52 protein-coding genes and 1 riboswitch (1 of these 53 running past the window's edge) are annotated in these 57,671 nt (G+C 46.2%); of the genes, 12 read left to right on the forward strand and 40 right to left on the reverse strand.

All coding sequences use genetic code 11. From position 1 onward, the window contains the following. Nucleotides 1-503: 503 nt before the first annotated feature. Genes hemG through ACHUFZ_RS18640 form a run of 3 tightly spaced genes read right to left on the reverse strand, consistent with a single transcriptional unit; the run spans nucleotide 504 to nucleotide 3,167 of the window. Nucleotides 504-1,031 carry a menaquinone-dependent protoporphyrinogen IX dehydrogenase gene (hemG, locus tag ACHUFZ_RS18630; RefSeq protein WP_394128316.1) on the reverse strand — a complete coding sequence of 176 codons (528 nt, stop codon included), beginning with the start codon at nucleotides 1,029-1,031 and terminating at the stop codon, nucleotides 504-506. 9 nt (nucleotides 1,032-1,040) lie between these two features. Further along, entirely contained in the window at nucleotides 1,041-2,498 is a 1,458-nt protein-coding gene (locus ACHUFZ_RS18635) for a TrkH family potassium uptake protein (RefSeq protein WP_394128317.1), read from the reverse strand. A 45-nt stretch (nucleotides 2,499-2,543) separates the two neighbouring features. Then, nucleotides 2,544-3,167, reverse strand: coding sequence for a YigZ family protein (locus ACHUFZ_RS18640; protein WP_394128318.1), 624 nt, complete (start codon nucleotides 3,165-3,167; stop codon nucleotides 2,544-2,546). Nucleotides 3,168-3,435: 268 nt separating this feature from the next. Here ACHUFZ_RS18640 and fadB point away from each other — a divergent pair, with 268 nt between their 5' ends. Continuing rightward, nucleotides 3,436-5,607 carry a fatty acid oxidation complex subunit alpha FadB gene (gene fadB / locus ACHUFZ_RS18645; protein ID WP_394128319.1) on the forward strand — a complete coding sequence of 724 codons (2,172 nt, stop codon included), beginning with the start codon at nucleotides 3,436-3,438 and terminating at the stop codon, nucleotides 5,605-5,607. A 15-nt stretch (nucleotides 5,608-5,622) separates the two neighbouring features. After that, on the forward strand, nucleotides 5,623-6,798 hold the full coding sequence (fadA, locus tag ACHUFZ_RS18650) for an acetyl-CoA C-acyltransferase FadA (protein WP_394128320.1): 1,176 nt from the start codon (nucleotides 5,623-5,625) through the stop codon (nucleotides 6,796-6,798). 43 nt (nucleotides 6,799-6,841) lie between these two features. Here the strand turns inward: fadA and ACHUFZ_RS18655 are convergent, their stop codons facing one another. Together ACHUFZ_RS18655 and punR are read right to left on the reverse strand one after the other, a co-directional pair. Next, nucleotides 6,842-8,470, reverse strand: coding sequence for a sensor domain-containing diguanylate cyclase (locus ACHUFZ_RS18655; protein ID WP_394128368.1), 1,629 nt, complete (start codon nucleotides 8,468-8,470; stop codon nucleotides 6,842-6,844). 188 nt (nucleotides 8,471-8,658) lie between these two features. Next, the gene (gene punR, locus ACHUFZ_RS18660; protein WP_394128321.1) at nucleotides 8,659-9,564 is read right to left on the reverse strand and encodes a DNA-binding transcriptional activator PunR; all 906 of its coding nucleotides are present in this window, start codon (nucleotides 9,562-9,564) and stop codon (nucleotides 8,659-8,661) included. A gap of 152 nt (nucleotides 9,565-9,716) precedes the next feature. Here punR and punC point away from each other — a divergent pair, with 152 nt between their 5' ends. Further along, complete coding sequence (gene punC, locus ACHUFZ_RS18665) at nucleotides 9,717-10,916, forward strand: purine nucleoside transporter PunC (RefSeq protein ID WP_394128322.1); 1,200 nt, start codon at nucleotides 9,717-9,719, stop codon at nucleotides 10,914-10,916. 61 nt (nucleotides 10,917-10,977) lie between these two features. On the opposite strand, the gene glmU is transcribed toward punC, so the two are convergent. From glmU to ACHUFZ_RS18780, 23 genes are all read right to left on the reverse strand, one after another. Continuing rightward, a complete protein-coding gene (gene glmU / locus ACHUFZ_RS18670; RefSeq protein WP_394128323.1) occupies nucleotides 10,978-12,339 on the reverse strand; it encodes a bifunctional UDP-N-acetylglucosamine diphosphorylase/glucosamine-1-phosphate N-acetyltransferase GlmU in 1,362 nt (453 codons plus the stop codon). 152 nt (nucleotides 12,340-12,491) lie between these two features. Continuing rightward, on the reverse strand, nucleotides 12,492-12,914 hold the full coding sequence (locus ACHUFZ_RS18675) for a F0F1 ATP synthase subunit epsilon (protein ID WP_004411119.1): 423 nt from the start codon (nucleotides 12,912-12,914) through the stop codon (nucleotides 12,492-12,494). An 18-nt stretch (nucleotides 12,915-12,932) separates the two neighbouring features. Further along, entirely contained in the window at nucleotides 12,933-14,336 is a 1,404-nt protein-coding gene (gene atpD / locus ACHUFZ_RS18680; RefSeq protein WP_004411116.1) for a F0F1 ATP synthase subunit beta, read from the reverse strand. 34 nt (nucleotides 14,337-14,370) lie between these two features. Continuing rightward, nucleotides 14,371-15,237 carry a F0F1 ATP synthase subunit gamma gene (gene atpG, locus ACHUFZ_RS18685; RefSeq protein WP_004411115.1) on the reverse strand — a complete coding sequence of 289 codons (867 nt, stop codon included), beginning with the start codon at nucleotides 15,235-15,237 and terminating at the stop codon, nucleotides 14,371-14,373. Between the two features lie 42 nt (nucleotides 15,238-15,279). Beyond that, nucleotides 15,280-16,821, reverse strand: a complete 1,542-nt coding sequence (gene atpA, locus ACHUFZ_RS18690; protein WP_053440012.1) for a F0F1 ATP synthase subunit alpha — start codon at nucleotides 16,819-16,821, stop codon at nucleotides 15,280-15,282. A gap of 13 nt (nucleotides 16,822-16,834) precedes the next feature. Next, nucleotides 16,835-17,368, reverse strand: a complete 534-nt coding sequence (gene atpH / locus ACHUFZ_RS18695) for a F0F1 ATP synthase subunit delta (protein WP_004411113.1) — start codon at nucleotides 17,366-17,368, stop codon at nucleotides 16,835-16,837. Nucleotides 17,369-17,382: 14 nt separating this feature from the next. After that, on the reverse strand, nucleotides 17,383-17,853 hold the full coding sequence (gene atpF / locus ACHUFZ_RS18700; RefSeq protein WP_004417263.1) for a F0F1 ATP synthase subunit B: 471 nt from the start codon (nucleotides 17,851-17,853) through the stop codon (nucleotides 17,383-17,385). A gap of 73 nt (nucleotides 17,854-17,926) precedes the next feature. Next, a complete protein-coding gene (atpE, locus tag ACHUFZ_RS18705) occupies nucleotides 17,927-18,184 on the reverse strand; it encodes a F0F1 ATP synthase subunit C (RefSeq protein WP_004411110.1) in 258 nt (85 codons plus the stop codon). Between the two features lie 44 nt (nucleotides 18,185-18,228). Then, nucleotides 18,229-19,041, reverse strand: coding sequence for a F0F1 ATP synthase subunit A (atpB, locus tag ACHUFZ_RS18710; RefSeq protein ID WP_004411098.1), 813 nt, complete (start codon nucleotides 19,039-19,041; stop codon nucleotides 18,229-18,231). An 8-nt stretch (nucleotides 19,042-19,049) separates the two neighbouring features. After that, nucleotides 19,050-19,439 (reverse strand): F0F1 ATP synthase subunit I, encoded by a 390-nt coding sequence (locus ACHUFZ_RS18715; protein WP_134836150.1) that lies wholly within the window; start codon nucleotides 19,437-19,439, stop codon nucleotides 19,050-19,052. 189 nt (nucleotides 19,440-19,628) lie between these two features. Then, entirely contained in the window at nucleotides 19,629-20,510 is an 882-nt protein-coding gene (locus tag ACHUFZ_RS18720) for a ParB/RepB/Spo0J family partition protein (protein ID WP_394128324.1), read from the reverse strand. A gap of 24 nt (nucleotides 20,511-20,534) precedes the next feature. Beyond that, nucleotides 20,535-21,308, reverse strand: a complete 774-nt coding sequence (locus ACHUFZ_RS18725) for a ParA family protein (protein ID WP_004411091.1) — start codon at nucleotides 21,306-21,308, stop codon at nucleotides 20,535-20,537. A gap of 14 nt (nucleotides 21,309-21,322) precedes the next feature. Beyond that, nucleotides 21,323-21,955 (reverse strand): 16S rRNA (guanine(527)-N(7))-methyltransferase RsmG, encoded by a 633-nt coding sequence (gene rsmG, locus ACHUFZ_RS18730; protein WP_394128325.1) that lies wholly within the window; start codon nucleotides 21,953-21,955, stop codon nucleotides 21,323-21,325. Then, entirely contained in the window at nucleotides 21,955-23,850 is a 1,896-nt protein-coding gene (gene mnmG / locus ACHUFZ_RS18735) for a tRNA uridine-5-carboxymethylaminomethyl(34) synthesis enzyme MnmG (protein ID WP_394128326.1), read from the reverse strand. The genes rsmG and mnmG overlap by 1 nt, the downstream gene beginning before the upstream one ends. Nucleotides 23,851-24,320: 470 nt before the next feature. Then, on the reverse strand, nucleotides 24,321-24,761 hold the full coding sequence (mioC, locus tag ACHUFZ_RS18740; protein WP_394128327.1) for an FMN-binding protein MioC: 441 nt from the start codon (nucleotides 24,759-24,761) through the stop codon (nucleotides 24,321-24,323). A gap of 49 nt (nucleotides 24,762-24,810) precedes the next feature. After that, nucleotides 24,811-26,172 carry a tRNA uridine-5-carboxymethylaminomethyl(34) synthesis GTPase MnmE gene (gene mnmE / locus ACHUFZ_RS18745; protein ID WP_394128328.1) on the reverse strand — a complete coding sequence of 454 codons (1,362 nt, stop codon included), beginning with the start codon at nucleotides 26,170-26,172 and terminating at the stop codon, nucleotides 24,811-24,813. 120 nt (nucleotides 26,173-26,292) lie between these two features. After that, nucleotides 26,293-27,915, reverse strand: a complete 1,623-nt coding sequence (yidC, locus tag ACHUFZ_RS18750) for a membrane protein insertase YidC (protein WP_134836156.1) — start codon at nucleotides 27,913-27,915, stop codon at nucleotides 26,293-26,295. A gap of 2 nt (nucleotides 27,916-27,917) precedes the next feature. Then, entirely contained in the window at nucleotides 27,918-28,181 is a 264-nt protein-coding gene (yidD, locus tag ACHUFZ_RS18755) for a membrane protein insertion efficiency factor YidD (protein ID WP_134836157.1), read from the reverse strand. Beyond that, nucleotides 28,148-28,471 (reverse strand): ribonuclease P protein component, encoded by a 324-nt coding sequence (gene rnpA / locus ACHUFZ_RS18760; protein WP_004411073.1) that lies wholly within the window; start codon nucleotides 28,469-28,471, stop codon nucleotides 28,148-28,150. The genes yidD and rnpA overlap by 34 nt, the downstream gene beginning before the upstream one ends. Nucleotides 28,472-28,516: 45 nt before the next feature. Next, nucleotides 28,517-28,651 (reverse strand): 50S ribosomal protein L34, encoded by a 135-nt coding sequence (gene rpmH, locus ACHUFZ_RS18765; protein ID WP_004411068.1) that lies wholly within the window; start codon nucleotides 28,649-28,651, stop codon nucleotides 28,517-28,519. A 230-nt stretch (nucleotides 28,652-28,881) separates the two neighbouring features. Beyond that, nucleotides 28,882-29,619: an amino acid ABC transporter ATP-binding protein gene (locus tag ACHUFZ_RS18770; RefSeq protein ID WP_053440003.1), complete on the reverse strand. Its 738-nt coding sequence runs from the start codon at nucleotides 29,617-29,619 to the stop codon at nucleotides 28,882-28,884. After that, a complete protein-coding gene (locus tag ACHUFZ_RS18775; RefSeq protein ID WP_394128329.1) occupies nucleotides 29,616-30,287 on the reverse strand; it encodes an amino acid ABC transporter permease in 672 nt (223 codons plus the stop codon). Before ACHUFZ_RS18775 ends, ACHUFZ_RS18770 begins: the two co-directional genes overlap by 4 nt. Nucleotides 30,288-30,403: 116 nt before the next feature. Further along, on the reverse strand, nucleotides 30,404-31,150 hold the full coding sequence (locus tag ACHUFZ_RS18780; RefSeq protein WP_134836159.1) for an amino acid ABC transporter substrate-binding protein: 747 nt from the start codon (nucleotides 31,148-31,150) through the stop codon (nucleotides 30,404-30,406). Nucleotides 31,151-31,552: 402 nt separating this feature from the next. On the opposite strand from ACHUFZ_RS18780, the gene dnaA reads away from it, so the two are divergent. The 5 genes from dnaA (at nucleotide 31,553) to ACHUFZ_RS18805 (ending at nucleotide 38,520) form a co-directional block, all read left to right on the forward strand. Next, on the forward strand, nucleotides 31,553-32,959 hold the full coding sequence (dnaA, locus tag ACHUFZ_RS18785; RefSeq protein ID WP_134836161.1) for a chromosomal replication initiator protein DnaA: 1,407 nt from the start codon (nucleotides 31,553-31,555) through the stop codon (nucleotides 32,957-32,959). 71 nt (nucleotides 32,960-33,030) lie between these two features. Continuing rightward, nucleotides 33,031-34,131 carry a DNA polymerase III subunit beta gene (dnaN, locus tag ACHUFZ_RS18790; RefSeq protein WP_394128330.1) on the forward strand — a complete coding sequence of 367 codons (1,101 nt, stop codon included), beginning with the start codon at nucleotides 33,031-33,033 and terminating at the stop codon, nucleotides 34,129-34,131. A 1-nt stretch (nucleotide 34,132) separates the two neighbouring features. Beyond that, entirely contained in the window at nucleotides 34,133-35,215 is a 1,083-nt protein-coding gene (gene recF / locus ACHUFZ_RS18795) for a DNA replication/repair protein RecF (protein WP_394128331.1), read from the forward strand. A 13-nt stretch (nucleotides 35,216-35,228) separates the two neighbouring features. After that, complete coding sequence (gene gyrB, locus ACHUFZ_RS18800; RefSeq protein WP_394128332.1) at nucleotides 35,229-37,646, forward strand: DNA topoisomerase (ATP-hydrolyzing) subunit B; 2,418 nt, start codon at nucleotides 35,229-35,231, stop codon at nucleotides 37,644-37,646. 439 nt (nucleotides 37,647-38,085) lie between these two features. Beyond that, nucleotides 38,086-38,520, forward strand: coding sequence for an Hsp20 family protein (locus tag ACHUFZ_RS18805; RefSeq protein ID WP_394128333.1), 435 nt, complete (start codon nucleotides 38,086-38,088; stop codon nucleotides 38,518-38,520). Here the strand turns inward: ACHUFZ_RS18805 and ACHUFZ_RS18810 are convergent. From ACHUFZ_RS18810 to glyQ, 5 genes are all read right to left on the reverse strand, one after another. Continuing rightward, nucleotides 38,517-40,601 carry a bifunctional diguanylate cyclase/phosphodiesterase gene (locus tag ACHUFZ_RS18810; RefSeq protein WP_394128334.1) on the reverse strand — a complete coding sequence of 695 codons (2,085 nt, stop codon included), beginning with the start codon at nucleotides 40,599-40,601 and terminating at the stop codon, nucleotides 38,517-38,519. The genes ACHUFZ_RS18805 and ACHUFZ_RS18810 overlap by 4 nt on opposite strands. A gap of 166 nt (nucleotides 40,602-40,767) precedes the next feature. Next, nucleotides 40,768-42,027 carry a valine--pyruvate transaminase gene (locus ACHUFZ_RS18815; protein WP_394128335.1) on the reverse strand — a complete coding sequence of 420 codons (1,260 nt, stop codon included), beginning with the start codon at nucleotides 42,025-42,027 and terminating at the stop codon, nucleotides 40,768-40,770. Between the two features lie 193 nt (nucleotides 42,028-42,220). Beyond that, entirely contained in the window at nucleotides 42,221-44,308 is a 2,088-nt protein-coding gene (locus ACHUFZ_RS18820; RefSeq protein WP_394128336.1) for an alpha-amylase, read from the reverse strand. A gap of 206 nt (nucleotides 44,309-44,514) precedes the next feature. Then, nucleotides 44,515-46,581 carry a glycine--tRNA ligase subunit beta gene (gene glyS / locus ACHUFZ_RS18825; RefSeq protein ID WP_394128337.1) on the reverse strand — a complete coding sequence of 689 codons (2,067 nt, stop codon included), beginning with the start codon at nucleotides 46,579-46,581 and terminating at the stop codon, nucleotides 44,515-44,517. Between the two features lie 2 nt (nucleotides 46,582-46,583). Beyond that, the gene (glyQ, locus tag ACHUFZ_RS18830) at nucleotides 46,584-47,522 is read right to left on the reverse strand and encodes a glycine--tRNA ligase subunit alpha (RefSeq protein ID WP_126575736.1); all 939 of its coding nucleotides are present in this window, start codon (nucleotides 47,520-47,522) and stop codon (nucleotides 46,584-46,586) included. A gap of 222 nt (nucleotides 47,523-47,744) precedes the next feature. Continuing rightward, nucleotides 47,745-47,941: riboswitch (yybP-ykoY riboswitch) on the forward strand. Nucleotides 47,942-47,975: 34 nt separating this feature from the next. Between glyQ and ACHUFZ_RS18835 the strand changes: the two genes are divergently transcribed. Together ACHUFZ_RS18835 and ACHUFZ_RS18840 are read left to right on the forward strand one after the other, a co-directional pair. Beyond that, the gene (locus ACHUFZ_RS18835) at nucleotides 47,976-48,530 is read left to right on the forward strand and encodes a TMEM165/GDT1 family protein (RefSeq protein ID WP_394128338.1); all 555 of its coding nucleotides are present in this window, start codon (nucleotides 47,976-47,978) and stop codon (nucleotides 48,528-48,530) included. A gap of 161 nt (nucleotides 48,531-48,691) precedes the next feature. Continuing rightward, nucleotides 48,692-48,952 carry a hypothetical protein gene (locus tag ACHUFZ_RS18840; protein WP_004417254.1) on the forward strand — a complete coding sequence of 87 codons (261 nt, stop codon included), beginning with the start codon at nucleotides 48,692-48,694 and terminating at the stop codon, nucleotides 48,950-48,952. 47 nt (nucleotides 48,953-48,999) lie between these two features. Here ACHUFZ_RS18840 and tusA read toward each other — a convergent pair whose 3' ends face one another. Beyond that, nucleotides 49,000-49,248: a sulfurtransferase TusA gene (gene tusA, locus ACHUFZ_RS18845; protein ID WP_053439990.1), complete on the reverse strand. Its 249-nt coding sequence runs from the start codon at nucleotides 49,246-49,248 to the stop codon at nucleotides 49,000-49,002. A 134-nt stretch (nucleotides 49,249-49,382) separates the two neighbouring features. Between tusA and ACHUFZ_RS18850 the strand changes: the two genes are divergently transcribed. Next, nucleotides 49,383-49,574, forward strand: a complete 192-nt coding sequence (locus ACHUFZ_RS18850) for a hypothetical protein (protein WP_071985918.1) — start codon at nucleotides 49,383-49,385, stop codon at nucleotides 49,572-49,574. 155 nt (nucleotides 49,575-49,729) lie between these two features. After that, nucleotides 49,730-50,671 carry a LysR family transcriptional regulator gene (locus ACHUFZ_RS18855; protein ID WP_394128339.1) on the forward strand — a complete coding sequence of 314 codons (942 nt, stop codon included), beginning with the start codon at nucleotides 49,730-49,732 and terminating at the stop codon, nucleotides 50,669-50,671. A gap of 122 nt (nucleotides 50,672-50,793) precedes the next feature. Here the strand turns inward: ACHUFZ_RS18855 and acuI are convergent, their stop codons facing one another. The 6 genes from acuI to ilvG all read right to left on the reverse strand — a co-directional run. After that, entirely contained in the window at nucleotides 50,794-51,774 is a 981-nt protein-coding gene (gene acuI, locus ACHUFZ_RS18860) for an acrylyl-CoA reductase (NADPH) (RefSeq protein ID WP_394128340.1), read from the reverse strand. 193 nt (nucleotides 51,775-51,967) lie between these two features. Next, on the reverse strand, nucleotides 51,968-53,497 hold the full coding sequence (ilvA, locus tag ACHUFZ_RS18865) for a threonine ammonia-lyase, biosynthetic (RefSeq protein WP_394128341.1): 1,530 nt from the start codon (nucleotides 53,495-53,497) through the stop codon (nucleotides 51,968-51,970). A 3-nt stretch (nucleotides 53,498-53,500) separates the two neighbouring features. After that, nucleotides 53,501-55,342 (reverse strand): dihydroxy-acid dehydratase, encoded by a 1,842-nt coding sequence (gene ilvD, locus ACHUFZ_RS18870; RefSeq protein WP_394128342.1) that lies wholly within the window; start codon nucleotides 55,340-55,342, stop codon nucleotides 53,501-53,503. Between the two features lie 11 nt (nucleotides 55,343-55,353). Further along, nucleotides 55,354-56,298 carry a branched-chain-amino-acid transaminase gene (gene ilvE, locus ACHUFZ_RS18875; protein ID WP_394128343.1) on the reverse strand — a complete coding sequence of 315 codons (945 nt, stop codon included), beginning with the start codon at nucleotides 56,296-56,298 and terminating at the stop codon, nucleotides 55,354-55,356. A gap of 12 nt (nucleotides 56,299-56,310) precedes the next feature. Further along, complete coding sequence (gene ilvM / locus ACHUFZ_RS18880) at nucleotides 56,311-56,595, reverse strand: acetolactate synthase 2 small subunit (RefSeq protein WP_004411027.1); 285 nt, start codon at nucleotides 56,593-56,595, stop codon at nucleotides 56,311-56,313. A 1-nt stretch (nucleotide 56,596) separates the two neighbouring features. Further along, nucleotides 56,597-57,671 carry the 3' portion of an acetolactate synthase 2 catalytic subunit gene (gene ilvG / locus ACHUFZ_RS18885; protein ID WP_394128344.1) on the reverse strand. It continues 572 nt past the right edge of the window, so only the last 1,075 of its 1,647 coding nucleotides appear in the window; the start codon falls outside the window, past its right edge; the stop codon is at nucleotides 56,597-56,599.

Genomic DNA, 57,671 nt, shown 5'->3' on the forward strand with positions numbered 1-57,671 from the left:
GGCCTGCCGCCAGCGTTCAATCTGAGCCATGATCAAACTCTTCAATTTAAGATTTTGTTCGGCTCAATGAATACTGAACATTACATAAAGTAATGTTTGAATTGACTGTGCTGAGTCTTACGACTCGTTGGTCACTTCGTTTCATTGAAACCTAATTTGAAGCCCAAGCTTCTAATTGGATTATCATCAACGAGCGCCCACACAGATTGATAGGTTTATATTGTTAAAGAGCTTTTCGATTTGAGCTCTGCTCAAATCGGACGGCCATTTTAGCGAGTTAAAGTTTAGTGTCAACCACTTTTTTCAAACTTATTTCAAAGCGTTTCCGCTTGGCTAATTGACCTTGCTAACTGGGCTCTCGTTTCTTTCGAAGCGTTCCCGTGTCAGCGAGGTGGCATTATAGAGATTGCGATCACATTGGCAAGCCCTTTTTCACGTTTTTTCTTACTTTTTTGTTGTTCGGACAAATTTGCATCAAAAGCATTCAAAAGAGCACGTTATTTCTACAGTTCTTTAAACTTATCAGCAAAAAGAGCCACTTTTTCCCAATTGGTATACTCCACCTCTTTGGACGTATCCGTTTCCCCGCCAGTCATCGACATAATAAATTTAATCATGGTTCTATCAAACCAGCTATAACGTGGGTAATAGAGAGCGCCAGCAAATACTCCAATTAATTTGGGTTGCCACGGAGACTTGTTAAGGAACGTCTTTATATAAGCACTGCCTTCAGGAGTATCTTTACCCTGCTCTTCTTTACGCGCGGTAAGATTAACGCAAAAGAACGCCACCTTATTACCTTCTAGCTGAGACTGGTTCTTGGCAATAAACTGGTAGAGCTTTTTATTTAGGTGACCATAACGAATCGATGCACCGATAAGAACCTTCTCGTAATGGGAGAAGTCAATGTCAGTTGCTGTGTGCAGATCCACAACTTCACATTCAAACTCTGTAAGTAGCTCTTCTATATAATGTAGAATTTTTTTGGTCTGACCTTCACGGCTAGAGTATAAAAATAGTGCTTTCGCCACGTAATCTCCTTAGCTACGCCAAAACGTCGGCGTAAGTAATATTAATAAGGTAAATATTTCTAGTCGACCAAACAGCATTGAAACGATCAGCACCCACTTGGCTTTATCGTTAACATCACCAAAGTGCAGAGCAACCTCACCTAATCCGGGACCTAAATTATTTAAAGTAGCCGCTACCGCTGAAAAGGCGCTTAGCTCATCCATCCCCGTGGCGATAAGTCCTAACATACAAACGACAAACACTAAGGCGTAAGCAGAGAAAAACCCCCATACCGCATCGACCACACGTTGCGACAGGGCGCTACCGCCAACTTTAATAGTGTAAACCGCTCTCGGGTGAACTAAGCGCTTCAACTCACGCACACCTTGCAATGTAAGTAGCAGGATACGAATCACCTTCATACCACCACCAGTTGAACCAGCACAACCACCGATAAACGATGAGAAAAGCAATAGCACAGGTAAAAATAAAGGCCACTCAGAAAAACCAGTGGTCGTAAAGCCCGCTGTTGTTGAGATTGATACAGTTTGGAATAGCGCTTGGTCGAAAGCCTCGTAAACCGTGTCATATGAGTGATGATTAAGAAGGATTAAGAAACAAACCACAAACAGCAGTGCTTGAATAAATACGAATGCGCGAAACTCTGGATCTTTCCAGTAATATTTAGGGTGGACACCGCCAGAAGCGAAGGCGGCAAAGTGAAGTGAGTAGTTACATGCTGATATCAGCAAGAACACCACGGTAATCATATTAATAGCGTAACTATCAAAATAACCAATACTGGCGTCATGAGTTGAAAAGCCACCTATCGCAATAGTAGAAAAACTATGCCCGATGGCATCAAATGGCGACATGCCCGCTAACCAAAAGGCTACCGCACAAGCAATTGTTAGACTTAAATAGATGTACCACAGCGCTTTTGCTGTTTCGGCAATCCTTGGTGTCATCTTCGAATCTTTAACCGGCCCCGGAATTTCAGCGCGATAGAGCTGCATGCCACCGATACCAAGCACAGGTAAAATAGCCACGGCGAGAACGATGATCCCCATACCACCAAACCACTGAAGAAACTGACGATAGAATAAAATCGCCTTTGGCAGATCATCGAGCCCAACAATCACTGTCGCACCAGTAGTGGTTAATGCAGAGAAAGATTCAAAAAAGGCATCAGTGACAGAGACATTGGGATTGTCAGCGATGAGAAATGGCAACGAGCCTGCGCTACCCAATACGGTCCAAAATAGCACCACAATCAAAAAGCCATCACGCGCTTTTAACTCTTGCTTGTGTCGACGGTTGGGAAACCAGCACACTACACCACAGAAAAGTAATACGAAGAAAGTCGTAACAAAAGGTACACCTGCACCATCTCTATAGATCAACGCCACCAATGCAGGAGCGAGCATAGAGATACTGAATAAGGCTAGTAGTAGCCCTACAATGCGAATAATAGAACGAAACTGCATGAATAGATGATGTGTGAAGCGTAGCTTCCGACTTCCTGATTATCTTTATTTTTTATCCAAAGCGGTAATAATTACCTTGGCGCCACTTTTATTGATGATTGTTTGAGAAAAGTCATTCACTTGACGCATTTCTATTTCAACCACCATTTTTACCCGTTCACTATATTCAGCACTGACTTCTACAGCACCAAATTGCGGGCATAGGGACTGAACAATAGGCACAAACCCATAGTCTAACTCCAGCAGTAGATTTGTGGTTATTTTTTTCTCAATAGTTTGAAGCGTCTTTAATGCTTGCTGTACACCACCACCATATGCTTTAACCAAACCGCCTGTACCAAGCTTAATTCCACCAGAGTAGCGAGTAACTACCGCTGTGATCTCGCCGACCCCGGAGCCAGAAAGCTGTGCCAAAATAGGCTTTCCCGCCGTACCTGAAGGCTCACCATCATCGCTGAACCCCCATTTCATTGAGTCTTCAGGCCGGCCAGCAACAAAACCCCAGCAATTATGCCTTGCATCGGAGTGTTTGGTCCTAATTTCATCAACAAACGCCTTTGCTGCCTCTATAGAAGGAGTATGAGCAAGGTAGGTAATAAAGAGGCTTTTCTTTATCTCTTCTTCAAATTGAGTCGGTGTAGCTGGAACCAAATAGGGCTGGTCATTCATGGTGTTAATTCGTTTATCACAATGGTTGCAGTGTAGCATGAGAGTGATTTCGGCGTCGCCTAAGATCTGTCCAAGCGCACAATGTTAAACAGTTGTTTAAAAAATGTATTGAATTTAGCCACCAGCAAGTCCACACTGAAACAACTGGTCAAACCAGAATAAAAATAATACCACTTTCCTAGATAGAGGTGAGCCTCTCCATGTTGAGAAAAACACACAGCTCGCCGCTATACACACAATCAAAGATTGTATGTCACGGAGATAGACAATGATTTACCAAGCCGAAACCCTACAGGTAAAGGAATTACAAGATGGCATTGCTGAGCTCAGCTTCTGCGCTCCTCAATCAGTCAATAAGCTCGACTTAGCTACGCTAGAGTCTTTGGATAAAGCTTTAGATGCACTAAGCAACCACTCATCACTAAAGGGGCTACTGTTAACCTCAGATAAAGATGCATTCATTGTAGGTGCAGATATTACCGAGTTCCTTGGCCTTTTTGCTAAGCAAGAATCAGAACTGGATGAGTGGCTAAGATTTGCTAATAGCATCTTCAATAAACTAGAAGACTTACCCGTACCCACTATTTCAGTTCTAAAAGGCCATACATTGGGTGGAGGTTGTGAGTGTGTACTTGCTACCGACATGCGCATTGGTGATAAAACCACCAGCATTGGTCTACCTGAAACAAAACTCGGCATTATGCCAGGGTTTGGCGGCTGTGTTCGTCTACCTCGCGTTATTGGTGCGGATAGCGCTATGGAGATCATCACTCAGGGCAAAGCTTGCCGCGCAGATGAAGCTCTCAAGATTGGTTTACTCGACGCCATTGTCGACACCGCAGTATTAAAAGAGTCCGCAATCCAAACTCTTAACCAAGCGATTAACGAAAAACTAGACTGGAAAGAGCGTCGCAAGCAGAAAACCTCTGCCCTATCATTGAGCAAACTTGAGTCGATGATGAGCTTCACCATGGCAAAAGGTCTAGTGGCACAAAAAGCAGGCCCTCACTACCCTGCGCCAATGACAGCGGTTATTACCATTGAAGAAGGTGCGCGCTTCGCTCGTAATGAAGCACTTGATATTGAGCGTAAACACTTCGTCAAACTGGCGAAATCTGAAGAAGCCAAATCTTTGGTTGGCTTATTCCTTAACGATCAATACATCAAAGGCATAGCTAAGAAAGCCGCAAAATCAGCAAGTAAAGAGACTCAACGTGCAGCTGTGCTTGGTGCGGGTATTATGGGTGGCGGCATCGCTTACCAATCAGCGCTAAAAGGCGTACCTGTGCTGATGAAAGATATCGCGCAGCCATCACTTGATCTCGGTATGACTGAAGCGTCAAAGCTGTTAAATAAACGCCTATCTCGCGGTCGTATCGACGGTTTTAAGATGGCAGGTATTCTTGCTTCGATTACACCAAGCCTTCACTACGCGGGAATTGAGCAGTCAGATGTAATTGTCGAAGCGGTGGTCGAAAATCCAAAGATCAAAGCTGCTGTTTTGAGCGAAGTTGAAACACACGTTGACCAAGACACCGTTATCACGTCAAACACCTCAACGATTCCAATTAATCTACTGGCGAGATCACTCAAACGCCCAGAAAACTTCTGTGGTATGCACTTCTTCAACCCGGTACACCGCATGCCATTGGTGGAGATTATCCGTGGTGAGCACACCTCTGATGAAACCATCAACCGCGTAGTTGCTTATGCCGCTAAAATGGGTAAATCCCCTATTGTTGTTAATGACTGCCCAGGCTTCTTTGTTAACCGCGTACTTTTCCCATACTTTGGTGGTTTCAGCAAACTACTCAGCGACGGTGCTGACTTTACCAAAATAGATAAGGTTATGGAGCGTCAGTTTGGTTGGCCAATGGGCCCTGCCTACTTACTTGATGTGGTCGGGATTGATACTGCCCACCACGCGCAAGCTGTCATGGCGCAAGGTTTCCCTGAGCGAATGGGTAAACAAGACAAAGACGCGATTGATGCACTGTTTGAAGCCGACAAATACGGTCAGAAAAATGGTAGCGGTTTCTACAGCTACAGCGTCGACAAACGCGGTAAGCCAAAGAAAAGCTTCGATGACAACATCCTACCTGTACTAGCCAGCGTATGCGATGAGAGACAAGCGTTTGATGACCAGACCATCATTGAGCGTATGATGGTACCAATGATCAACGAAGTCGTGTTGTGTCTACAAGAAGAGATCATTGCTTCTCCTCAAGAGGCGGACATGGCGCTAGTTTACGGTCTAGGCTTCCCTCCTTTCCGTGGTGGTGTATTCCGCTACCTAGATAGCATCGGTATTGCTAACTTTGTTGAGATAACGAAGAAATATGCTGATTTAGGTGCTATGTACCAAGCACCACAAATGCTGATTGATATGGCGGCTAAAGGCGAAAGCTTCTACGGCACACAACAGCAAGGTTCTATCTAAAGAGGGATTCCCAAAATGACTAATCAAACAAGAAACGTTGTCGTAGTCGATTGTCTACGTACTCCAATGGGTCGCTCTAAAGGTGGCGCTTTCCGTCATACTCGTGCTGAAGACCTATCAGCACATTTGATGAAAGGCATCCTTGCTCGCAACCCACAAGTAAACCCAGGCGAAATCGAAGATATCTATTGGGGCTGTGTTCAGCAGACGCTAGAGCAAGGCTTCAACGTGGCGCGTAATGCTGCTCTTCTCGCTGGACTGCCAATTGAGATTGGCGCGGTGACGGTTAACCGCTTGTGTGGTTCATCGATGCAAGCCCTACACGATGGCACTCGAGCTATCATGACTGGTGATGCTGAAATCTGCTTAATTGGTGGTGTCGAGCATATGGGTCACGTGCCGATGAATCACGGTGTCGACTTCCACCCAGGTATGTCAAAAACAGTCGCCAAAGCCGCAGGTATGATGGGCTTAACCGCAGAAATGCTCGGTAAGCTACATGGTATCAGCCGCGAACAGCAAGATGAGTTTGCCGCGCGTTCTCATGCTCGTGCACATGCAGCGACTGTAGAAGGCCGTTTTAAGAACGAAATCTTACCAATTGAAGGTCATGCTGCAGACGGAACACTCTTTACGCTCGACTACGATGAAGTAATCCGCCCTGAAACCTCAGTGGAAGGCTTATCGCAACTTCGTCCAGTGTTTGATCCTGCTAACGGCACAGTAACAGCAGGTACATCATCAGCGCTATCTGATGGTGCTTCCGCAATGCTGATCATGAGCGAAGAGAAAGCCAATGAACTGGGTTTGAAGATCCGCGCACGGATTAAAGGCATGGCGATCGCTGGCTGCGATCCATCCATCATGGGTTATGGCCCTGTTCCTGCTACGCAGAAAGCCCTCAAGCGTGCAGGTCTATCGATTGAAGATATGGATGTCGTTGAGCTTAACGAAGCGTTTGCAGCGCAATCTCTTCCTTGTGCCAAAGACCTTGGCTTGCTCGATATGATGGATGAAAAAGTTAACCTTAACGGTGGTGCAATTGCATTAGGCCACCCACTAGGCTGCTCGGGGTCACGCATCTCGACGACGCTAATTAACCTAATGGAAGCCAAAGATGCCAAGTACGGTCTAGCGACTATGTGTATTGGTCTGGGTCAGGGTATTGCGACTGTTTTCGAACGCCCATAGATTGAACATCATAATAAAATGCCCGCTTTGCTGCGGGCATTTTTTATTGGTTGCTAGAAAGCTTGTCTTCTAAATCAATAACATCGGCATTGGGTGATTTATTGTGGCCGTATTGCTCATAATTGACCACACGGCTACGGCCGGTATCTTTGGCCATATACAGGGCCTGATCGGCCATTTTTACCAAGGCTTCAACATCGGTGGCTGGAGATGGATAGGTAGCAACACCAATAGAGACACCGAGTTGGCCCAAGGACAGCCCTTTATGCTCTAGATGCATTGTGCGCACCGATTCACAAATCACTTCTGCAAATTCAGTGGCTTGCTCCATAGTAAATTGAGGCAATAGCACCGCTAACTCTTCTCCGCCCAATCGACAGGCGATTTCATCATCACCGACACTATGTTTAAGCAAAGCGCTAATTTCCTTAAGAACAAAGTCACCCGCATCATGACCAAAGTTATCGTTGAAACGTTTGAAATGATCCAAATCGAACATCAACAGAGAGAGTGGTTGCTCTGTCGTTGCTGAGTTCATCGAATACTCTTCCAGTTTCTGCTCGAAAAATCGACGGTTAAACAGCCCAGTTAAAGGATCGCTTAATGCTTGCGAGCGTAGTTTCTCTTGCAAACTTAAGTTTGCCAGAGCCAGGCCTAAGTGTTCAGAAACACTAAAGGCTAGTTGCTCTGTGATCGGGTCAATGGGAATATCCCCTTGGCCAAAATAGAGGTGCATAATACCGATAGTATTGCCATGTGCGGTCAAAGGGATACACAGCGTTTGGTTATGTTCGATATCCTGCATATGTGCGCAGCTCAGACTATGAAAGTCATCATTAGACAGATGAACCCGACCTTTGCGCAGTGACCAACATTCATCGGGAGCAAAGCTTGAACTCCCCGGCCAATTGCCGCCCCAATCCAACTGGGTCAAAAGCTGGTTACGCGATGAGCGCATCAAAGAAACGCTGCCATTCACGTTGCCTAAGATTCTCGGCAGAATATCGGAAACTATTTTCTGCGCTTCGGCCAAATTATTGCAGGCAGCCAACATATTGGCTAAGCGGTGCATTAATTCAATTTCGTTAGTACGTTGACGAATTCGCTCATCTTGCTTCTTCTGCTCTTCTTCAACTTTAAGACTTATCTGACGATTACTGAAATAGGAAGTGCCGATCAAAAAGCTCAAGCTAAGTAGCGCCATACCAATCAGAATGCCCATCAACTGGAAGTTCATTTGCTTGAGTTGATACATTGGCGACGAAATTACGACGATATAGTCTTTGCCGTTAACATGCTCTTTAGCGGAGTTATAAATCCTATCGGTCGAGGTCACGGTACTAAAGCGAACATCGCTACCTAGCCCGTGCTCTATCGCCTGAATGACTTCCGGTCGGCTACCGTGATTTTCTATGTTGACCAACGCGGAGTCCGATAAGTCGGTATCACCAATAACGGTGCCATCAGGGGCAATGACTTGGATACGTAAGTTAGGGCTAGCTTGCGTCAAATCCCCAATATAATCATCGATATCCAGCTGTGTGGTAAATAACTCGCTATCTTCTCTGAACTCATGCAATACATCAGACATCAACGATGTTAAGCGATCACTCTCATTTTCAACCACCAGCTTTTCTAGGGTGACATAAAAGCCATACAGCCCTAGCAGCATGGATAGCGACAGAATTACAATTGGCAGTATTTGCCATTTTGTATCGACTATTCTCACAACTCACCCGTAACTTTACAGAACAACGGATTGAATATAACAATAACTATACAAAACTCAATTACGAGTTAATTATTTTTGTTAGACCTTGCCTCACCGTCACATTGAGAACCTAATTCCAAGGTCTAAAGCTATCGTGCTTGGATCCAATCTTGATGCAATTGGTCGCTGGAGCCTAAGTAGTCGACCATCCACTCAATCATTTTGTGGTTATCATCTTTACGCCACACCAAACAGCACTGGCTAAGAGGCTTATCTTCTGGCAACACTTTTTCAACCAATACACCTTCAGTAATCAGCGGTTGAGCGATATGTCGAGGCATGTAGCCCACGCCAATACCATTTTTTAAACACTCGATTGCACTGTACCAATTGGGTAATAATAACCTTCTCTGTTTGGCGTAATGACCTGTATGTCGTTTGGGCAACACACTTGAAGTGTCATCTAAACAAATCGCCGGAAACTGACTAACATACACCTCATTTAAATGCTGTTGCCGAACACATGGGTGAGCGGGTGACATAACGAAGGCCCAATCCAATACGCCCATATCTCTCACTTCAAAGTCACCACCAATAGGAATAGCAGAGGTTGCACCAATCACGATGTCAGCTCGTTCTTGGGCAATCGCTTCCCATGAACCGTTAAACACCTCCATATTGATCTGTAGCTCTGCAAATTCAAACTGTTGGTAAAAGCTCTCAACCATAGGTTTAAGCTTGTCGAGCTTAACCACATTGTCGAGGGTCAACTTTAAAGTCGACTGCCAGCCATGCGCGGCGCGGCGAGTTTGTGACTTCAAGTCTTCCATCTGGCGCAATAGCATCCGCGCTTCAGCAATAAACAACTCCCCGGCAGGTGTGAGCTCTACCTTACGCGGCAAACGACGGAACAAAACCACATCAAGTTCCTGCTCGACCTGCCTCACTCCGTAGCTGATCGCAGAAGGCACCTTATGCAATACATCGGCAGCTGCAGTAAAACTGCCTAACCGAGCGACAGTATCAAGCATCTCTAGAGAAGATTTAGAAAACATTTTATATCCATCAAAAAATTTGATTAATAACCAACAATTTTAGCGTTTCTAATTCTATGAATCGAAAAATAGAATGGCAAGGCAAATAAATCAGGGTCAAAACAAAACTGATACTGAGTAATTACTGATTAAATAATTTGATTGGAAAAATCATGACAATTTCTAAACTACAACTCGTTTACCTTGCTGCGCTCTCTATGCTGGGCTTTATTGCCACAGACATGTACTTACCAGCATTTAAAGCAATGGAAGTCGACTTTGCTACAGGTCCCGAGTACATCGCCCTTTCACTGACCGTATTTTTGGTTGGTATGGCGATAGGTCAGCTTCTATGGGGACTGGCATCAGACAAATTCGGCCATCGAAATACCCTTGCCGCTGGTTTAATCCTTTTCACTCTTGGCTCGTTCGGGCTGGCATTTAGCGATCAAGTTTGGCAATTACTCTCACTGCGCTTTATTCAAGCGATCGGCGTGTGTGCGCCAGCGGTGATCTGGCAAGCAATGGTGATTAAACGCCACGCTAATCAAAGCCAGCAGATTTTCGCGACCATCATGCCATTAGTCGCACTATCACCAGCCCTTGCCCCTCAGTTAGGCGTACTACTCGCCGACAACTTTGGTTGGCATAGTATCTTTATTGCGCTGACGATCATGGGTGTATTGCTGGTTGCTACAACGATGGCTCAGAAAAGCGAACCAACCACAGCTAAGCCAACGTCAGTCTCTAACGATATTAAAGCTCTGATTAGCTCTAATACTTACCTTGGTAATGTACTGATGTTTGCCACGGCATCAGCGGCTTTCTTTGCTTACCTAACAGGTATGCCTGAAATCATGGCTCAGCTAGGCTATGCGGCGAAAGATATCGGCCTAAGCTTTATTCCCCAAACTATCGCATTTATGGCGGGTGGTTACTTAGGTAAGGTCGGCGTGAAAAAGTTTGGTGATGAGAAGGTACTCCGTCAGCTGATTGGCCTATTTAGTGTTGCCTCTCTACTGATCTTTATCGCTTCTCAGTGGCAGCTTAGCTCTATCTGGCCAATCTTAGCGCCATTTTGTTTGATTGCTGTGGCTAACGGCGCTCTATATCCGATTGTTGTTAACCGTGCGCTTGCCAGTGCTAAGCAAAGCCCTGCGACTGCAGCTGGCTTACAAAACAGCCTACAAATCAGTGTCAGCAGCCTATCAAGTGCGCTTGTGGCAGCGATGGCTAGTCAGGCTCAAGCAGTAACTGGTTTTGCCATCATCATCTGTATGGCAGGACTATGGGCTGGCTACATTATCTCTAACAAAGAACTATCAAAGCACTTCAGTGCACCTGATAACTCACGTGTGGTCAGTGATGAATAAGCCATAAACAAAAAAGGCCCTAGCAGGTTCGATGCTAGGGCCTTTTTACTATTCTAAGCGATTACTTTTGTTTAACAGGTCGCTGCCAACCAGTAATTTTGCGCTCTTTCGCGCGAGTAATTACTAACTCACCTTCCGCGACATCTTTAGTCAATGTGGTACCAGCACCAACGGTTGCGCCATCGGCTACCGTTACCGGTGCCACCAGCTGACAGTCAGAGCCAACAAACACATCGTTACCAATAGTGGTCTTAAACTTATTTGCACCATCGTAGTTACAAGTGATCACGCCTGCACCGATGTTAGTGCGCTGACCGATTTCAGCATCACCAAGATAGGTTAGGTGGTTAGCCTTTGAACCTTCACCGATACGTGCATTCTTCACTTCAACAAAGTTGCCTACGTGGGAGTCATTACGCATCTCAGCACCTGGACGAAGACGAGTGAATGGACCAACGGTACACTCTTCACCAACGGTCGCACCCTCAATCACACTGTATGGACGAACCACAGTATTGTCATCGATTTCACAGTCTTTCAGCACACAGCCAGTGCCGATAACCACATTATCTCCGAGCGATACTTTACCTTCGATGATCACGTTAGCATCGATTTCACAATCCATACCACATTGCAGTTCACCACGCAGATCAAAACGCGCCGGATCACGTAGCATCACTCCTTGCTCAAGCAACTTATGCGCTTGCATAGATTGGAACGCACGCTCTAGACGAGCAAGCTGAGCTCGGTCATTCACCCCTTCCACTTCAATCGGATTTACTGGGTGAACCGCTTCTACTGCGCGACCTTCATCGTGAGCAGCTGCAATCACGTCAGTTAAGTAATATTCGCCTTGGGCATTTTGGTTGTTTAGCCCAGCAAGCCAACGCTTCAGATCGCCACCAGTGGCCACCATCACGCCAGTGTTGATCTCTTTGATAAGCTTTTGCTCATCCGTTGCATCTTTTTGTTCTACGATCGCAACCACAGGACCATTTCGGCGTACAATACGGCCGTATCCCATTGGATTGTCTAGTACAACCGTTAACAGCGCGATACCACCATTTGGTTGAGCATCGAGCAAGTTCTCAATCGTCTCTTCCGAGATCAATGGTACATCACCGTAAAGCACTAAGATCTTTTCATCGTCTTCAAATTGCGGTGACGCTTGATCCACGGCATGACCGGTACCTAACTGCTCTGCCTGAAGTACCCAGTTAACGTTTTCTTCAGCAAGCTCAGCTTGCATTTGATCACCGCCATGACCGTAGACCAAATGAATATTCTGCGCACCTAAGCCATTACAAGTATCGATAACATGCTTTGCCATAGGTTTACCCGCCAAGGTATGTAATACCTTAGGCATATTAGAATACATGCGAGTGCCTTTGCCCGCCGCGAGAATAACTGCGCTAAATTTCATTAGGTTACCTATATAGACGTTGTACTAAAACTGAGAGGTATTTTAGACACTAATCGAGGATTAGTTAATTGAATGGGTTAAATTTCTAGTAAAAAATAAGCAAAAAGGCGGTCATACGACCGCCTTTATTTCTATAACAACCTTGTCAATTATTATCGACGTTGTTGTGTCAGCTCGATCACTCGTAGCTGAGCAATGGCTTTAGCCAGTTCACTAGCCGCTTGAGCGAAGTCCATGTCGCCATGCTGATTCTGAATTGCTTCTTGAGCACGACGTTTAGCTTCTTCAGCCTTAGCTGCGTCCAGTTCATCACCACGGATAGCAGTATCAGCCAGTACAGTCGCTGTACCCGGTTGAACTTCTACCATACCACCAGAAACATAAATAAATTCCTCGTGGCCGTGCTGCTTAACAAGTCGCACCATACCAGGCGTGATAGCGGTTAGCAGCGGAGTGTGGCCGTGGTAAATACCAAGCTCACCTTCGCTACCGGTCACCTGAAACGTTTCAACTAGGCCAGAAAAGATCTTCTTCTCTGCGCTAACTACGTCTAGGTGAAAGGTTATTGCTGCCATATCGCCTCCTAGTTAGCCTTAAAGCTTCTTCGCATTCTCGATAGCATCTTCAATTGCACCACAGTACATGAAAGCTTGCTCTGGAATGTCATCGTAATCACCAGCTAGTAGACCTTTGAAGCCACGTAGAGTCTCTTTAAGAGCTACGTAAACACCTGGGTCGCCAGTAAATACTTCTGCTACGTGGTAAGGCTGAGTTAGGAAACGCTCAATCTTACGTGCACGAGATACAACTTGCTTATCTTCTTCAGATAGCTCGTCCATACCTAGGATAGCAATGATATCTTTCAGCTCTTTGTAGCGCTGAAGAGTCTGCTGAACGCCACGTGCAATGTCGTAGTGCTCTTGACCTACAACTAGAGGGTCAAGCATACGAGATGTTGAATCTAGTGGGTCAATCGCTGGGTATAGACCCATTGCAGCGATGTTACGGTTAAGTACAACCGTTGCATCCAAGTGCGCGAACGTTGTTGCTGGAGACGGGTCAGTCAAGTCATCCGCTGGTACGTATACCGCCTGTACAGACGTGATAGAACCAGATTTCGTTGACGTGATACGCTCCTGAAGTACACCCATCTCTTCTGCAAGAGTTGGCTGGTAACCTACCGCAGAAGGCATACGACCTAGAAGTGCTGATACTTCTGTACCTGCAAGCGTGTAACGGTAGATGTTATCAACGAACAGTAGAACGTCACGACCTTCGTCACGGAAACGCTCTGCCATTGTTAGACCAGTCAGTGCAACACGTAGACGGTTGCCTGGTGGCTCGTTCATCTGACCGTAAACCATCGCTACTTTAGACTCTTCAGGGTTTTCAACGTTTACAACGCCTGCTTCCTGCATCTCAAAGTAGAAATCGTTACCTTCACGAGTACGCTCACCAACACCTGCGAATACTGATAGACCAGAGTGTTGTAGTGCGATGTTGTTGATAAGTTCCATCATGTTAACGGTCTTACCTACACCTGCACCACCGAATAGACCGATTTTACCACCCTTAGCGAATGGACAAACTAGGTCGATTACTTTAACGCCCGTTTCTAGAAGTGCGATCTCGTTTGATTGCTCTTCGTAGCTTGGTGCTTCGCGGTGGATAGAGTAAGTCTCTTCCGCACCGATTTCACCACACTCATCAATCGCATCACCAAGTACGTTCATGATACGACCAAGGGTCTTAGTACCTACTGGTACTGAAATTGGAGCGCCTGTATTTACTACTTCAACTCCACGACGTAAACCATCAGAGCTACCCATTACGATACAACGAACTACGCCACCGCCTAGCTGTTGCTGAACTTCAAGAACTAGACGTTCTTTTGAGTCCGTTACGTTTAGAGCGTCATATACACTTGGTACATCACTCTGTGGGAACTCTACGTCGACTACTGCACCGATGATCTGTACGATCTTACCTGTAGCCATCGTTAATCCTCTAACTATTTAGTTTTACCTAAGCTTAAACCGCTGCTGCACCTGAAACGATTTCTGATAGCTCTTGTGTAATCGCCGCTTGACGCGCCTTGTTATACACAAGCTCTAAGTCATCAATCAGGTTGCTCGCATTATCCGTTGCAGCTTTCATTGCAATCATTCGAGCCGCTTGCTCACAAGCAAGGTTCTCAACCACACCTTGGTATACTTGAGATTCCACATAGCGCACTAGAAGCGTGTCTAGTAGTGCTTTTGGTTCTGGCTCGTAGATGTAGTCCCACTGGTGGGTACGCTGCATCTCTTCGCTGTCCGATTTAGGCAAAGGTAGTAATTGATCGATCGTTGGTTGTTGAACCATGGTGTTCACAAACTTGTTGCTCACAACATATAGGCGGTCCAATTCACCTTCATCGTATTTCTTCAGCATTACGCTTACAGAGCCGATTAGGTCTTCAAGGCTTGGGCTATCGCCTAAACCAGAAACCTGCGCCGCTACTTTTGCGCCGCTGTTATTAAAGAAGCCAGTTGCTTTTGAACCAATCAATGCCAGTTCAACTTCAGCACCTTTCTCTTTCCAGCTTTGCATGTCTATGACAGCTTTTTTGAACACGTTAATGTTCAAGCCACCACATAGGCCACGGTCTGTTGAAACGATGATGTAACCAACACGTTTAGCTTCACGCTCCTCTAGGTACGGATGACGATACTCTAGGCTTGCGTTTGCTACGTGACCGATCACTTTACGTATTGTTTCAGCGTATGGACGAGAAGCTTCCATTGCATCTTGAGAACGACGCATTTTAGAAGCTGCTACCATTTCCATTGCTTTCGTAATCTTCTGAGTGCTTTTAACACTACCGATTTTATTACGTATCTCTTTTGCGCCGGCCATCGTTACTCTCCATTAGTTGGTGGCATTACTGCCACCGACCTATTACCAAGTTTGGGTTGCTACGAAGTCGTCAGTCAGCTTCTTAAGCTGCGCTTCAACTTCATCGTTGTATGCACCCGTCTTGTCGATCTCAGCCGCAAATTCAGCGTATTGACCGCGAGCGTACGATAGTAGAGCCGCTTCGAAATCTAGCAGTTTGCTTAATTCAACACCTGCTAGGTAGCCGCGCTCTGCCGCAAAGATTACTAGAGCTTGGTCAAATACAGACATTGGAGCGTACTGCTTCTGCTTCATTAGTTCTGTAACTTTCTGACCGTGGTCTAGCTGTTTCTTTGTCGCTTCATCAAGATCAGACGAGAACTGTGCGAATGCCGCTAGTTCACGGTACTGAGCTAGTGCAGTACGGATACCGCCAGATAGCTTCTTGATGATTTTCGTCTGTGCAGAACCACCAACACGAGATACTGAGATACCTGGGTCAACAGCTGGGCGAACACCCGCGTTGAATAGCTCAGTCTGTAGGAAGATCTGACCGTCAGTAATCGAGATTACGTTTGTCGGTACGAATGCTGAAACGTCACCAGCTTGTGTTTCGATGATAGGTAGTGCAGTTAAAGAACCTGTCTTACCTTTCACTTCACCGTTAGTGAACTTTTCTACGTACTCTTCGCTTACACGAGCTGCACGCTCTAGTAGACGTGAGTGGAGGTAGAAAACGTCACCCGGGAATGCTTCACGGCCTGGTGGGCGTTTTAGTAGTAGAGAGATCTGACGGTAAGCTACCGCTTGCTTAGATAGGTCATCATAAACAATCAGTGCGTCTTCACCGCGATCACGGAAGTATTCACCCATCGCACAACCTGCGTATGGCGCTAGGTATTGTAGCGCTGCAGATTCAGAAGCAGATGCAACAACAACGATAGTGTTTGCTAGCGCGCCGTGCTCTTCTAGTTTGCGAACTACGTTAGCGATAGTCGATGCTTTTTGACCGATAGCTACGTAGATTGAGAAAATACCTGAGTTTCTCTGGTTGATGATTGCATCGATCGCCATTGCTGTTTTACCAGTCTGACGGTCACCGATTACAAGCTCACGCTGACCACGACCGATTGGGATCATTGAGTCAACAGATTTGTAACCAGTTTGAACAGGTTGATCTACCGATTTACGGTCGATTACACCTGGTGCAATCACTTCTACAGGCGAAGTCAGTTTAGCTTCAATTGGACCTTTACCATCAATTGGCTCACCTAGCGTGTTAACAACACGGCCAAGCATTTCAGGACCAACTGGTACTTCAAGAATACGACCAGTACCTGTAACTTTCATGCCTTCCTTAAGGTCAGCATATGGGCCCATTACAACCGCACCAACCGAGTCACGCTCAAGGTTAAGTGCTAGTGCATAACGGCCACCCGGTAATTCAATCATTTCACCTTGCATCACGTCCGCTAGGCCGTGAATGCGAATGATACCGTCGCTTACCGATACGATAGTACCTTCGTTGCGAGCTTCACTAACAACTTCGAAAGATTCGATACGTTGTTTGATTAGATCGCTAATTTCCGTGGAATTAAGTTGCATGCTCCAATCCCCATTAAGACTGCAATGCATCGCTCAGGCGGCTTAGACGGCCACGTGCTGAGTTATCGATGACTAAGTCTCCGGCTCTAATAATAACCCCACCAAGTAGGGTCTCATCTACGCTGCAATTCAGCTGGACTTTGCGTTCAAGACGCGTTTCAAGTTTGCTGCTGATATCTGCTTTTTGCTGTTCTGAAAGTTCCGTTGCTGAAGTCACTTCAACACTGATTTCTTTCTCATGTTCTTGCTTAAGAAGCAGGAACTCAGCACACACATCAGGAAGGGCCTGTAGTCGGCCATTCTCAGCCATCACCTTAATTAGGTTTTGACCGAACGCATCAACTTGTTCGCCACATACCGCAACAAATATTTCTGCTAGTTTGTCAGCAGAGGTTGAACTCGTTAGTAGCTCATGAATTTGTTCGTTATTGGCAACTTCCGCTGCAAAAGACAACATTTGACCCCATTGGTCTAGTTGGCCTTTTTCAACAGCAAAGTCGAATGCTGCTTTAGCATAGGGGCGTGCGATAGTAGTCATATCAGACATATGCGCCCCCAGACTTAAAGTTTTGCAGTAATGTTGTCGAGAAGATCTTTGTGCGCATCTTTATCGATAGAACGCTCAAGGATTTTCTCAGCACCAGCTAAAGCCAGAGTTGCAACTTGTTTGCGCAGTTCATCGCGCGCACGGTTGCGTTCCGCTTCAAGTTCTGCTTCTGCTTGCGCAAGGATTTTCTGGCGTTCTGCCTGAGCTTCCTCGCGAGCTTCATCAAGAATTTGAGCTTTACGCTTGTTTGCTTGCTCGATGACCTCAGTTGCTGTGCGCTTCGCTTCTTTCAGTTGAGAAGAAGCATTAGCTTGCGCTAGGTTTAAGTCTTTCTCAGCACGCTCAGCAGCGTGTAGACCGTCAGCAATTTTCTTCTGACGCTCTTCAATCGCTTGCATGATTGGCGGCCATACATACTTCATGCAGAACCACACAAATAGTGCGAATGAGATTGCTTGACCTAGCAGAGTTGCGTTCATATTCACAACAGCTACCCCTCTTTAATTGGACTTAGTGTTAATCAATGACAAACCAGTGTTTGCCTTTGAAAAGCAATGATTAACCAGCTAGTTGACCAACGAATGGGTTTGCGAAAGTAAATAGTAGAGCGATTACGATACCGATCATTGGAACCGCATCTAGTAGACCAGCGATGATGAACATCTTAACTTGTAGCATAGGAGCCATTTCTGGTTGACGCGCAGCACCCTCAAGGAATTTACCACCTAGGATTGCGAAGCCGATTGCAGTACCTACTGCACATAGACCAACGATGATTGCTACTGCGATTGCTGAAAAGCTCAGTACAGTTTCCATTACTATCTCCAAATATAACTTTTGACTAATAAGAGTTTAAAAAATTAGTGATCGCCGTCTTCGTGTGCCATCGACATATAAACAATCGTTAGCATCATAAACACGAAGGCCTGAATCAGAATTACCAGAATATGGAAAATCGCCCACGGTAGTGAACCCATCCATTGTAAATACCATGGTAACATTGCCGCACAAAGAATGAATACAACCTCACCTGCGAACATGTTACCGAATAGACGCATACCAAGTGATAGAGGCTTCGCTAGTAGCGATACCACTTCAATCAGTAGGTTAAACGGAATCATCGTCCAGTGATTAAATGGATGTAAAGCAAGTTCTTTGGCGAAACCACCTAGACCTTTCACTTTGATGCTGTAGTAAATCATCAGAGCGAATACGCCTAGAGCCATAGCCATGGTGATGTTCACATCAGCTGACGGTACAACCTTAAGGTAAGGAATACCAAGCCAATGCTCTGCTGGGTAAGGTAAGAAGTCGATAGGAACTAAGTCCATCACGTTCATCAAAAATACCCAACAAAAGATAGTTAGTGCTAAAGGTGCAATCAATGGGTTGCGTCCATGGAACGTATCTTTGACGTTTTCCGCGACAAATTCTACGATCATTTCAACAGCACACTGAAGCTTACCTGGTACACCCGCTGTCGTTCCCTTCGCTACTTTGTAAAAAATTCCTAAGAAGATTAAACCAGTAAACCAAGAAAAAAACAGGCTATCGATATGTACGTTCCAGAAACTTGCTTCATCCGCTACCAAGCCTAACTTAGCTAAAGAAAGGTTTGATAAGTGGTGGGCAATGTATCCGGACGATGTTAGCGCTTCACCTGGCGCAGCCATAACTCATCCTATTTTTTGTTGTTAATGAATAGCGCTGGCGCAAAGATATTAATCCCTAATACCAGCAAATAGGTTAGTTTGAGGGGAACAAGTTCCACCTGCATATACATGTAAGCAGCGGAGAAGAGTGCCACTGTGATGAGGATCTTTAATGCTTCTCCCGTGTAGAAAGACACTGCGACCATTTTCGTGGCGCGCGCTCCTACAAAAAGAAAGGCACACAAGGCAAATACAGCATTGGCGACAACAAAAATGCTCCCTCCAATTAGCGCTGAAACTCCCCATTCAGTATTTACAGCAATCGTCGTTCCTGCTGCCACTAACGTAACCGCGCCTGCCTCGATCAATAACAATTGCTTTGCAAGCTCTCGTCCTGGTCTCGCTAACGCAGCTACCATGTATTCGTACCTCTAGTAATATCCACTTTGCACTACTTCACTCTGTGCAGGGAAATTGGCGAAAATTATACGGTCAGTGCACCTTATTGCAATTAAAACCCTGCAAAAAGTTACATTTTTGTTTACAAACCGACAACTTTCACACAAAAAATCGTTTTTTACATAATTGATTGAGATCAATTATCTCATTTAGCTCTCTAGCTTGGCAATCAGTTGCTCTAATTTGTGAGGCTCATCAAGACTAATCGTCACTTTGGACTTTCCACTTGGGTTTCGCACAATAGCAACTTTACCACCAAGTATTGCACTTAATTTTTGTGACAATTCTTGTATCTCAACGTCCTGAGGCTCATTTTTATCTTCAACAATAGGCTGGAGACATTTTTTCACAAGTTGTTCAGTTTGACGTACCGTCAGTTGCTTGTTCGCCACTTGCTGAGCAACTTCAACTTGTTGTTCACCTTGCAGCGCAAGTAGAGCACGAGCATGCCCCATTTCAATTTTTTTATCGGCAACTAGACTCTTTACGTCATCTTCAAGCTGATTTAGACGCAATAAGTTACTCACTGTGGTGCGTGACTTACCGATCACTTCCGCCACTTGCTGGTGGGTCAGCTTAAATTCAACCTGCAAACGATCCAATGCTTGCGCTTCTTCGATAACGTTAAGATCTTCACGTTGAATATTTTCGATCAACGCCATCGCGATCGCGGCACGATCTTCGACGTTTTTCACCACGCATGGTACTTGCTTTAGGCCTGCTTTACGCGCTGCGCGCCAGCGTCGTTCACCCGCAATAATCTCAAATTTATCGCTCTCTACCTGACGGACAACAATCGGCTGAATAATACCTTGTGACTCGATAGAAGCCGCAAGTTCTTCAAGCGCTTCCGCTGCCATATCTTTACGAGGCTGATAAACACCTGGCTTCAAGCTATTGATATTTAGGTCGGTCAATTGGCCGTCCGAAGAAAGCTCTTGGCTATGCTGAGCATTTTGCTGCTTTTCACGCGCCAATGAGCTGGTAGAGAGCAGAGCATCAAGCCCTTTACCTAAACCACGTTTAGACATGAGACAGGGTTCCTTTGGTTGTCGTTATGCAGGGACTTCTTCGCGGCGAAGCATTTCACCGGCAAGAGCGAGATACGCCTTCGCACCTGACGAATACTTGTCATAGTACATTGCAGGTTTACCATGACTAGGCGCTTCTGCTAAGCGTACATTACGCGGAATAACAGTGCGGTACACCTTGTTGCCAAAGTGCTTTTTAAGTTGATCGGATACTTCGTTAGACAATCTGTTGCGAGGGTCATACATAGTACGCAGTAGACCTTCGATTTTTAAATTCTCGTTTACAACAGCAGCAAGTTTGCTGATTGTATCCATGAGTGCAGTTAAACCCTCTAGTGCGAAATATTCACACTGCATAGGAACCAAGACCGAGTCGGCCGCAGCCATGGCGTTGATTGTAAGAAGGTTTAGAGAAGGAGGGCAATCAATAAAGATGAAATCATAGTTATCGCGAACTGACGCAAGTGCATGTTTTAAACGAACTTCGCGCGCGAATACTTCCATCAGTTTGATTTCAGCGGCCGTCACATCGCCATTAGCGGCAATCAAATCATAATGACCCGACGTCTTACGGCATACCACCTCTTCGAATGGGACATCCTCGACTAAGAGTTCGTAGGCACTGGCGTCGACTTGGTATTTGTCTACGCCACTGGCCATAGTCGCGTTCCCTTGTGGATCGAGGTCAATCACCAAGACTTTACGCTTAGTCGCGGCCATTGACGCGGCTAAGTTGATACATGTTGTTGTTTTACCAACCCCGCCTTTCTGATTGGCAATTGCTACGATTTTTCCCACAGTGAACCTCGCTATTATCCCTTGCGCGATAAGATTACTAGATGACGCTCGCCTTCCAATTGAGGAACATTCAAAGCTTTGATATCGGTCACAGAACACCACTCAGGTAATTGGTCAATCTCATCCTGTGGTAATTGGCCTTTCAAAGCTAAAAAGTTTCCTGTATCCGCTTTCGGTAAGTGGTGACACCACTCAACCATATCCGTGATAGAAGCGAATGCTCGGCTTAGTACACCATCAAACTTATCTTCAGGTTGATACTCTTCGACTCGACTTTGAATCGGATTCACATTATCAATCTTTAGTTCATGTAGAACTTGCTTAATGAATCGAATTCGCTTGCCTAGACTATCGAGCAGGCAAAACTGTTTGGTCGGATTCATGATCGCGAGTGGGATGCCTGGTAGTCCAGGACCAGTACCCACATCAATGAAGCGCTCACCTTGTAAGTGTGTACTAACAATGATGCTATCCATGATGTGCTTAACCAGCATCTCTTGCGGGTCGCGAACCGACGTTAAGTTATACGCCTTGTTCCATTTGTTGAGCATTTCAACATAACCAACCAACTGATCACGTTGATGTGGCGATACTTCTAAGTCCGTTTGAGCAATCAGCGCATCAAGTTGTGTACGTAGCTGAGACATTATTCTTCCTCACCTTTTTTTAGCATGCCATGTTTCTTAAGATGAACAAGAAGAATCGAAATCGCCGCTGGTGTAATACCAGAAATACGTGAAGCAATGCCAATTGACTCAGGTTTTGCTTCACCTAGCTTAGCCACAACCTCATTCGACAAACCTTTCACCTGTGAGTAATCGAGATCGAGCGGTAACTTAGTATTCTCGTGGCGCAGAGATTTTTCAATCTCGTCCTGCTGACGCTTAATGTAACCTTCGTACTTAACTTGGATCTCAACCTGTTCAGCGGCTTGTTGATCGTCAAGTGCCGGAGAAAAAGCGTCCAACTCAGTCAATTGTGCATAGGTGATCTCAGGACGGCGCAGAAGATCTTCACCGCTTGCTTCACGAGCCATTGGTGTTTTCAGCAGGCCATTAAGCGCGTCGACACCTGCCGACTTTGGATTCATCCAAATATCTTTTAGACGTTGACGTTCTGCTTCCATGTTGTCGATTTTCTCATTGAAGCGTGCCCAACGAGCATCATCAATCAAGCCCAAATCACGTGCTTGCGCAGTCAGACGCAGATCGGCGTTGTCTTCACGTAACAGCAGGCGGTATTCCGCACGTGAGGTAAACATTCGATACGGTTCTTTAGTGCCCATTGTTGATAGGTCATCAATCAATACACCCATGTAAGCTTGATCACGGCGAGGGCTCCAGCCTTCTTTGCCTTGACTGTGTAAACTTGCGTTCAGACCCGCCATGAGACCTTGTGCTGCCGCTTCTTCGTAGCCTGTAGTGCCGTTAATTTGACCGGCAAAGAACAAACCACTAATAAATTTGGTTTCGTAAGTCTGTTTCAAATCACGTGGATCGAAGAAATCGTATTCGATCGCATAACCTGGACGAACAATATGTGCGTTCTCGAAGCCTTTCATCGAGCGAACGATTTGCACCTGTACATCAAATGGCAAGCTGGTGGAAATACCATTCGGGTATAGCTCGTGAGTGTCTAGCCCTTCTGGCTCAATAAAGATCTGATGGCTGTTCTTATCCGCAAAACGCATTACCTTGTCCTCAATCGAAGGACAGTAACGAGGGCCAATACCTTCAATAACCCCAGCGTACATAGGACTACGGTCTAGGTTATTACGAATAACGTCGTGCGTTTTTTCGTTGGTATGAGTAATAAAACACGGAATCTGACGCGGGTGATGTTCACGCTTACCCATGAATGAGAATACAGGAGCAGGATTGTCACCATGCTGCACTTCCAGATCAGAAAAATCGACACTGCGTGCATCAATACGAGGTGGAGTACCTGTCTTAAGGCGATCAACACGGAAAGGCAACTCACGTAAACGATCCGCTAAAGCGATCGATGGAGGATCCCCTGCTCGTCCGCCTGATGAGCTTTCCATACCGATGTGGATCTTACCACCAAGGAAAGTACCCACGGTTAAAACCACGGCTTTGGCATGAAAACGCAGACCCATTTGGGTGATGACACCTGTGACTTGATCATTGTCGACAATCAGATCATCAACGGATTGTTGGAACAAAGTTAAGTTAGGTGTGTTTTCTAACGCATGACGAACATAGGCTTTGTACAACGCACGATCCGCTTGCGCACGTGTTGCTCGAACCGCAGGTCCTTTGGACGCGTTTAATGTTCTAAACTGAATACCCGAATGATCAATGGCCTGAGCCATTAATCCACCCATTGCATCGACTTCTTTGACTAAGTGTCCTTTGCCAATGCCACCGATCGCAGGGTTACATGACATTTGACCTAAAGTATCAATGTTGTGTGTAAGCAAAAGCGTATTTTGCCCTGTTCGAGCTGATGCGAGTGCGGCTTCCGTTCCTGCGTGACCGCCACCAACAACAATGACGTCAAATTTTTCGTGATAAAGCATGAACCGACCTCAGGTATTCAAGAGAGAGTTGGACAGATAAAAGAGCGCTATTCTACCTTCTTTCACGAAGAGAGAAAATGCTTTTGACGCTTTTCATTCAAAGCTTGAAAGCTCTTATATATATAAGATCTATATATATGATCTTTTATTAGATCTACTATTAAGATCCCCCCTTTCTGTGGATAAGTAAAAAATGATCAACAAGATCATGGATCTTACGCGGATCATATCATGTGATCTTGCTTTGATCAGATCGAGGATTAGCTGGGATCAAAATGGCTAGTTATGCACAGGGGTAAAAAAGGATCTAAGTTATTCTTTGGATAACTATAGGTTAATCACCGGATAGATCATGGTTTATCCACAGCTCGTTTGGTTGAATAATGAGCAAACAGTTTGTCGGGAAGTGAGAAAAGTTATTCACATTGGGGGGGAGAAGAGGAAAATGGCCGTTAGTACGGCCATTTAAATTAGGCTTGAAAGAGGTGAATATGTGCATTTAGCCACTCTTCAGCAGCATCTTCAGGAACGTCATGGCTAAGAACGTCGATAGTAAAACAGTCAGCTAGTGCTGTACCACCGATGTCAGCAAGCAGCTCATGAGCGTGTAAACCGGCTGCGCAAAAGGTATCATAACTAGAATCCCCTATGGCGATCGTCGCGTATTTCACATCGCTCATTTTTGGCGGCGTGGCTCGCAGAGACTCAATAAATGGTTGGATATTGTCCGGGTACTCACCCGCGCCGTGTGTTGATGTGATCAGTAACCAGATGCCTTGTGTTGCGACATCAGCAAGCTCAGGTTGGTTATGAATGGTTGTTTCGAGGCCTTTTTCAATCAGTAGGTCACTCAAGTGATCGCCAACATATTCAGCGCCACCCAGCGTACTGCCGGTAATAATGTGGATCATTTCTATTCCTTTTTGCATAAAAAACGCGGCCACTAGGCCGCGTTTAAGGTTATTTACCAATACAGAATGAAGTAAAGATTCTGCCGAGCAAATCGTCGGAACTAAACTCGCCGGTGATTTCACTCAGATGCTGCTGAGCGATACGTAGCTCTTCGGCAAGTATCTCGCCCGCCATATAGCCCTCAAGCTGTTGTTGGCCGATGTCGAGGTGCTCAGATGCGCTTTCAAGAGCTTCTAAATGACGTCGACGTGCCATAAAGCCACCTTCATGGCCACCAGCAAAGCCCATGCACTCTTTAAGGTGCGTTCTCAGTGCTTCAACCCCTTGACCTGTCTTAGCAGAGAGGCGAATTAGAGTAGGATCATTGACGTGACAAATGCCGAGATCTTCATTGGTTTGATCGGCTTTGTTACGGATCACTGTCATGCCAATATTATCGGGTAGACGATCAACAAAGTCTGGCCAGATCTCTTTAGGGTCAGTAGCACCTGTAGTGGTGCCATCAACCATAAACAGCACACGGTCAGCTTGGGCGATCTCATCCCATGCTCGTTCAATACCGATTTTTTCAACTTCATCTGACGCATCGCGCAGGCCTGCGGTATCGATAATATGCAGTGGCATACCATCAATATGGATATGTTCGCGCAGAACATCGCGCGTGGTGCCGGCAATATCGGTCACAATTGCAGACTCTTTGCCTGACAGTGCATTGAGTAGGCTCGATTTTCCTGCGTTTGGTCGGCCCGCAATGACCACCTTCATTCCTTCACGCATAATTGCGCCTTGATTCGCTTCTTGTCGGACAGCCGCAAGGTTATCAATGATGGTTTGTAGATCCGCCGCGACTTTGCCATCGGCGAGAAAGTCGATTTCTTCTTCTGGGAAGTCGATAGCGGCTTCGACATAAATGCGCAGATGAATCAGCGATTCAACCAAGGTATTGATTCGGCCTGAGAAGGCACCTTGAAGCGATTGTAGTGCAGACTTTGCTGCCTCTTCTGAACTGGCATCAATAAGGTCGGCAATCGCCTCTGCTTGGGCTAGATCGAGCTTATCGTTTAAGAATGCTCGCTCAGAGAATTCACCTGGACGCGCGGTGCGAATGCCAGAAATTTTAAGGATACGCTTAATCAGCATGTCCATGACAACGGGGCCACCATGACCTTGTAGCTCAAGGACATCTTCCCCAGTAAAAGAGTGTGGGTTAGGGAAGTAGAGTGCGATACCTTGGTCGAGTTGGGTGCCATCTTCTGCGGTAAATGGCAGGTACTCAGCATAACGTGGGCGCAGCTCTTTACCTGTCACTTCGAGTGCGACTTTCGCGGCGAGCGGGCCAGATACGCGGATAATGCCCACGCCACCACGTCCTGGGGCGGTTGCCTGTGCAACAATGGTATCAGTTGTCATAGTAGTGCCTGTCTATTCTTGGTGCCATATCGTGGCAAATAAGTAATGTGATGAATTGTAATCAGCTCAAATAAAAAAGGCGACCCTTAGGCCGCCTTTCTTGCTATTTCCGCTTAAAGGTTACTTAGAGTGTAAGCCTTTTTTCTCCAGCGCTTTGTAAATCAGCGACTGTTGAATCAGTGTTACTACGTTCGATACTAGCCAGTATAGAACCAGACCTGATGGGAAGAACAGGAAGAAGAAGGTAAACATAACCGGCATAAAGGTCATGATCTTCTGCTGCATTGGATCCGTTACTGTTGTTGGGCTCATCTTCTGAATTAGGAACATTGAAGCACCCATCAGTAGTGGCAAGATGTAGTAAGGGTCTTGCGCTGAAAGGTCATGAATCCAACCAAAGAATGGTGAGTGACGCAGTTCTACCGACTCCATCAGTGCCCAGTACAGTGCGATGAAGATTGGCATCTGTAGGACAAGAGGAAGACAGCCACCGAGTGGGTTCACTTTCTCTTTCTTGTACAGCTCCATCATCTCTTGGCTCATACGCTGACGGTCATCTCCGATACGCTCACGCATTGCTTGCAGTTTTGGCTGCAGCATACGCATTTTCGCCATAGACGTGTATTGCGCTTTCGTTAGTGGGTACATTGCACCACGGACGATGAAGGTCAAACAGATGATTGCCACACCCCAGTTACCCACAAAGCTTTGGATAAATGACAGTAGTGTGTGCAGTGGTTTTGCGATAAACCATAACCAACCGTAGTCGACTACTAGATCTAGGTTTGGCGCTACTTCAGCCATTTGGTCTTGTAGTTTAGGACCAACCCAAAGCGTTGCTTGGAATTTTGCACTGTCGCCGTCAGCAATGGTCTTGTTTGGCATGCGAACACCAATATCACCTAGATTGCCGATCACGCGAGTGTATAGGTTTGCACCAGGCTCGTTGCGTGGGATCCATGCAGAAGCAAAGTAGTGCTGGATCATCGCTGCCCAACCTTGGCCGTTAGCCAGGTTTAGAGACAGGTTACGATCTTGCATATCTTCGAAGCTGTACTTTTTGTAACGAGTATCTTCAGTAGAATATGCACCACCGCGGTAAGTTGGCATTGTGATGCTACCACCAGCGTCAAGAAGGTTTTGACGTAGGTGAGCGTACATACCAAATGTCGCGTTGTTACCAGATTTGTTTACGATGTCGTATTCAACGTCGACAGCGTAGCTGCCGCGTTTCATCACGAATGTCTTAGTGTACTCAAGACCGTTAGCCGTGAACGTCATTGGAATGCGTAGTTCATCTTGGCCATCTGCAAGCGTAAAGCTGTCTGCGCTTACAGAGTAAGCTGGACGGTTTGTACTGCTTAGGTCGATACCTTGAGGACCAACAAGGCCACTCTGAGCAATGAACTGATGACCAGCTTCGTTCTTAAGTAGAACAAATGGGTCTTCTGAATCAAGCTCGTTTGAGTATTGGTTTAGGTCTGCATTAATTACATCACCACCAACCGTATCAATCGACAGAGTCAATACATCAGTTGTGACGGTAATAGTTTTTGCTGAAGCTTGTTGCTGCGCTGGCGCAGGGTCTAGCTCGTCGGCAAATGATGGTGCAGGTAGAGTACTGCTTGATTGAGCCTGCTCAACCGGCTGAGGCGTTGGATTCTTTGCAACTTGCCATTGCTGGAACAATAGGAAAGAAACCAGTGCTAGCGCGATTAACAGGATATTACGTTGAGAATCCATCGTTATTTATCTCTGTCTTGTTGTTGGACTGGTGGTACGGGATCGTATGTCCAACCCTTCTTATTTAAAGGGTTGCATTTTAATAGACGTTTGCTTGATAACCAACACCCTTTTACAAAACCGTGAGCTTTCAACGCTTCTAGGGCATAAGTAGAGCAAGTTGGGGAAAAACGACAACGTGGTCCAAGAATTGGACTAATAAAGCCTTGGTAAAATCGAACTATGCCGATTGCTACCCACGTGAAGGGCGAGACAGGCGCTGCCATAATTTATCAAACAATTTGAATATTTCTTCATTGCTTAAATCTTGCGCGGTTTTCTTAGCAATAACAACATAATCTTTGTGTGCAAGTTGATGTTGATTGTTACGAAAGCTTTCACGAGCAAGGCGTTTAAAACGATTGCGACCAACGGCGGTTTTAATCTGCTTTTTAGGAACGGCTAAACCTAGTCGAGGATGAGATAGGCTATTTTTACGGGCAATGATGGTGAAATGAGGTGAGCCAGCTCGATGAGCTTGCTGGAAGACATTTTGATAATGCTCGGGAGTTAACAAGCGTAACTCCCGATTGAACGCGTACGTATTCAAAATAATCGAAGATTACTTAGAAAGACGCTTACGGCCTTTAGCGCGACGTGCGTTGATTGTTGCACGACCGTTCTTAGTAGCCATACGTGCACGGAAACCGTGAGTACGCTTGCGCTTTAGAACTGAAGGTTGAAAAGTGCGTTTCATGATAAATACCTTTACTGATCAGTAGTTTTAGGTCAATGTTAACCCGGCGTGGGTAGTAACGTCTTCTTTATATATAAAGAGGACAAAACCGACGCCTCTCAACAAAGAGGCGGAATTGTAATCACAGTCACACAAAGTGTCAATCTTTGTGCAAGCGCTAAATTCCGGCCGAGCGATTATACGTAGTGTGAGCAAAATCTCAAGGATCAAACGATCCTCTGATGCGATCTTTATTCAGCACCAACTTGTCGAAGGAATTTTTGTAAGCGAGGATCTTGTGGATTACCAAAGATATCCTGTGGAGAACCTTGCTCAACAATATTGCCTTCAGCCATAAAGATCACCCGATCGGCGACCTCTCTAGCAAATTGCATTTCATGTGTGACCACCAGCATGGTCTGATGTTTTGTTGCTAAGTCCTTCATTAAATTAAGAACTTCCCCAACCCATTCAGGATCGAGTGCCGATGTCGGCTCATCAAAAAGCAGCAGCTCAGGTTGCAATGCCATGGCGCGTCCGATACCCACACGTTGCTGTTGGCCACCAGACAGTGCCGCTGGATAACTTTCGCCTTTATCGCCTAAGCCAATATCATCAAGAATCTCTTGAGCGCGAGTTAGAGCGTCCGATTTTTTCCAGCCACGCACGGTAATCAAACCTTCGGCAATATTTTGTCGTGCTGTCATATGAGCAAAAAGGGCATAGTTCTGGAAAACAAAGCCTGTTTTACGACGCAGGGCGAGCACTTCTGCTTTTGAGTGTTTTTCACTATCGACGCTGACATCATCAATGGTAATCACACCTTTATCGGCACTTTCAAGAAAGTTGACCGTGCGCAGTAGGGTGGATTTACCGGTACCGCTAGAGCCAATGATAACGATGATCTCACCTTGGTTAATTTCCAAGTCGATCCCTTTTAACACTTCAGTATCGCCAAAGCGCTTATGAATATTGTCTAACTTGATCATCGTACATACGCCTTATTCAGTTTTGCTTCTGCCCAAATTTGCACGCGGGTTAGGATTACCACGACACCCCAGTAGATGAGGGCGACGGCGAGGAAAGCTTCAAAGAAGCGAAAGCTTGAAGAAGCCTCCATTTGTGCTTTGGCCATGATTTCAGCCACGCCTAAGGTAAAGGCCAAAGAGGTCGACTTAATCATATCGATAAAGTAATTCATCAACGAAGGCAGAGCGACACGGGTGGCTTGGGGTAAAATCACTCGGCGCATTGCCTGAGGCGTGGTCATGCCTACGGAAAGACTCGCTTCCATTTGGCTACGATCAACACCGATAATCGCGGCGCGAATACTTTCTGCCATATAAGCGGCAAAGTGCAATGTCAGACCGATGACCGCAGCGCCGAAAGCATCAAGACCGACTAAGAACGGGAAGATTTGCGGTAAGCCATAATAAAGCAGGAACAGTTGCACCAGCAGCGGCGTACCACGGAAAAAGCTGATGTAGAGCTGGCTAAGTTGATCGAGAACTGGGACGCGAAATACACGAATATTCGCCAAAATGACGGATAAAATCAGCGAAAAGATTAAACCCCACGTCGCCATTTCCATGGTTGTGCCAAGATACTTAAGCAGTATCGGCATCAGATCCAGCATGTAATTAAAATCGAATCCCATAACGTGTCCCAAAATAAATCACAAAAATAAAAAACAAAACCCACTGCAAAGGAAGGAAAGCAGTGGGTTAAAGGCTAGCCAACACTTATTCAGTTGGCTAGAAATCGAATCTCAGCTTATTTGGTAATATCAGCACCAAACCACTTTTGAGAGATTTTTGCTAGCGTACCATCAGCGCGCATTGCCGCAAGTGCTTGGTTTACTTCCGCTTGCAGTTTCTTACCATTGTCGTTATCAACAAATGGCCATGCGTTTTGAATCGTTTCAAATGGCTGACCTGCTAGCTGTAGTGGCAGACCTGTTTTTTTGATCAGCTCAAGTGCTGACAGGCGATCCATCACAAATGCGTCAGCGCGGCCAAGTGCAACATCGTGCTCGATACCAGTATCGTAAGTCTTGATATTGATCTTGCCATCTTTATCGTAGTCACGCAGTAGCTGCTCAAAGTTAGAACCTAGGTTAACGGCAACCGTTTTACCGGCTAGATCTTCAACACCTTGGATGCTGTCATTGCCTTTGCGAACCGTGATTTGCGCGCCATCTACCACGTATGGGTCAGCAAATAGGTATTTTGCCTTACGTGCATCCGTCATCGTGATTTGGTTTGAAATGGTATCAATACGACCTGTTTCTAGCAGACCAAATAAACCAGAAAAGTTTGCAGTCACGTATTCTACTTGGTAGTCATTACGCTTGCCTATCTCATCCCATAGGTCAACTTCAAAGCCTTGTAGCTTGTCTTGCTGAACGAAAGTGAATGGGAAGTAGCGGCCAGACATGCCGACTTTAACTTCAGTTGCCGCTTGAACAGTAGCAGCAGAAAGCGCGATTGCTGCAACTGCAGCCTTAATCCAGTTTTTCATAGTACAACTCCATATAATTATGGGGATAAATACTACTGTCTCTTTACTTAATTAGATAAATAACCAAGAGCAATAACCTAGACAGTAGAGTAATAAGGTGGAGAAATAGTCACTCGCAACAGGTTAGACGAATCCAGCGCGAGAAAGACGAAATAGGGCTGTGAAAAACTATTCATTCACAGAGTTATCACCAGATGAAAGATCACCGGGATTTGACCACTTTGTGGATCAAAGTGTGAGTAAAAATGGGGCAGGATGTGGGGATCCAGCGAATAATGTCGAAAATATTGTGAATAACTTAGATCTTATTCACTGGATCGTCGATCATTTGCTGGCGATCTTGGTTATCAACAGGTAAAATTGCCAATCTTTTCAGATCAATTACTTTCGAGTGGGGGCACCGTGTCATCTTCGCTTTGGTTGCAATGTTTGCAACAGCTTCAAGAAGAGCTACCAGCAACGGAATTCAGCATGTGGGTTCGTCCGTTACAAGCAGAGCTCAATGACAATACGCTCACTTTATTTGCCCCAAACCGTTTTGTTTTGGACTGGGTTCGCGATAAATACCTAAATAGCATCAATCGTCTGCTGCAAGAGTATTGCGGTAATGACGTACCGAGCTTGCGTTTTGAAGTTGGCAGTCGTCCTGTTGCGGCGCCAAAGCCTGTGCCGAAACGTACTCCAGCCGATGTGGCCGCTGAATCTTCAGCGCCAGCGCAGCTACAAGCACGTAAACCAGTACATAAAACTTGGGATGATGATGCGCAAGCGATCGCTGACATCAATCACCGCTCGAATGTAAACCCGAAACACAAATTCACTAACTTCGTTGAAGGTAAGTCAAACCAACTCGGTTTGGCTGCGGCGCGTCAAGTTTCTGATAACCCAGGCTCTGCTTATAACCCGCTGTTCCTATACGGTGGTACAGGCCTTGGTAAGACGCACCTTCTGCATGCGGTGGGTAATGCCATTGTTGATAATAAGCCAAACGCGAAAGTGGTTTATATGCACTCTGAGCGTTTCGTGCAAGACATGGTAAAAGCGCTGCAAAATAACGCGATTGAAGAGTTTAAACGTTACTACCGTAGTGTTGATGCACTGCTTATCGATGATATTCAATTCTTCGCCAATAAAGAGCGTTCACAGGAAGAATTCTTCCACACATTCAACGCTTTGCTTGAAGGCAATCAACAGATCATCCTGACATCGGATCGCTATCCAAAAGAGATCAGTGGCGTAGAAGATCGCCTTAAATCTCGTTTTGGTTGGGGTCTAACCGTTGCGATCGAGCCACCTGAGCTTGAAACTCGCGTCGCGATCTTGATGAAAAAAGCCGAAGACCACCAAATCCATCTTGCGGATGAAGTGGCGTTCTTTATTGCTAAGCGTCTGCGTTCTAACGTTCGTGAGCTAGAAGGGGCACTAAACCGCGTTATTGCTAATGCCAACTTCACTGGTCGTCCAATCACGATTGATTTTGTGCGTGAAGCGCTGCGTGACTTGCTGGCTCTGCAAGAGAAGTTGGTCACCATCGATAATATCCAAAAGACAGTGGCGGAATACTACAAGATTAAAGTCGCTGACTTACTGTCTAAGCGTCGTTCACGCTCGGTGGCGCGTCCGCGTCAGCTGGCGATGGCTTTGGCGAAAGAGCTTACCAACCACAGCTTACCGGAAATCGGTGATGCATTCGGTGGTCGTGACCATACGACGGTTCTGCACGCTTGCCGTAAGATTGAACAGCTGCGTGAAGAGAGCCACGATATTAAAGAAGATTACTCGAACCTGATTCGTACATTATCTTCTTAATTCGCACTATTTCTTGATTCACAGTATTCTAAGCATCGAGCAACAATAACGAATTCGGATAAGAGCATCCTATGAAATTTTCCATTGAGCGTAGCCACCTGCTTAAACCCCTTCAACAAGTGTCAGGTGCACTAGGTGGTCGTCCTACTTTGCCAATTCTAGGCAATCTATTACTCAAAGTAGAAGACAACGTGCTATCGATGACGGCAACAGACTTAGAAGTTGAGCTGATTAGTCGTGTCACTTTGGAAGGCGAATTTGAAGCCGGCAGCATTACTGTCCCTTCACGTAAGTTCCTCGATATTTGTCGCGGCTTACCGGACGACTCTGTGATTACTTTCGTCTTAGAAGGTGATCGCGTGCAAGTCCGTTCTGGTCGTAGCCGTTTCTCACTATCAACATTACCTGCTAATGATTTTCCTAACATCGAAGATTGGCAGAGTGAAGTTGAAGTTTCGTTGACTCAAGCTGAGCTGCGTGGCTTAGTGGAAAAAACACAGTTCTCTATGGCAAACCAAGATGTACGTTACTACCTCAACGGTATGCTGTTTGAAATCGAAGGCACGACACTGCGTAGCGTAGCGACTGATGGTCACCGTATGGCGGTATCTCAAACTCAGCTGGGTGCTGATTTTGCGCAAAAGCAAATCATCGTGCCGCGTAAAGGTGTGCTTGAGCTGGTTAAGCTACTTGATGCGCCAGAACAGCCGGTTGTACTGCAGATTGGTAGTTCAAACGTACGTGCTGAAGTAAACAACTATGTGTTTACGTCTAAGCTGGTGGACGGTCGTTTCCCTGACTACCGCCGCGTAATGCCGCAAAGTACCAGTAAAACGCTAGAAGCGGGCTGTGATGAGCTGCGCCAAGCTTTCTCGCGTGCTGCGATTCTATCCAACGAGAAGTTCCGTGGTGTTCGCGTGAACCTGGCGGATACTGAAATGCGCATTACCGCCAATAACCCAGAGCAAGAAGAAGCGGAAGAGATGCTTGACGTTAGCTTTGACGGTGAGCCAATTGAGATTGGCTTCAACGTCAGCTACGTATTGGATGTGCTCAATACATTGCGCTGTGAAACGGTTCGAGTATCCATGTCTGATGCCAACGCCAGTGCGCTGATTGAGAATGCTGCCGACGACAGCGCCATGTACGTGGTAATGCCGATTCGACTCTAGCATGCCGCTTTCTCGCCTCATCATAAAACAATTTAGAAACATCGAAGCCTGTGACATTAACCTGTCAGCAGGCTTTAACTTTCTTATTGGGCCGAATGGCAGTGGCAAAACCAGTGTCTTAGAAGCCATCTATCTACTTGGTCATGGTCGCTCGTTTAAAAGCTCATTGACCGGAAGAGTGATTCAAAATGACTGTAATGAACTGTTTGTTCACGGTCGTTTTTTGAACTCGGATCAATTTGAGCTACCAATTGGCATTAATAAGCAGCGTGACGGCTCAACAGAGGTTAAAATAGGCGGTCAATCTGGACAAAAGTTGGCACAACTGGCCCAAGTCTTACCTTTGCAGTTGATTCATCCGGAAGGGTTTGATCTACTAACGGACGGACCGAAACATCGCCGCGCATTTATTGACTGGGGTGTGTTTCACACTGAGTCGGCTTTTTATGATGCGTGGGGGCGATTTAAACGCCTTAACAAGCAACGCAATGCTTTGTTGAAAACCGCCACCAGCTATCGAGAGCTCAGCTATTGGGATCAGGAGATGGCAAGATTGGCTGAAAACATCAGTCAGTGGCGAGCAACCTACGTTGAGCAGATGAAAATCAAAGCGGAGCAGATCTGCCAAGAGTTTTTGCCAGAATTTGATATCCAATTAAAGTATTATCGTGGTTGGGACAAAGAGACCCCATATCAAGAAATACTAGAAAAGAATTTTGAGCGTGATCAGGCGCTTGGTTACACCTTTAGTGGGCCAAATAAAGCCGATTTACGCATCAAAGTGAATGGCACTCCCGTAGAGGACGTGTTGTCACGAGGCCAGTTAAAGTTGATGGTGTGTGCACTGCGGGTTGCGCAGGGGCAACACCTGACTGAAATGACTGGCAAGCAATGTATCTACTTAATTGATGACTTTGCATCTGAATTAGATAGCCAACGTCGCAAGCGTCTTGCTGATTGCTTGAAAGAGACGGGGGCTCAAGTTTTTGTAAGTTCTATTACTGACAGTCAGATTGCAGATATGCGAGATGAAAATGGCAGGATGTTCCATGTGGAACATGGCACAATAGAGCAAAATATATAGCGGAAGATAACTCATGTCTGAAAATTACGATTCATCGAGTATTAAAGTACTAAAAGGTCTGGACGCAGTACGTAAGCGCCCTGGTATGTACATCGGCGACACGGATGATGGTACCGGTCTGCACCACATGGTTTTCGAGGTGGTGGATAACTCAATTGATGAAGCGTTGGCAGGTCACTGTAAAGACATCATTGTGACAATTCATGAGGACAACTCAGTTTCTGTGAGCGATGACGGCCGTGGTATCCCAACGGAAATGCACCCAGAAGAGAAAGTATCAGCTGCAGAAGTTATCATGACGGTACTTCACGCTGGTGGTAAGTTCGATGACAACTCATACAAGGTATCGGGTGGTCTACACGGTGTTGGTGTTTCGGTAGTAAACGCACTATCAGAAAAAGTGACGCTAACTATCCATCGTGGTGGTCATATCCATAGCCAAACTTACCATCACGGTGAGCCTCAAGCGCCACTAGCTGTGGTGGGTGATACGGATAAAACTGGTACTCAAATACGTTTCTGGCCAAGTGGCGAGACGTTCACTAACACTGAATTCCACTACGATATCCTAGCAAAACGTCTACGTGAGCTATCATTCCTAAACTCTGGTGTTTCTATCAAGCTTAAAGACGAGCGTGAAGAAGACAAGAGCGACCACTTCATGTTTGAAGGTGGTATCCAGGCGTTCGTTGATCACCTAAACACCAACAAAACACCTATCATCGAGAAAATCTTCCACTTCGATTTCGAACGTGAAGATGGTATTTCAGTTGAAGTAGCGATGCAGTGGAACGATGGTTTCCAAGAAAACATCTACTGTTTCACTAACAACATCCCTCAACGTGATGGTGGTACTCACCTTGCTGGTTTCCGTGCAGCTCTAACTCGTACCTTGAATTCGTTCATGGACAAAGAAGGCTTCTCGAAGAAAGCGAAGACTGCGACATCAGGTGATGATGCGCGTGAAGGTCTAACGGCAGTTGTTTCGGTGAAAGTGCCAGATCCTAAGTTCTCTAGCCAAACAAAAGACAAGCTGGTTTCATCTGAAGTGAAATCTGCGGTTGAATCGGCAATGGGTGAGAAACTGTCTGAGTTCCTAGTTGAGAACCCGGCAGAAGCGAAGATGGTTTGTTCTAAGATTATCGACGCAGCACGTGCTCGTGAAGCAGCGCGTAAAGCGCGTGAAATGACTCGTCGTAAAGGCGCGCTCGATTTAGCGGGTCTACCAGGTAAACTCGCTGACTGTCAGGAAAAAGACCCGGCACTCTCTGAACTATACATAGTGGAGGGTGATTCGGCAGGCGGCTCCGCAAAACAAGGCCGTAACCGTAAGAACCAAGCAATCCTACCGCTAAAAGGTAAGATTCTTAACGTTGAAAAAGCACGTTTCGACAAAATGCTGTCTTCTCAGGAAGTGGCAACGCTTATCACAGCACTAGGTTGTGGTATCGGTCGTGACGAGTACAACCCAGACAAACTGCGTTACCACAATATCATCATCATGACCGATGCCGATGTCGATGGTTCGCACATCCGTACGTTGCTATTGACCTTCTTCTACCGTCAAATGCCAGAGCTTATTGAGCGTGGCTACGTGTACATTGCTCAGCCACCACTTTACAAAGTGAAGAAAGGTAAACAAGAGCAGTACATCAAAGATGAAGATGCAATGAACCAGTACCAAGTGGCTCTTGCTCTAGATAATGCTGCTCTACACGTTAACCCAGAAGCGCCAGCGCTATCAGGTGAAGCACTAGAGAAGCTAGTACAGCAATACAATGCAGGCATCAAGCTAGTGGATCGTATGAGCCGCCGTTACCCACGTGCGCTAATTCATGAGCTAATCTACACGCCACGCCTAACAGCTGAGCAGTGTCATGATGCATCAACAGTAGAAGCTTGGACTAAGCAGCTTGTTGAGCAATTAAATGCCAAAGAAGTCGGTGCAAGCCAATACAGTTTCGAAGTAGAACAACACGCTGAGCTAGGCTTAAGCCTACCAAAGATTGTCGTTCGTACTCACGGTGTGACTCATGAGCATGCACTGAGCATCGACCTAATCAACTCGAAAGAATACGGCAAGCTAGCGTCTCTTTCTGAAGCATTAGATGGTCTAGTGGAAGAGGGTGCTTACATCAAACGTGGTGAGCGTACTCAGCCTGTTGCAAGCTTTGTTGATGCACTAGAGTGGCTAATTAAAGAGTCTCGTCGTGGTCTAAGCCTACAGCGCTACAAAGGTCTAGGTGAGATGAACCCAGATCAGCTATGGGAAACGACGATGGACCCAGAAACTCGCCGCATGATGCAAGTAACGATTGAAGATGCAGTAGGCGCTGACCAACTGTTCACCACGCTAATGGGTGACCAAGTTGAACCGCGTCGTAACTTCATTGAAGAGAATGCACTGAAAGTTGCTAATTTGGATGTATAACGTTCCTAGCTACTAGCAGCGAGTCTCTAGAATAAGCGCAGATCGAAAGATTTGCGCTTTTTTATTGGAGGGTAATTAAAACAACCAGTTAGTATTAATCTAGCCACTAGCCACTAGCCACTCGAAACTAGCAACTTTTTTACTTTTATCCCTTGAAACTGATTTTTCCCAACCACATATCTATTGTTGAAGAGGAAAGCTGTCTTGCTCATAAGAGAAGAAACAGAACCTCTGGACTCGCTGACAAGGCATTGCTCAAGAGAGGATGACCTTTGAGGCACACAATTTAAAACTTGATTCGTTGCTATGTCCCCGTGCTTAGACCTAACAGAGGTAGCCAGAGGAATAGTGAATGAGTCCCTTAGTCGGCAACGATCTATACAAGGTAGATCCGCGCAAACTCACGACTAAGACTATTGCTTACTAAAAGGATAGCATTATGAGAACTGTAGATTTCACTCCACTTTACCGCAACGCAATTGGCTTCGATCGTCTATTCAACATGATGGAAGCAAACACCTCGAAGAACACTTCTGGCGGTTACCCTCCGTACAACATCGAGCAAAAAGATGAGAACAACTACCGTATTACCATGGCAGTTGCCGGCTTTGCTGAAGACCAACTCGATCTGACTCAAAAAGAAAATATGTTGATCGTGAAGGGTGAGCGTAAAACAGAAGCGGAAAAGACCTACGTATACCAAGGTATCGCAGAGCGTGATTTCGAACGTAAATTCCAGCTAGCTGACTACGTAAAAGTCGTAGGTGCAAGCATGGAAAACGGTCTACTACACATTGACCTAAAACGCGAAATCCCAGAAGCGATGCAACCACGCAAGATTGCGATTGGTGGCAAGAATCTGATTGAGGGTTAACTGGTTTCTCGACACGTTTGATTTAAGTTGAGTGGAGCAGGGCGGCCAAACAGGAAGCCTTGCCCCAAATCGCATTTCAATTGTCTGAGCAAACTTTCTTGCTCATACGTCTCTATCCCTTCAGCCACAACCTTCATCTCTAGGTGATGCGCTAATGCAACAATACTTTGTACTACCTTTAAGTCTCCTCGGCTGGTATTAATCTGATCGACAAAGGTTTTATCAATTTTGATAAAGGTCGCCGGCAAATCTTTTAATACCGCTAGAGAAGAGTATCCAGTACCAAAATCATCAATGGCGATCGATATGCCGAGCTTTTTAAACTTCATCAGCAGAAGTGAACTTAGTGATAGGTTTATCATTAACGTCGTTTCAGTTAGCTCCAACTTTAAGTTCGTCGGTGAAATTTGGTATTTTTCGATGGTTTGGACAAAACGTTGATAAATTTCTGGGTCGGTTAATTGCTTTGCTGAAAGGTTGATCGAAATAATCGGCTGAGATGTTCGGTTATCGGCAATAAACTGACATGCTAACTCAAGCACACAATAGCCAATTTGATTGATGAGATCGCTTTTTTCAGCTTCTTCAATAAAGTGGGCTGGCGTCAGTAATCCTCTTCGTGGATGTTGCCAACGGATTAGCGCTTCATAGCAATGAACGCTGCGATCGGTCAGTTGGTAAATCGGCTGATAGTGGAGAACAAACTCTTGGTTGTGGATTGCGCTTTTTAGATCGTTTAATAGCTCGACCCGTTCATCATCGATATGCTTAGTATCGCGATCAAAAAACTGGTACCGACAACGTCCTGCTTGTTTGGCTTGGTACATCGAAAAGTCGACATTTTGCATTAACTCAGTTGCGCTCTGACCATCTTCATTGATCACGACTATGCCCATTGAGGCGGAAATTGAGTGGTTTTTTGCAAGGATATTGATCGGGAGAGTGAGAGAGTCTATCGCGTGCTGAGCAAGCTGTTCCAGATCCGTGTGAGTTTGGAATGGAATAATAACGGCAAACTCATCGCCACTAATACGGGTGATGGTTAACGCTGACTCAAAGACTTCATTTAAACGTATGCTAATTTCCCTAAGTACCTGATCCCCTGTGTGATGACCAAACTGATCGTTAATAAGCTTAAAGTTATCGAGGTCCAAATAGAGCAAGGCATAGTGCTCTGTGGGTGTATCTGCATTTTGAACTAGGTTATCTAAAACTTCAGTAAAGCGACGGCGATTGTCTAACCCGGTTAGCATGTCTGTGTTGGCTAACTTTCTCAGTTGCGCAGTCTTTCTATCGATGGCTTTTTGCAGCTTACTCGGTATGGTCGCATAGTAGTAAAAGAACAGGCTTAACAGCGTAGAGATGATTAGGGCAGAGATCATTTTCAATAGCGGTAAATCAAACCAGCGATCAGAATTTTCTAATCCAATCACCAGTGTCCATTGATTGTTAGGTACATCAATGGTGGTGGATGCTGAAATCCATTCTAGTGGCATCTCCTTACCGTAGAATTGTTCAATTTCTCCTGTATCTGGATGAATACGCGATAATTGAAATTGCAGACTGTCTTTACTGAGCTCAATAAGGTCACTACTGGCGATAAGGTTATCGAGCATGATTAATGCAGAAGCAAAGCCCCAGAACTGCTTTTTGTCCGCAGGGCCTACAAATATCGGTCTGCGTGCAACTAAACCAATCCCCCCTTGTTTGAGCTTAAATGGACCTGCGAGAGTGAGTTTTTTGGATTGAACGGCGCTTTTCGCTTCTTTTAATCTTTTATCATCTTTGAGTAAGTTGTGGCCAATGGCTCGTTCATTGCCCGCAAGAGGATAAATTTGCTCAATAATACCGTTAGGAGCGAGCTGAAGGTTACTAATGAGATCGCTGAATGAAAGGATTTCGGCCGCATAGGTGGTAAAGCCGTCGGTGTTACCATCATTGTGAATGATTTCAAGGGCTAGAATTTGCGTGGAAGCGACAAGGGCTGTGTGAATCTCTTTTTCGAGGTTTTTGGCTTGAGTAAAGGCGACTTGCGAGACGAGCTGTTTTTTCTCTTGGGTGATGGTGTTAGTGATTAACATCACCACCCAAGAACTTATCGAAAATAAAGTACCGAATACTACGAGAGTAGTCAGAAGAGGCCTTTTAATATTAAACAATCGGTTCATTTATGACACTCGAATTCGGTTCCTTGTCGCTGTCGTGCAGTAACAGAGCGATCATCTAGGCCATACAATGAGCCTAAGTTTAATTGATGGTATTATTAGTATAGGCGTGCATAACTTCCTCAGCGATAATCTCGATGCCTTTTTTCATCATCTCATCATCTTGTACGTAGTTCATACGTAGGCATTGATGAGCATGGTCCCAATCGTCTTCTTGGCCAATAAAGAAATATTCACCAGGCACTATCAGTACCCCGCGTGCTTTCAAGCGCGCGTATAGCTCCATGGTGGTGATTGGCAGTTCGTCAAACCATAGCCATAAGAAAATAGCCCCTTCCGGCTTATGGATACGGAAGCGAGGGTCTGTAATGGCATCTTGCAGCAATTCGACCGCGCGTAATGATTTCTGCTGATAGAACGGCTTGATAACATCAGAGCTCAGCTTTAACAGATCGCCTTTAGCGATAATATGATTGGCCAGTGCTGGACCAAGACTGCCCGGGGCTAAGCTGATGATACCATTCATATTGGTCATCGCTTGGGTGATCTCTTCGCTTGCAATCACAATACCGCAGCGCACGCCAGGCAGACCCAGTTTAGATAGGCTCATGCACAGAATCGTGTTCTCATTCCAAAACGGCTGCACATCTTCAAAGATAATATTTGGGAACGGCAGGCCGTAGGCATTATCAATGATAAGAGGAATATTGTTTTCACGCGCCAGCTTATCCAGCTTATGAATCTCTTCGTCCGTCAGCACGTTACCGGTTGGGTTAGTTGGGCGAGAGGCACAAATCGCTGCAACTGAGTCATCGACTTTAAGCTGTTCAAAATCAACGTGGTATTTAAACAGGCCGTTATCAAGTAGTTCGATTTCTGGGTGGTAGGAAACGAAGATATCTTCATCAATCCCTGCATCGCCATAACCAATATATTCAGGGGCGAGTGGCAGTAGAATCTTTTTGTGTGAACCATCCGGCTGCTGACCTGCGAGCAGGTTAAATAGGTAGAAAAATCCACTCTGACTGCCGTTGGTTAAGCTGATGTTCTTTTCTGAAATGTCCCAGCCATAGGTGTCCTTCAATAGTTTGGCGAGTGCTTTGACAAAGGCATCTTTGCCCTGCGGTCCATCATAGTTGGCCATCGCGGAGACGAGCTCTCCACTGGCGAGCATATCCTCACTGGCTTGGCGAAAGTAGTCGAGCATGGCTGGAATGGCGGCTGGATTACCTCCGCCGAGCATGATGGCACCTGGAGTGCGTAGACCATCATTTAAATCATCCATTAGCTGGGTGATGCCTGAATACTGATTAAATTTTTCACCAAATTTTGAGAACTGCATTACTTGTTGTACCTAATTCATTATTGTCATTGCTTTATGTATAGAACAGTCAGTGCGTTGCTGACCAATAGAGTAATCCCTGAACATACCTTAATGTGCAAATAGAGCAAAGCGAGAATTAGTATTGAGTGAAAAAAAGCCAACATAGTGATGTCGGCTTTGTGCAAAAGGGCGTTAATACCGAGCTGCGTACTTATTGCGAGCCCGTGTAAACCACTAGCACCTTGTCATCTTGATAGCGGCGCTCGAAGGCGTAGTAACCTTGCTGGTGGCGGGTAATGTGTTCGCCCTGAGCGACAGCTGGGTGGCGTTGTCTAAATTGTCCAAGTTTTTGCCAATGTTCGAGCAGTTGCTGGCGTTCACCGGTTATCTGATCCCATGGCATATCTGAACGCGTACCTTGATGAGGATCGGAGCCTGTTGGTCCAAACTCACGTGCGATCTCATCGCCGTAATAGATCTGAATCGCGCCGGGTGCCAGTATTAATGCATTGGCTGCGCGAACTTGCTGTTCAATGGTTTTGGCGCGGTTACCCCAAAACAGAGAGGTATCGTGGGATGACAAGTAGCTTAAGACGTTAAAGCTGCTGTCTTGATTGATTCGCTCTGCATAGCGCTGGTAATCACGGTCGAGGTCGGCAAAGCAGCTTAGTGCTTTCGGTGCTACATCGCCTTGGAATTCAAAGTTGATGATCGAATCGAAACCGTGGTCAAAATAGGGACTCTTAACCACACCATGTGCCCACACTTCACCGGTTATCCAGAATGGTAAATCATCGAGCGCTTTGTCTGGATTGTTTTGCTTCCACTCCGCGAGCGCCGCTGTCGATTCGAGCTTTAGCTGCTGCCAAGTTTCAAACTCGACATGCTTGGCGGTATCGACTCTAAAGCCATCAATGCCGTATTCTCTAACCCAATCAGATAGCCAAGCAATGAGGTGCTGTTGTGGTGTCTGACTGACATCCTGTGCGTTAGTCGATTTGTTGCGATAGAAATTGGGTAATCCAGTGGCTTGCTGAGACTCTGTTTTGATATCCGGTAAATGTGCTAATGACATGGTGCGGTCGTTATAGCCGGGCTGGTCATAATCACCAATATCGGTACGAAGCCAATCTTTTCCCCACCATTTTTGCCACGCCTCACCATCACGGTAGTTAATATAGTCATTAAAGCTGTGCCAGTTTTGACCTTGCTTTGGTGTCCAGTCCGTCCACTGTTCACCGAGAATCTCTAGCGCTTCCTGATCATCTAAATACAACTGGCCGAAATCGAACTCCTGCATATCAGCTAATGTTGCGTAACCCGTATGGTTGAGCACCACATCCCAGATAATGCGAATCCCTTTGCTGTGTGCGGTATCGATTAAGGTTTTAAGCTCTTGCTTTGTGCCCATATTGGCATCAAGCTTAGTCCAATCTTGGTGGTAATAACCGTGGTAACCATAGTGTTTGAAATCGCCATTACTACCGCCGCCAACCCAGCCATGAATTTGCTCTAAGGGTGAGGTGATCCACAGTGCATTCACACCTAAGTCTTCAAGATAATCTAACTTTTTGGTTAACCCTGCTAGATCGCCGCCGTGGAAGGTAGCGATCTCTTTATCGCTATCATTGCTGCGGCCATAGCTATGGTCATTGTTTGGATTGCCATTGTAAAAGCGGTCAGTCATAACAAAGTAGACCGTCGCATTATCCCAACTAAACGCGGAAGATTGCAGCGATGCCACTTGCTCTAGTAACATCACCCCTTGGCTCATTGCACCGGCTTTTAAGCTTACTTTGCCGTTACTAACGATAGCTTGTTGACCTGTTAAGGCATCGCGAATGGTGCTGCCATTGGTGAAGGTCGCGGAGACATCAATGCTGGTGGGTTGTTCACTAGCGACTGGGCATTGATAACGAGCAATCGCGTCTGCTTTAGGTTTTACTTTAACGGTAAGCTGGTTGGTGTCTTGGTTGAGAACAAACTGGTAGGTATTGGCGCTGAATACTCGCATCGGGATCGCGGCAGAATCAGCACAGTTATCAAGCTTAAGTGCCTTATTGAACTTGATGCGCGCGGCATCTTGCAGTGCGTAGCGACTGCCACAACTTTGCTGGTGGTCTGCGATAGAGAGCGAGTAGCTGCCTTTTGTCAGTGTTTGCTCAGCAACAAGTAGACCATCATCTTGTCGTTCAAAGGTGGCCTGTGTTTCTCCAATGGTTAGAGTCAGGGCGTTATTGGGTGTTTGGCTGCAAGCGGCTAAAAGAGACGCTGATAGGGCTAAAATAGACTTTTTCATAGAATCCTTCCCGAATATTTACGCTGTTTATAACAAAACAGTGCCACTACAGTCCGAGTGATGATCCTATTGGTGGGCGAATTTATCCCTACACAATTTTATAGAGTTCACAAAACGCATTTTTAGCCTTAATCGCTAATAAAAAAGTCGCCAATAAAAAAGGGAAGCTCAATGCTTCCCTTTTAACTTGTACCTTACCGCGGTGATTATTTCTGTAGTAGAGAAATATCCGCAATCTGAAGGAATAGGTTACGTAGGTTGTTAAGCAGCGTTAGACGGTTCTTCTTCAGAGCTTCGTCGTCTGCCATTACCATTACGTTATCGAAGAATGCATCAACAGGCTCACGTAGACCCGCTAGCTTGCTTAGCGCTTCTTGGTAGTTACCTGTAGCGAACGCTGGCTCTAGCGCTTCTGTCATTACTTCAACGCTTTCTGCTAGTGCTTTTTCTGCGTCTTCTTGTAGAAGTGCTAGGTCGATCTCAGCAGCGAGTTCACCGTCGAATTTCGCGAGGATGTTACCTACACGCTTGTTCGCAGCAGCTAGTGCTTCTGCGGCTTCTAGCTCGCGGAAGTGATATACCGCTTTCACGCGCTGGTCAAAGTCTGCTGGTTTGGTTGGACGGTTAGCCAGTACAGCTTGGATGATATCCACGCTGAAGCCTTCGTCTTTGTACCATGCGTTGAAACGACCAAGCATAAATTCAATAACATCAGTTTCAACGTTGTCGTTAGTCAGGCGGTCAGCAAACAGAGACTTCGCTTTTGCGATTAGGTCTGTTAGGTCTAGGTTGTAGCCGTTTTCTACGATGATACGTAGTACACCTAGAGATGCACGACGAAGTGCAAATGGGTCAGAGCCCTTAGGTGCTTGGCCAATACCGAAGATACCAACGATAGTATCGAGCTTGTCTGCCATCGCGACTGCTGAAGAGATGCCTGTGCTTGGTAGGTCATCACCAGCGAAACGAGGCATGTACTGCTCGTAAAGTGCTAGTGCAACTTGCTCGTCTTCACCATCGTGAGTCGCGTAGTGCATGCCCATTACACCTTGAGTATCGGTGAATTCGAATACCATAGATGTCATTAGGTCACACTTCGCTAGAAGACCAGCACGCTTAGACTTCTCAACGTCAGCATCGATCTGTTCAGCGATGTAGCCAGCAAGTTCAGTAATACGGTCAGTCTTGTCTTTGATAGTACCAAGCTGCTTCTGGAAGATAGCTTGCTCTAGCTCAGGTAGACGATCGATTAGAGGACGCTTACGGTCAGTGTTGAAGAAGAATTCCGCATCCGCAAGACGTGGACGAACCACTTTCTCGTTACCTTCGATTACGTAACGAGGCTCTTTTGATTCGATGTTTGAAACGAAGATGAAGTTAGGTAGTAGCTTCTTGTTGTCATCGTAAACAGGGAAGTACTTCTGGTCACCTTTCATGGTGTAAACCAAAGCTTCAGAAGGTACTTTTAGGAACTCTTCTTCAAACTTCGCAGTTAGCACTACTGGCCACTCAACCAGAGAAGTCACTTCTTCTACTAGGTCGTCTTCTAGATCCGCTGTACCACCAACCGCTGCTGCTGCTTTTTGCGAGTCAGCAAGGATGATCGCTTTACGCGCTTCGTAATCTGCCATTACTTTACCGCGCTCTTCTAAGATCGCTGGGTATTGTTCTGCAGATTCGATAGTGAACTCTTGCTCACCCATGAAACGGTGACCACGGATAGTGCGGTCTGATGCTACGCCTAGAATCTCACCTTCGATAAGGTCAGAACCCATTAGCATAGTTAGCGTTTTAACCGGGCGGATAAACTGAGTTGTCTTGTTACCCCAACGCATTGGCTTAGCGATAGGTAGGTTACCCAGTGCTTTTGCTGCCAGCTCAACAACGATTTCAGAGGTTGCTTGGCCTTTTACTTCTTGTTTGAACAGTAGCCATTCGCCTTTGTCTGTGACTAGACGGTCAGCTTGTTCAACAGTGATGCCATTACCACGTGCCCAGCCTTGAGCCGCTTTAGTTGCATTGCCATCAGCATCGAATGCCACAGAAACCGCAGGACCACGCTTTTCAACCACTTTGTCTGCTTGGCCTTCAGCTAGCGCTGAAACCTTAAGTGCTAGACGACGAGGAGCGGCGTACCATTTCACACCTTCATGTGCTAGGTCTGCGCCTTTTAGTTCAGCTTCGAAGTTTGCTGCGAACGCTTCCGCTAGTGTGCGAAGTTGCGTTGGTGGTAGCTCTTCAGTACCTAGTTCAATTAGAAATTCTTTAGCCATGATTACTTCTCCTCGCCTTGAACTTTTTGTTCTTGGGTACGACACATAGGGAAGCCAAGCGCTTCACGTGATGCGTAGTATGCTTCAGCAACTGATTTAGTCAGGTTGCGGATACGAAGGATGTAACGTTGGCGCTCTGTAACAGAGATAGCTTTACGCGCATCAAGGATGTTGAATGCGTGACCTGCTTTTAGAATGCGCTCGTAAGCTGGAAGCGGTAGCGGCTTCTCTAGCTCAAGTAGCTCTTTACACTCTTTCTCGCACTGGTCGAAGAAAGTGAATAGGAAATCTACGTCAGCGTGCTCGAAGTTGTAGGTTGATTGCTCAACTTCGTTTTGGTGGAAGATATCACCGTAAGTCACGTTGCTTCCGTCTGGTGCTACGTTCCATACCAGGTCGTAAACAGAGTCTACTTCTTGGATGTACATCGCTAGACGTTCGATACCGTAAGTGATTTCACCGGTAACAGGTTTACACTCAAGGCCGCCAACTTGCTGGAAGTAAGTGAACTGAGTCACTTCCATGCCGTTTAGCCATACTTCCCAACCAAGACCCCATGCGCCTAGCGTTGGGTTTTCCCAGTTGTCTTCTACGAAGCGAATATCGTGAACTAGCGGGTCGATACCAAGAACTTCAAGTGAACCTAAGTACAATTCCTGAATATTATCTGGAGAAGGCTTTAGGGCTACTTGGAATTGATAATAGTGCTGCAGACGGTTCGGGTTTTCACCGTAACGGCCATCGGTAGGACGACGTGAAGGTTGAACGTAAGCTGTCGACATTGGCTCTGGGCCAAGTGCACGTAGACATGTCATTGGGTGAGAGGTGCCTGCACCTACTTCCATATCTAGAGGTTGAACAATAGTACAACCGTTTTGTGCCCAGTAATCCTGCAGCGCGAGGATCATTCCCTGGAAGGTTTTGATATCGTATTTTTGCATAGTAATTCGCGCAATTCTTTGAGTAAAAGGTCTGTCTAAAACAGAGAAAAATAACAATCAAGTATACCCAGATATTTGGCATGGGAGTAGCGCTAATCTTGATTAATTGGTAGCCAAAAATATCCTTTAGTGGAATTTTTCCGACTTATCTAACTGATTTCCACTAAAAGGGAGTTTATTTGTAGTTTGAAGGTTGAGTATCGGCCGTGAGGTGGATAAAATCACGCCGTCTTTGGGGAGTAGCTTACCTATTTATCAACACTGGGATAATAGGTTCGTCTGTCAACATAATTGATGCAAAATCATCATGGCATTCGAGACCCAATATCGGCCAACTATAACAATACGCCGATGTGGTTTAGCAAGACCTTAGACAAATCATCATGAACCGGGGCGGGGCATGAGGTTTGTCTTTGGTTAAATATAATATTCCCGCCCTATAAAGAGCATGTCGTGAGCGTTTTAGCTATCTCAATCACCACCGTCGCACTGGCGGAGATCGGTGATAAAACTCAATTACTATCACTTTTACTAGCCAGTCGATACCGCAAACCAATCCCTATTATTGCTGCCATTTTTTTCGCTACGATTGCTAATCATGCATTAGCTGCATGGCTTGGTGTGGTTATTGCCGATTACATGACGCCTGAAACCTTAAAGTGGGTGCTGGTGGTGAGTTTTATTGCCATGGCGGCATGGGTACTGATTCCTGATAAGTTGGATGATGACGAACAGATTTCCAATCGTGGCCCATTTATCGCCAGCTTTATTGCCTTCTTCGTTGCTGAAATTGGCGATAAAACTCAAATCGCAACCTCGATTCTGGGCGCGCAGTATGCTGATGCATTAACTTGGGTCATCCTCGGCACCACCATCGGTATGTTGTTGGCCAATGTTCCTGTGGTACTGATTGGTAAACTTTCCGCCGATAAAATGCCACTCGCTTTGATTCGAAAAGTCACGGCTTTGTTGTTTGTCGCTCTGGCGATTGGCGCAGCAGTACTGTAGCCAAAAGCTGCGATTACGGGGTTAAATATCAATAACTGGAGATGAAATAGAGCAAGATCAAACTCTGACTTAAATTCGAACTGATACGTGATCGCTGACATATTAGTGTCATAGTTGTCATGGTAATTTAACCTTGTGGATGATAGCGAGAGGGCAAGGTTATGCTTACACGTTATATGGGGATGACCCCTAAGAGTCAGAGTTATTTGTTCACCTTCGGTTTGGCGCTATGCCTATTGGCAATGGTGCTAACTGATATGTGGCTACCGATAGTCGCAGGGTCGTTTATTTTAACTGGATTGACGGTTGAAGCTTGGATCCGCGTCGCGCATATTATTCCTATGCATGAAGAGATGCGCACGATGAGAAAACAGCTCAACAAACTGCAAAGCGAAGTCCGCACCCTCGAATATGATGAATAAAAAAACGGCAGCCATCTTGGCTGCCGTTTTGTTTTCTGAGACAGAGATTACTCCATGCCTTTCTTGATTAGGTACTGAAAAGGTAGCTCTTCAGTTTGAGAATCTATCAGTTGATGATCCATAAAGCGGCAAAAACTAGGAATGTCGCGTGTCGTCGATGGATCATCGGCTTTCACAAGCAACACTTCTCCATCCTGCATATTTCGAATTGTCTTCCTGACCATCATAACTGGCTCTGGGCAGCGTAATCCTTCTGCCTCTAGGGTTTTGTCTGCCTGCTGTGGATTGAATGTCATGGTCGTATCTTTGGTTACTCAATTTGGCCTAGATAATACTAGTGAAGAAAAAATATTCAATAACCCCTTGGCAAAGTGAACAATTTGTTTTAACTTAGTTAACAAGTTGGTAACAATTAACAAGGAAAGCAAGTATGTTGACAGCTCTAGATCGTTTAACAATCTACTCCGTGCTGTGTTTTATCTCTTTTTGCGCCCTTGTTTTACGTTCACCAGCAGAATCGTCCTCGTTTATGCCATTGCTTGGTATGGGCGCGACGGTTGTAGGGATTTGGCTTGAGATGCATCGTTGGCCGAGCGCATCTGAAGAACAAGAGAACGGATAATAGCACTTCCAACTGTTATCTGTTTTTACCACTACGCTCAACTACATTCCGACACTATCCCCAGTTTTCTTGGGCTTCCCCGCTGAAAAGCGGGATTTTTTTTGCCTGAAAAAGGTACAATCAAGTTAATCCCTCATAGAAATTAGTGGCTCAACGTGGAATTAGAAGACATTTATCGTCGTGATCTTAACTTACTAGTCGCACTGCGAGTGTTAATTGAAGAGTGCAGTGTGAGTAAAGCTGCCCATCGTTTGAACCTCAGTCAGTCTGCGATGAGTCGAGTGCTAGGTCGATTACGAGAGATGCTTGGTGATCCTTTATTTACCCGCCAAGGACAACACTTAATCCCGACCGAAAAAGCGTTAGAGATTGATCGCTGTTTAGGTGAGCCTCTAGAGTCACTGCGCCAGCTGTTATCACCGATTGAGTTTGAGCCGCAAAGTTGTGACCAAACCTTTACCATTGCGACCACGGATTATGCGATGCAAACCATCTTGCCGTTTGCTTTGCCGCGTATCTATCAAGAAGCGCCTAATGTATCGTTTAATTTTTTACCGCTGCAACATGACCGTTTGGCCGATCAGCTCACCGCAGAGGGCGCAGATTTAGCCATTTGCCGTCCAATTGGTCCAGTTGCGCCACTACGTAGTGAAATACTAGGTCGTGTTGGCGTATTGTGTTTGCTTTCAAAGCAGCATCCACTCGCTGATGAAGAAATGAGTTTGGCAGATTACCTGACTTATCCCCATGCGATGATTGCGATCAGTGATGGTGTTAAGGCTTTGATTGAGGGTGCCTTGGTCGACCAACCAAGACGTAAGATGGTGCTGCGCGCATATCACCTTGAAGCGGCGCTAGCGATCGTTGATACCATGCCAATCATTATTACTGTGCCCGCTGACTTAGCTTATTTAGTTGCCGAGCGTTACGACTTAGTGATAAAGCCGCTTCCGTTCCAATTTACCCCGTTTGATTACTCGATGATCTGGCATCCACGCTGTGAACACTCTCCGGCTCAGGAGTGGTTACGAGGAATCGTAAAGGAAGAATGCAGTCGCTTGATCGCCAAACGAATTGAAGATATTGGTTTGGATTGATCGAATAGAATTAGAAATGTCATTCCGGAATTGAGGAACGAAATGTCCGGAATCTCTCGCGTCTAGAGATTCCTTACTCGTTCGTTCCTCACTCTAAGGAATGACGTTGTGCCGTTAATCGACTAAAGCTTAATCACAACACGGCCTGTTACTTGACCATTAGTGATGTCTTCAGCGTATTTTGGCGCTTCAGCTAGTTCTACTTCGGTACATGCTTGCTCGAAGTAGCTGTCTGGTAGTAGCTCAACCAGTTTTTCCCATGCCGCGATACGTTTTTCGGTTGGGCACGATACAGAATCGATACCTTGCAGACGTACATTACGTAGAATAAACGGCATTACTGTAGTCGGTAGATCGAAGCCACCAGCCAGACCACAAGCCGCGACTGCGCTGTTGTAATCCATTTGTGCCAGTACTTTCGCCAGTACTTTGCTACCGACAGTATCAACCGCACCAGCCCAGATTTGCTTTTCAAGCGGACGTGCTGGTTCTTCAAATTCTACGCGGTCGATAATGCGGCTAGCGCCAAGTTTTTCTAGTAGTGGACCATTTTGTTCAACGCGGCCTGTTACCGCAGCAACTTGGTAGCCTAGTTGAGCTAGCAGTGTTACGGCTACAGAGCCTACGCCGCCACTTGCGCCAGTCACTAGGATTTCACCATCTTCTGGTTTGATGCCAGCATCAAGTAGCGCTTGAACACACAGCATGCCAGTAAAGCCAGCTGTACCGACCATCATAGCTTTTTTGCTATCTAGGCCTTGTGGTAGTGGTACTAACCAGTCCGCTTTTAGACGCGCGCGCTGTGCCATGCCACCCCAGTGGTTTTCACCCACGCCCCAACCAGTTAGGACAACTTTGTCACCTGCTTGGTAGCGGTCATCTTCAGAGCTAACTACCGTACCTGCGAGATCGATACCTGGCACCATAGGGAAGTTGCGGATGATTTTGCCTTTACCCGTGATTGCTAAACCGTCTTTGTAGTTTAGTGATGAGTAATCAACATCTATCAGTACTTCGCCTTCTGGCAATTGTGCTTCATCGATCTGTTCGATGGTTGCGATAGTACGTTTTTCTTCTTGGTTTAGAATCAGTGCGTTAAACATAGTGATCTCCACAAATAGAGCAGCAATTTAAAAACTGGATTCAGTGTAGACCTAAACTGGCTATGACAAAAATGAAACTTTAGCATTATATCTATGCGCATCACGCATTTTGACCAAGGTGTGAACAAGTGAGGAATGGTTTAGGGGGTAGATAAGAAAAGCCCTTAACCGAGTCGGTTAAGGGCTTAACACTTTATGAAAGGAAGAACTTGTACGACGGGTTGTCGGTTTCATCTTTGCATTGATAGCCTAACTCACGCAGATGGGCAGAGAAGCGTGATAAGTCTGACTCATCAAGCTCAAAGCCACACAGTACTCGACCATAGTCAGCACCGTGGTTACGGTAGTTAAATAGGCTGATATTCCAATGAGTACCAAGCGTACTTAAGAATTTCACTAGTGCACCTGGGTATTCTGGGAATTCAAAGCTGTAGAGACGCTCTTTAAGTGGCTTCGAAGGTTTACCACCAATCATATAGCGCACGTGCAGCTTGGCCATTTCATCATCAGAGAGGTCGACCACTGGGTAGCCACCGTCACGCAGATCGTGAATGATGTTGTCTAACTCTTCTTGACCACCTTGTAGACGAACACCAACAAAGATGTTCGCCAGTTTGTCGTCGTTGTAGCGATAGTTAAACTCAGTCACGGCACGGCCGCCAATCAGGTTACAGAACTCAAAGAATGCTCCTTGACGCTCAGGGATGGTGACTGCCAACAGACCTTCACGCTTTTCACCCAACTCACAACGCTCAGAGACGTAACGCAGACCATGGAAGTTGGTGTTAGCCCCTGATAGCACAGTACCTAGCTGCTTGCCTTCAAGTTTATTCTGCTCAGCGAACTTCTTAAGCCCAGCAAGCGCTAATGCACCAGAAGGTTCGGCAATCGCACGCGTGTCTTCAAAGATGTCTTTAACTGCAGAGCAGATTTCATCACTTGAGACTGATATATGACCATCAATGTATTTTTCACATAGACGGAACGTCTCTTCTCCAATGCGCTTAACAGCAACACCATCGGCAAACATGCTGACTTGATCGAGCACTACTGGCTCACCGGCATCTAGCGCTGCTTTTAGACAGGCTGAATCTTCCGGCTCGACCGCAATCACTTTGATTTCAGGCATTAGCTGTTTCACCAGCACCGCAACACCTGCCGCCAGACCGCCGCCACCGACAGGAACGAAGATGTAATCGAGGTGACCATTTTGCTGCAGCATCTCCATACCTATGGTGCCTTGACCTGCAATCACTAATGGGTGATCGAATGGCGGCACAAAGGTATAACCGTGTTCTGCAGATAGACGCTCTGCTTCGGCTTTCGCTTCATCAAAGTTGCTGCCATGCAGTACTACGTTACCACCAAAACCACGTACCGCCTCGACTTTGATGTCAGGGGTGGTTTTTGGCATCACGATAGTGGTCTTTATACCGAGCTTAGTGCCTGATAGCGCCATACCTTGAGCATGGTTACCCGCGGATGCGGCAATTACACCAGCAGCTTTTTGCTCATCCGTTAGGCTCGCCACCATGTTGTAGGCGCCGCGCAGTTTAAACGAGTGCACCGGTTGGCGGTCTTCGCGTTTGATCTGCACATCGTTGCCAATACGTGCCGATAGGCGTGGCATTTCTTGCAGTGGCGTTACGGTCGCCACTTCATAGACTGGAGCTCTTAATATCTGGCGCAGATAATCCGCGCCAGTTTGGTTAGTCAGGCTCATAAGCTAGCCCTCTAGCTTTGATTTATCTCGCACTGCACCTTTGTCAGCACTGGTCGCCATACTTGCGTACGCTTTTAGTGCAAATGAAACTTCACGTTGACGATCGACTGGTTTCCAGCCTAACTCGTCTTGTTTCGCACGGCGCTCAGCAAGCTCTTGTTCAGAAACTTGTAAAGAAATTGAACGGTTTGGAATATCAATCGCGATAATATCGCCTTGTTTAACCAGACCAATTGCGCCGCCGTTTGCTGCTTCAGGAGAAGCGTGACCGATTGATAGACCTGATGTACCACCAGAGAAACGACCATCAGTCAGAAGTGCACACTCTTTACCAAGACCCATAGATTTTAGGTAAGTGGTTGGGTAAAGCATTTCTTGCATACCCGGGCCACCTTTAGGGCCTTCGTAGCGGATAACCACAACATCACCGGCTTTTACTTTGCCGCCTAAGATACCTTCTACTGCATCTTCTTGGCTTTCAAATACAACCGCAGGGCCAGTGAACTTATGGATGCTTTCATCAACGCCTGCTGTCTTAACGATACAACCATCAAGGGCGATGTTGCCTGATAGTACCGCTAGGCCACCTTCTTGAGAGAACGCATTATCGATTGAACGGATACAACCATCAGCACGGTCATCATCAAGGCGATCCCAACGACAGTCTTGTGAGAACGCTTTAGTGGTACGAATACCAGCAGGACCAGCGCGGAAGAACTTAAGTACTTCTTCGTCCTCAGTTTGGATGATGTCGTATTGCGCTAGCTGCTCTTTCATTGAAAGACCAAGTACAGTGCGAGCATCATTGTGCAGCAAGCCTGCGCGGTCTAGTTCACCAAGGATTGCCATTACACCACCCGCGCGGTGTACGTCTTCCATGTGATATTTCTGCGTTGATGGCGCCACTTTACATAAGTGTGGCACCTTGCGAGATAGGCGATCAATATCGTCCATATCGAAGTCGATTTCACCTTCTTGCGCAGCGGCTAGCAGGTGCAGAATGGTATTGGTTGAACCGCCCATGGCGATATCTAGCGCCATCGCGTTTTCAAACGCATCAAAGGTTGCGATATTGCGTGGAAGTGCTGACTCGTCGTCTTGCTCGTAGTAACGACGCGTCAGTTCAACGATACGTTTACCTGCATTGATGAATAGCTGCTCACGGTCGGCGTGGGTTGCCAGCATTGAACCGTTACCCGGCTGAGAAAGACCCAGCGCTTCAGTCAGACAGTTCATTGAGTTGGCGGTGAACATACCTGAACATGAACCACAAGTTGGACATGCGCTACGCTCGATTTGTTCACTCTGCTCGTCTGATACTTTCGGATCTGCGCCTTGAATCATTGCATCAACAAGGTCGAGCTTGATGATCTGGTCTGAAAGCTTAGTTTTACCCGCTTCCATCGGACCACCAGACACAAAGATTACAGGGATGTTGAGGCGCATTGACGCCATTAGCATTCCCGGAGTGATTTTGTCACAGTTAGAGATACACACCATCGCATCAGCACAGTGTGCGTTGACCATGTACTCTACTGAGTCAGCGATCAATTCACGTGATGGCAGTGAGTAAAGCATACCGCCGTGGCCCATTGCGATGCCGTCATCGACCGCGATGGTGTTGAATTCTTTTGCAATACCGCCGGCTTTTTCAATTTCACCCGCAACCAATTGGCCCATATCTTTTAGATGGACGTGGCCCGGTACGAATTGAGTGAATGAGTTCACAACCGCGATGATTGGTTTACCAAAATCTTCGTCTTTTACCCCAGTTGCGCGCCAAAGGGCACGAGCACCCGCCATGTTACGGCCATGAGTGGTGGTTGCTGATCTATATATAGGCATCTTCTATTTCCTTATTTCGCCGCGTCTTCTGGGTAAACGTAATCTAACCAGCCCCACTTATCTTCTGTGGTGCCGTTGAATAGGCCAAAGTATGCTTCTTGCAGTTCTTTGGTGATTGGGCCGCGTTTGCCTGTGCCCACTTCAATCTTATCGATAGTTGCAACAGGAACGATTTCCGCTGCTGTGCCCGTCATAAACACTTCATCTGCTAGGTACAGCGCTTCACGTGCAATGTTGGCTTCACGAACTTCGTAGCCGCGATCGCGTGCAATCGTCATAATCGAGTCACGAGTAATACCCGGTAGGATTGCGCTGGTTGCAGGTGGAGTGCAGATCACGCCATCTTTAACTACGAAAATATTTTCACCAGCACCTTCAGAGAGGTAACCGTCGACACTTAGAGCGATACCTTCAGCATAACCGTGGCGACGAGCTTCACCGCCGACTAGTAGTGATGACAGGTAGTTACCACCCGCTTTAGCCGCAGTAGGAATTGTGTTTGGAGCTGCACGGTTCCAGCTTGAGATCATCGCATCTACGCCAGCTTCTAGCGCTTCTTCACCTAGGTATGAGCCCCAAGGGAAGGCTGCAATGATCAGATCCATTTCTGTGTCTGCTGGCGGACAAACGCCAAGGCCAACATTACCAACAAAACCTAGTGGGCGAATGTAAGCGCTGTCTAGTTTGTTTTGACGCAGTGTTTCGCGCGTCGCTTCCATGATCTCCTCAACCGTGTAAGGAATTGGGAAGCGGTAAATCTTCGCTGAATCTTTAAGACGTTTCGCGTGCTCTAGGTGGCGGAAGACAATTGGACCTTTAGGCGTGTTGTAACAGCGAACGCCTTCGAAAACCGAAGTACCGTAGTGCATAGCGTGAGTTAACACGTGTACATTTGCCTCTGCCCAAGGAACCATTTCACCATTGAACCAAATGTAATCTGCAGTTTTTGTAGCCATTTATTGCCTTCCTTATGCACAAATCTTTTGTTGTAGGTTGTTATTCGGTAGTTCGTCGCGCGCAATTTGCGTCACTTCAACGGTGCGTACATCCCAAAGTTTCTCGATCTGATTGGTGAGAAATGAAATTGGGCGATCGCTATCAACGATGATCTCTACGCTCGCGACTTTGCTTTCGTGGTTTTGCGTGCCTGCCACTTGCTTAACAATAAAGCCACGGTGGCGAACAACGCGAAGAACACGCTCTAACAGGACAGGTTTATCGTCTGCTTTGATGTCGATTAAGTATCTTTCCATGTTATGTGTTCTCCAGCATTTCATTGTTTGAAGCACCTGGTGGTACAAGTGGCCAGACGTTTTCTTCCTCATCGATTAGAACATGAAGAAGATAAGACGTCTTACTTTCTAGCATTTCTTTTAGTGCTGGCTCAACTTCTTCTTTCTTAGTGATGGTTTTACCAGGAATATCAAAGGCTTTAGCTAGCATTACAAAGTCAGGATTGTCATCTAGGATGGTCTCGCTATGGCGGCCATCAAAGAACAGTGATTGCCACTGACGAACCATGCCAAGGCGTTGGTTGTTCAGTAACACCATTTTTACCGGGATTTGGCGACGCTTTAGCGTACCTAGCTCTTGGATGTTCATCATAAATGAGCCATCCCCAGTAATAAGTATAGATTGATCATCAGGGCGAGCGACGGCAGCGCCCATCGCAGCAGGAAGACCGAAGCCCATGGTGCCAAGGCCAGCTGAGGTGATGAAGTTTTGCGGATCGCGCGGTTGGATATGTTGCGCTGCCCACATTTGGTGTTGGCCTACATCGGTTGAGATGATTGAGCTATCTGGCATCAGATCGGAAAGCTGCTTTAGTAACCCCGGTGCGTAGATAAGTTCGCCTGGGTGGTCGTAGCGCCATTTAAATCCGCTACGTAAGCTTTCACTGTGTTTAACCCAAGGCGTGATGTCGTGAGTTAACTCTAGTTGAGGAAGAACGGCTGGGATCTCGGCGCGAACAGCGGCGTTTGCGGTGCGCAGCTTGTGCAGTTCTGCGGCGTCGATATCGATATGAATAACCTTAGCGTTTGGCGCAAAAGTATCGAGCTTGCCTGTTACTCGGTCGTCAAAACGAGCGCCCACTGCAATCAGTAAGTCACACTCTTGTACCACTAGGTTAGCCGCTTTGGTGCCGTGCATACCTAGCATACCAAGGTAGTGCGGGTCGTGGCGTTCAATTGTGCCTAGACCTTTCAAGGTACTTACTGATGGCATTGGATTTAAGCGCAGGAATTCGCGCACAGAGTCAGTCGCGTGGCCAAGTTGTACACCACCGCCAACATATAAAACCGGACGAGAGCTTTGCGATAACAGCTCT

This window comes from Vibrio hepatarius (genome assembly GCF_043642085.1).
GTDB lineage: Bacteria > Pseudomonadota > Gammaproteobacteria > Enterobacterales > Vibrionaceae > Vibrio > Vibrio hepatarius_C.

What these genes read in the sequence shown, in the direction of transcription:
- atpA (WP_053440012.1), bottom strand. Translation starts at nt 16,821, where the DNA reads ATGCAACTTAATTCCACGGAAATTAGCGATCTAATCAAACAACGTATC.
- ACHUFZ_RS18770 (WP_053440003.1), bottom strand. Translation starts at nt 29,619, where the DNA reads ATGATCAAGTTAGACAATATTCATAAGCGCTTTGGCGATACTGAAGTG.
- ACHUFZ_RS18720 (WP_394128324.1), bottom strand. Translation starts at nt 20,510, where the DNA reads ATGTCTAAACGTGGTTTAGGTAAAGGGCTTGATGCTCTGCTCTCTACC.
- gyrB (WP_394128332.1), top strand. Translation starts at nt 35,229, where the DNA reads ATGTCTGAAAATTACGATTCATCGAGTATTAAAGTACTAAAAGGTCTG.
- tusA (WP_053439990.1), bottom strand. Translation starts at nt 49,248, where the DNA reads ATGACATTCAATCCACAGCAGGCAGACAAAACCCTAGAGGCAGAAGGA.
- ACHUFZ_RS18675 (WP_004411119.1), bottom strand. Translation starts at nt 12,914, where the DNA reads ATGGCAGCAATAACCTTTCACCTAGACGTAGTTAGCGCAGAGAAGAAG.
- glyQ (WP_126575736.1), bottom strand. Translation starts at nt 47,522, where the DNA reads ATGCAAAAATACGATATCAAAACCTTCCAGGGAATGATCCTCGCGCTG.
- ACHUFZ_RS18640 (WP_394128318.1), bottom strand. Translation starts at nt 3,167, where the DNA reads ATGAATGACCAGCCCTATTTGGTTCCAGCTACACCGACTCAATTTGAA.
- dnaN (WP_394128330.1), top strand. Translation starts at nt 33,031, where the DNA reads ATGAAATTTTCCATTGAGCGTAGCCACCTGCTTAAACCCCTTCAACAA.
- atpB (WP_004411098.1), bottom strand. Translation starts at nt 19,041, where the DNA reads ATGGCTGCGCCAGGTGAAGCGCTAACATCGTCCGGATACATTGCCCAC.
- ilvM (WP_004411027.1), bottom strand. Translation starts at nt 56,595, where the DNA reads ATGGAAAGATACTTAATCGACATCAAAGCAGACGATAAACCTGTCCTG.
- mioC (WP_394128327.1), bottom strand. Translation starts at nt 24,761, where the DNA reads ATGATCCACATTATTACCGGCAGTACGCTGGGTGGCGCTGAATATGTT.
- mnmE (WP_394128328.1), bottom strand. Translation starts at nt 26,172, where the DNA reads ATGACAACTGATACCATTGTTGCACAGGCAACCGCCCCAGGACGTGGT.
- ACHUFZ_RS18805 (WP_394128333.1), top strand. Translation starts at nt 38,086, where the DNA reads ATGAGAACTGTAGATTTCACTCCACTTTACCGCAACGCAATTGGCTTC.
- ACHUFZ_RS18850 (WP_071985918.1), top strand. Translation starts at nt 49,383, where the DNA reads ATGTTGACAGCTCTAGATCGTTTAACAATCTACTCCGTGCTGTGTTTT.
- ACHUFZ_RS18635 (WP_394128317.1), bottom strand. Translation starts at nt 2,498, where the DNA reads ATGCAGTTTCGTTCTATTATTCGCATTGTAGGGCTACTACTAGCCTTA.
- atpD (WP_004411116.1), bottom strand. Translation starts at nt 14,336, where the DNA reads ATGGCTACAGGTAAGATCGTACAGATCATCGGTGCAGTAGTCGACGTA.
- glmU (WP_394128323.1), bottom strand. Translation starts at nt 12,339, where the DNA reads ATGAAATTTAGCGCAGTTATTCTCGCGGCGGGCAAAGGCACTCGCATG.
- ACHUFZ_RS18820 (WP_394128336.1), bottom strand. Translation starts at nt 44,308, where the DNA reads ATGAAAAAGTCTATTTTAGCCCTATCAGCGTCTCTTTTAGCCGCTTGC.
- punC (WP_394128322.1), top strand. Translation starts at nt 9,717, where the DNA reads ATGACAATTTCTAAACTACAACTCGTTTACCTTGCTGCGCTCTCTATG.
- ACHUFZ_RS18715 (WP_134836150.1), bottom strand. Translation starts at nt 19,439, where the DNA reads ATGGTAGCTGCGTTAGCGAGACCAGGACGAGAGCTTGCAAAGCAATTG.
- ilvD (WP_394128342.1), bottom strand. Translation starts at nt 55,342, where the DNA reads ATGCCTATATATAGATCAGCAACCACCACTCATGGCCGTAACATGGCG.
- atpG (WP_004411115.1), bottom strand. Translation starts at nt 15,237, where the DNA reads ATGGCCGGCGCAAAAGAGATACGTAATAAAATCGGTAGTGTTAAAAGC.
- rpmH (WP_004411068.1), bottom strand. Translation starts at nt 28,651, where the DNA reads ATGAAACGCACTTTTCAACCTTCAGTTCTAAAGCGCAAGCGTACTCAC.
- punR (WP_394128321.1), bottom strand. Translation starts at nt 9,564, where the DNA reads ATGTTTTCTAAATCTTCTCTAGAGATGCTTGATACTGTCGCTCGGTTA.
- ilvE (WP_394128343.1), bottom strand. Translation starts at nt 56,298, where the DNA reads ATGGCTACAAAAACTGCAGATTACATTTGGTTCAATGGTGAAATGGTT.
- ACHUFZ_RS18810 (WP_394128334.1), bottom strand. Translation starts at nt 40,601, where the DNA reads ATGTTAATCACTAACACCATCACCCAAGAGAAAAAACAGCTCGTCTCG.
- glyS (WP_394128337.1), bottom strand. Translation starts at nt 46,581, where the DNA reads ATGGCTAAAGAATTTCTAATTGAACTAGGTACTGAAGAGCTACCACCA.
- acuI (WP_394128340.1), bottom strand. Translation starts at nt 51,774, where the DNA reads ATGTTTAACGCACTGATTCTAAACCAAGAAGAAAAACGTACTATCGCA.
- ACHUFZ_RS18815 (WP_394128335.1), bottom strand. Translation starts at nt 42,027, where the DNA reads ATGCAGTTCTCAAAATTTGGTGAAAAATTTAATCAGTATTCAGGCATC.
- ACHUFZ_RS18840 (WP_004417254.1), top strand. Translation starts at nt 48,692, where the DNA reads ATGCTTACACGTTATATGGGGATGACCCCTAAGAGTCAGAGTTATTTG.
- fadB (WP_394128319.1), top strand. Translation starts at nt 3,436, where the DNA reads ATGATTTACCAAGCCGAAACCCTACAGGTAAAGGAATTACAAGATGGC.
- ilvA (WP_394128341.1), bottom strand. Translation starts at nt 53,497, where the DNA reads ATGAGCCTGACTAACCAAACTGGCGCGGATTATCTGCGCCAGATATTA.
- atpH (WP_004411113.1), bottom strand. Translation starts at nt 17,368, where the DNA reads ATGTCTGATATGACTACTATCGCACGCCCCTATGCTAAAGCAGCATTC.
- ACHUFZ_RS18775 (WP_394128329.1), bottom strand. Translation starts at nt 30,287, where the DNA reads ATGGGATTCGATTTTAATTACATGCTGGATCTGATGCCGATACTGCTT.
- ACHUFZ_RS18655 (WP_394128368.1), bottom strand. Translation starts at nt 8,470, where the DNA reads ATGCTGCTAGGGCTGTATGGCTTTTATGTCACCCTAGAAAAGCTGGTG.
- recF (WP_394128331.1), top strand. Translation starts at nt 34,133, where the DNA reads ATGCCGCTTTCTCGCCTCATCATAAAACAATTTAGAAACATCGAAGCC.
- yidD (WP_134836157.1), bottom strand. Translation starts at nt 28,181, where the DNA reads ATGGCAGCGCCTGTCTCGCCCTTCACGTGGGTAGCAATCGGCATAGTT.
- yidC (WP_134836156.1), bottom strand. Translation starts at nt 27,915, where the DNA reads ATGGATTCTCAACGTAATATCCTGTTAATCGCGCTAGCACTGGTTTCT.
- fadA (WP_394128320.1), top strand. Translation starts at nt 5,623, where the DNA reads ATGACTAATCAAACAAGAAACGTTGTCGTAGTCGATTGTCTACGTACT.
- rsmG (WP_394128325.1), bottom strand. Translation starts at nt 21,955, where the DNA reads ATGTCTCAGCTACGTACACAACTTGATGCGCTGATTGCTCAAACGGAC.
- ACHUFZ_RS18780 (WP_134836159.1), bottom strand. Translation starts at nt 31,150, where the DNA reads ATGAAAAACTGGATTAAGGCTGCAGTTGCAGCAATCGCGCTTTCTGCT.
- atpE (WP_004411110.1), bottom strand. Translation starts at nt 18,184, where the DNA reads ATGGAAACTGTACTGAGCTTTTCAGCAATCGCAGTAGCAATCATCGTT.
- mnmG (WP_394128326.1), bottom strand. Translation starts at nt 23,850, where the DNA reads ATGCTTTATCACGAAAAATTTGACGTCATTGTTGTTGGTGGCGGTCAC.